Genomic DNA, 46390 nt, shown 5'->3' on the forward strand with positions numbered 1-46390 from the left:
CCGGAACGGATACTCGAACACGTACGTGGTGCCCGATTGGGGGTGCGTCCACGTGCGTTCCTCCTGGCTGAGTTCCTGGCCGGGCTTGAGCTTGCGTTCCAGCTTGGCCACGTCGTCGGCCACCTTGCGGCCGTTGGCGTCGAAGAGGTCCTGGGAGTCGTACTTGCGCATCACGGGGAACTGGGTGCGGTAGATCATGCACAACTCGTCGGCGGTCACGCCGAGCGAGAGGGCCACAAGGGCGTCGATTTCGACCTGCGCCATGCGGCGCTCTTCGGCCTTGCGGAGTGGGACCTCGGGTGTCCATTCGGTGCCGGTCACCTCCTCCCAGAGGGGGGCGTAGGCGGAGGTGAGGCAGTTGAGCTGTAGGAAGCGATGGGCGAGCGCGCTCGATCCATAGCCGCTGCTGTGCCGGGGCAATGCATCAACAGTTTCGCCGTAGATGTTCGCCACACCCGTAGCGCGAACTTGAAAGTCGATCAAGAAATTCGACAGCAAGGCGGCGTTAGCAATGAGTTCGGCGCTAGTAGTTTTCGAAGCTCTTGCCGAGATAGCGGCACCGACAATGGCTGCCTTAGGCGGTATCAGGCTGATGTAGAGAGTCCGGTAACCAGTGGTAGCAGCCATCTTCCGCCATAGGAATCGAAACTCTTCACGGTCTGGAACGCGACCAGAACTGTCGTTCCAGAACGTGTAACCGCCGTCGTAGTCTATGCCGTCGCGGTTGGGCTGGTAGGCGGTCGCGGGGATGAAGTCCGGCGGCATGGCCTCCAGATCGATCTCGGACCAGTCCAGGTTGTTCTTGAGAGTCGGGTTCGGCTGCTTGGCGAACGGGTTGGCGACACTGAAGTGTGGCCCCTGGAGGATCACGTCCTCCCATGAGTCAGGGACCGCCCATTCGGTGTCGAAGTAACCGTTCTTGCGGTCGGTGGTCTCGTTCCAGCCTTGGGAGTACTGCAGCCCGAGATCCCTGATGCGGGGGGCCGAGGCGAGTTTACGGAGCACACCCTCTGCCTCGCGGGTGACCGAGTAGACCATTCGCGAATCCAAGACGGGGGTGTCCTCGTCCTCGAGGATCGACTTCCACAGTTCGAGGGTCGAGGTGTCGACGCGCGTGATGCGATCTGCGTGCGGGCGCAGATCCCATGAGCCCTCGTCGTTCTTGAGGCCTGGCAGCGGACCGGTTCCGTCGTGGACCAGCGAATCGGTGACCGTCGCGGGGTGGTACAAGTTCGTCGCAGAGGCGAACGCCGGACTGTCGAGATGTGCGCCGTAGGTATGAACCCCGTAGGCGACGAGGTGGTGGACATCGAAGAGCTGCAGCTCGTTGATGAACTGCCAGTGCCGCCGCAGACGGAGGTAGGACTCGCGACGGAGCGGTGCCGCCTTTTTCTCGGTGAAATGCGACTCGGGGTGGATCAGGGTCACGATGCCGTCGTCGCCCGCAGATCGCCACGTCCGCTGCATGAAGGCGCGGTAAAGGTCGGGTTTCTGGCTCGCCAGCAGTGGGTACTGCACGGTGTCATGGAGGAAGGCCGCAGTCACGAGTGTCTCGCCAAGTCCGTCCACGAGCGTGTCGAGGGCACCTGGGCGCTGAAGCGTGATCTCAGTGCGCTCCTTCTTGGCGGCCTGCGTGGGCTTGTGCGCGAGGATCCACCACGGGTCGGACTCGCCCAGTAGCGCCTCGATATCGGATTGCGGCCGCACCCACGGCGGGTTACCCACCTGCAGATCGAAGCCGCCGAGGGCGAACACTGGTGAGAAGTCCAGCTCCCAGTGAAAGAAGCCCCGATCGGCGGCGACCTGCTCAGCCACGGCGAGCCAGGGGTGGCGTTCGAGCACCTCGGCGACGGGAGCCTCCTGCGCCAGGACGCGGTCGAGGTCCTCGGCCTCGCCGATCTGCTCCCACGTGAGGTCGCCGCCCAGGCGGAACTGGTCCTCACCGTGGCCGTACTTGCGGCTGCCCTTCTGGGTGTCGGCGTAGGCGCGGCCGAGGAGTGCCTCGAGGCCGTCGATCCACTGGTCCAGCGTCGGGGGAGTGATCATCTTGCCGTCGACGGTCGTGCGTCCTCGCGTGAGCGGCCAGAACCACAGGGCGCACCAGGCGTCCATCGCGCGGCGCAGGCGCTGGAAGGCGCCGCCGGCGTCGGCGAAGGCCGCCTCGATCTCCGGTCGGGTCACCGGGTTCGCGGGGACGTCGAGGTCGGCGCCCCACACGTCGATCCGGCGGCGGATCTGGTCCTCGGCGATGCGCATGCGGACCAGGGCGAACTGCCACAGTCGCTCTACTCGCTCGGCGAGGTCGGCCAGGCGCGAGGCCTGTGCCTTAGTGGGCTTGCCGGAGATGGTCCTGCGCCACGCCTTGAGCGCCGTCTGCGCCTCGCCGACGTACGGTGTGAGGTCCTTGGCGTCGGCGGCGGCGCCCCAGCCTGCGGCGGGGAGGAGGAAGTGGTGGATGCGCCCGCGGACGCCAGGGTCGAACCCGGTCTCGGCGTCCACTGCGGCCGCCAGGCCCGTCATCGGGGCGTCCTGCGGTTCGGCGGTGAGCCACTGCTTCTTCTCCACCTGCGTGGGCGAGTAGGTCGCCCGCCGGGCGCCGATGAGCGAGTTGCCGCGGCGCAGGTGCAGTCCGAACCACGGGGCCTTGAGCCCCGGTGTCATGGTGTCCAACCACAGCGCGATCTCGGCCAGCTCTACGGCCGTCGCATTGAGGTCCACCCCGTACACACGATGCAGCGCCAGGTGCGCCTTGACCTTCTGCAACTCGGCGGTGCGCTTCTCGGGGTCGATCTCCTCGCCGAGTTCCTGCTGGCGCCGCTCCAGGTACAGCTCCGCGAGTTGCCGGACCGCTTCCACGGCGAACGCGCCCGAGCCCATCGCGGGCTCACAGATCGAGAGCGTGAGGATGTCCTCCGCGCGGTCGATCCGGCCCGTGGCGTCGAGCTCCTCGATCGCCTGCCCCACCACGAACTCGCTGAGTACCTGCGGGGTGTAGAACGACGCCGACCGTTCCCGGTCCCGCGAGGACTGGCGGAACACGAACGACCCGCGCGGGTGCGTGACCCACACGTCCTCTCCCGTCTCCGGGTCGCGGCGCGTCACCTGATCCGCCGCCGAGACCTCGAGCGAGTCCTCCCGGTTGATCACCCATGAGCCCTTGGACGCATCGCCGCCACGGGCCACCTCCCACAGGTCCTCCTGCGCGATGAACCCCGTATAGGACATCAGGCCCTCGTACACCTGGCCCAGCTCCGTGACACCGAGGGTGGCGTAGGAGATGAAGCCGCGGTCGCGCCCCGCCTGCTCCTGCGTGAGGAGCAGGTTGCCCAGCACCCGCTGCAGGGCGAGGTTGGACAGCCCCACCTCGTCGACGAGCGCGGTCGCCCGCGGCGAGAACAGATCGGCCGTGAGCTCGTTGAACTCCAGCCCCGGCGACACACCCGGTTCGTCGGCCGGATGATGGCCGCCGTCGACCAGACGGAACAGCAGGTCGAGCGACTCGTACAGGTAGGTGCCCTGCTCCTCGCGCGGCGTGGCCGGCGGGGAGAGGATCTGATCCCGCAGGCGGGTGAGGCCGTAGCCGTCGTCGTACTCCGTGGCCCCCACCGGCAGGATGTCGAGCTCAGGTGAGGCCTCCGCGAAGAGCAGGAAGAGGATCCGATAGAGGTAGCGCAGCGACTGGCGGGCGAGGTCCTGTCCGTCGATCCCCTCCATGCCGAGACCGCGCGCGCGGCGCCGGTCCAGGACGTCGTTGGCCAGGATCTCGATGGAATCCCGCACTGCGCCCCGCAGCGACTCGGAGACCTTGACCGAATGTTGCCGCGAGTCCTCGATCACCTCGGTCCACCACACCGTGCCGTCCGGGCGCCGCGCCGACGACTCGCGGCACGCCGCGGCCACCACGCGCTGGACCTCGCCGCCCGCCTTGGTGTCGTGCCGCTCGAGCGTGAGCAGCAGGTCGATCGCCAGCGCGCGGCCCAGGGGCCACGATTCGCGTTCTGCCAGCAGGAGCCAGCGGCCGGCCGACACCACGACGAAGGCCGGCGGAGCGTCCGAGACGAACAGCTCACCCACGACCTTGCCGACGCTCGTTTCGATCTCCTTGCCGTCGACCGTCACCGGCCCCAGCGGGGCCGCCCCCCGCAGGTCCTCCACCGTGTCCACTGGAAGGGCCTCCAGCAGCACCACACCGTCGCCGGACCACGCCTGCGCCGACCACGTGGCCTCCCCGCGCGTCCACTCGTGGTGACCCGGCGTCCCGTATCCCAGCGCACGGCGCAGCCGGGCGCGCTCCTCGTCGGTCGCCGGCTCTGCGTTGCCGTCCTCGTCCGTCGTGAGTTGGGAGAGCGAGGTGAGCAGCGCCTGCCGTTCGGCGGTGAACCGCGTGAGCGGCGAGACCGCGCCCTCACCGGCGTCCTGCTTCCACTCCGCGACCAGCTTGCGGACCTGCGCGAGGTAGGACTGCTTGGTCTCGTCCGTGGTGAGGTAATGCTCACTGATCCATTCCTCGACGTTGACGATCGCACTGTCGGCGGCCATGTCAGCGGTCCTCCTGGGACGTGGTGGTATCCGGGGCGGCGGTGGGTGCCACCGGGTGGTCGGCGGGGACGACGACGAGGAGCGGCCGCACCAGACGTTGCTCAGGCCGGAGCTGCTCGGCGAGCTCCGCCTCCTCGCGCACCCGCGCCGAGAGCCGACGGAGGCGGGCGCTGCCGATCTCCCGGTCGGCCTCGTCCTCCCAGCGGGCCGACTTCTCGCGCCAGGCCGCGACGCGGGTCTCGGCCTCGGCGGTGGCGGAGGCGAACACGCCGTCGAGGCTGTTCGCCGTGTCCTCGACCGCCTGAGGGATCAGCGCGGTGAGTGCGTCCTCGTCCGCGACCGGACCAGGGTTGGTGGCGGACTGGTCCAGCCCGATCTCACGCAGCCACGCGTGCGGATCGCCGATCGTGCCGCCCGTGGGGAACGTGGGGGACTGGAACTCCACCACGCGGAACGCGCGGGAGACCACCTGGCCACGGCGGTTCATCAGCGTGCCCATCACCAGGACCGTCGGCACGTCGACGGCGCCGCGGACTGCCGGCAATTCGAGCCGGGCCATCGACGACAGCGCGCGGTCGGCCGCCCAGTCCGACACCGGGTGCAGCGGGCCCAGGAAGTGGGCGATCGGCCACGTCGTCTCCGACGCACCCTCGCGGGCGTCCCGAAGGGACTGCTCAGCCATGGCCTTGCCGGTGGCCAGGACGAGTTCCTCACGGACCTGCCGTTGTCGGACGTAGTCCTCGGGCAGCAGGTCCAGGCGACGGATGAGGTCACGCGGCGGCTCGAGTTGTGCGGTGTCGTTGCTGTTCCTGCGCCAGGCCACGCCGCCTCGCGCGGACGGGAACTGTGGCTCGCCGTGGAACGCCTCGGCGAGCGCATCCTCGAGGTAGGCGACCTCCGAGTCGTAGACGCTCTGGCGGCTCGTGCCGGCAGTCGGTTGCTGGACGGCAGCGGCGTCCTCGTCGTCGTCCCCCGCCCCGATCTCCTCGAGCCACGCCGCGACCTCGTCGATCTCCAGCTCGTCGCGGCTCGTCTTCTCCCGCGCCGTGGCCAGTACCTCCTCCGGGGTGCTGACTGCCTCGTCGAACTCCCTGCGGCGGGCCAGCACCTCGCGGATCGCGTCCTCCTCGCTCTTGACCGAGTGCTCGCCCATGAGCGAGGCCACGTCGCCGAGCTGCGCGTGCGCCTCGTGCTCGCGCTCCATGAGGCGGGTGAGTACCCGGAGGTCGCCCGGCGCGGCCTCGTCCGCCGGATCCAGCAGTAGGGTCGTGATGACCGGCGGCGTCTGCTGCCCGTAACGGTCCACGCGGCCGTTGCGCTGCTGGATGCGGATGAGCGACCACGGGATGTCGTAGTGCACCAGCCGGTGGCACTGCGCGTGGAGGTTGACGCCCTCCGAGGCCACGTCGCCCGTCACCAACACGCGCAGCGGGCTCGACGCGCGCTTGAACGCGTCCACCACGTCCATCTGCTCCTGATCGGACAGGCCGCCGTGCATGATCGCCACCGCGTCGGCCTTGAGGCCGAGATCCCTGGAGAGGTTCTCGGACAGCCAGTGGAGCGTTGCCACACGCTCGGAGAAGATGACCACCCGTTCGTTACTCCGGCTCGAGATGCCGTTGGCCTTGAGGTAGGTGAGGAGCCGTTGGTACTTGGCGCTGGTCGCTGGGGTGACCGCTGCGGTGAGCTCGGCGAGTCGGTCCAGGGCCCGCTGCTCCGCGGGATCCTCGGACTTGGCACGACGGTTGGCCACCGACTCCGCGAGCGCGGCGGGGGAGGACAGGTACGCCTTGGCCAGTGTCCACGGGAACAGGCGGTTGTCGCCCGACGGCGGCTGCACGCCCGAACCGGTCCACGTGTCGCGGATCTCCCGGGCGAGGGCGGTCTCCTCAGGTGAGGCGGGTACGAGCACGTTGTCGGGTTCCGCGCGCTCGGCCCATTTGCGGCCGACCTCCGCCGAGACCTCGTCGCTGTGCCGGTGCCGACGGATGACGAGCTGCTGCAAGTCCCTGCGATTGATGCTGCCGTCCGGGTGGACCACCGTCGGATCGAGAAGTGCGAGGATCTCCGCGAAGCTCTCACTACGCCCGTTGTGCGGCGTGGCCGAGGCCAGCAGGAGCGCCTCAGTGGTGGGCGCCAGGATCCGGGCCAGCTCGTTGTTCTGTGTTGTGGCGTTGGTGGCGTTGTGGACCTCGTCGATCACCACCGCGTCCCAGCGGACCTTCTCCAGGTAGGCCTTGTACTTGGGGGACTTGAGAGTGTCGATCGAGACGATCACCCGGGGGAAGAACGTGAAGGGGTTGCGCGTGGCCGGCAGCGTGCGGCGCACCTTCTGGATGCCCACCGAGTCCAGCCGGACCAGCGGGATGGCGAAGCGGCACCACAGCTCCTGCTGCATCTGCTCCAGCACGTGGCGGGGCGTCACCACGAGGATGCGGTCCCCGCGGCCGCGGCGGATCAGCTCGCCGAGGATCATGCCGATCTCCAGCGTCTTGCCCAGGCCCACCGCGTCCGCGATGAGGAGTCTCGGGCGCAGGTTCTTGGTGGACAGCGCCTTGCGGACGGCGCTGAGCTGGTACTCGAGGTGGTCGGCCAGCATGTGCGGCGCCACGACCAGCGATTCGTCGTACAGCGGGACCGGTGTACGACGCAGCGTGGACTCCAACCAGAGGCGGGCCCGGCGGTAGTTGGGGGAGGCATCGGCCTTGACCGTGGCCTGGCTGGGATCGAGCGGAGTGACTCGATCCAGGTCCGTGTAGAACGTCGCCGTGGTGTCCCGGACATAGGGGCTCAGGCCGCGGACCTTGAGGAGGTAGGCGCTGACCCCGGTGGAGGGTGAGGACGCTGCGCGCTCCACCGCGGTGACGAGCCACTCCTCGTCACGGACTTCCACCGTCACCCCCGGGGCGAAGGGGACATGACCTGCATCAGCTGTCTGAATGGTGGAGGTGCTGCTCACAGGGCGATGTCCTTCGTCTTGATCCTCAGGTAAGGAACCCCTGAGGTTAGCGGTGCTCACTGCATTATGCAGGCGAACCTGGACGGGTCTCAGAGGAGGCGCGAGGACTGCCCGGCCGGTCATTGTTCAGACGACGCTGAAATCTCGGGGGCCTTCTGGTCGAGAACCATCAGCCCCAGTCGCCGGTCGAGAACCATCAGCCCCTGTCTTCAACGTGGCGGTTGCCTCGGTCTTCCGTACCTCTCGCGCGCCTTCTGTTGCGTAAGCGTTAGGTTATGTACGACCCTGCAATGCTCTAGCGAGGAGTCCGGATTGGGAAATGGGAAGGATTCTGTGGTGACCCGCACCGGAGGACAGACCTCCTTGGGGGCGGAAGACGCAACAGGAAGGGAGGACCTGCACCTTCTGCGTCGTCAGATCGCGTCCGTCGAAGAGCAAATAGAGGCTTGGCGTCAAACTCGCCTCAGGAACGGCGACACGTTCCCACGTTATGAGGAGGCGAAATTGGAGGACAATCTTGAGCTGCTCCGATTGCGGGAGGGGAACCTCCGGAATCGCTTCGGCGACCACGGTGAGGACGTGGGGCAGGTTGACGTCTCCAGCTGGGACAGGTCACAGGATGGCGCCCGGTCGGCGAAGAACGAAACACAAAAGAAGAAGGACTCGAACACCCAGAAGAATCGCTCAAAGGGGCGCTCTGGTAGGAAGAAGAAGCAAGCCAAATCGCGGACTAGTCCGAGCCGGGGGATTTCTCCGCTTACTGGCAAGCGAAGTCGAGTGCGGCTTATCGGCTGACCGTACAGGTCAGAGGACGGTCCGGTCGCGAACTGCCCACACAGCGTTTCCGCGAATAAGGGGATGCGCCATGCATTCGGCCTGGGGCCGGTTGGTCTGATGTGTTCCGATCGCGGTATCACTGATCGCGCTGTCAGCCTTGCGCGGCAGCGCAGCCGCATCGGCGGCGGGTAGAGAATCCCGAGGCGGCGTACCTCGTCATCCCGCGGATGGCCCGCGGCGGGTCAACGCCTGCCGCGCCGATGATGTCGTCGTCGTACTCATCCCACTGACACCACCTGTCGCCCTCGCGAACCCTCGTCACCCGCCGCTCCTAGACTGTCCCCTCGGCGCACGAGTCGCCGTCACCGACAGTCCGCCCACCCCGAGGAGCCCCTACGTGGAGTACGCGCAGATCGAGGCGCTGCGCGAGCGGCATCCCGCGTGGCGGATGTTGCGCGCCGCGCATGCGCGCGGGTGACCGACGTGCGCAACTGGTTCACCTTCTCCGCCTCCGAGCGCGACCGCGAGACCGACCGCGAGTTCGAGCACTACCGCGACTCCGACGGCAAGTCCGGCGGGCAGAAGGAGAAGCTGGCCTACACCATCCTCGCCGCCTCGCTGGCCTACCAGTTCGGCCTGGAATGGGGAGCGGCCAAGGCGCGCGACTTCCGCTTTGCGGTGATCGACGAGGCCTTCGGCCGCGGCTCAGACGCCTCCACCCGCTACGCGCTGGAGCTGTTCGCCAAGCTCGGTATCCAGCTGCTCATCGTGACCCCGCTGCAGAAGGTGCACGTGATCGCGCCCTACGTGCGGACGATCGGCTACGTGGACAACGTGGAGGGCCGCTACTCGCGGCTCGTGCAGATGACGACCGAGGAGTACCAGAAGCAGAACGGGCTCGGCTGAGAGGCGAATCCGGACGGCCGCGAACGGTAATGCCGCGAAGCGTCGTCTTGGCGGCGACCATTCGGAAACGCGCGAGCGAGATCGAGTATCGACCGCGGGTGAACCCCAGAGGGGCCACTTCTGACGTACGCCTACCGTCAGCCCACGGCGTGTCGTACCCGGGCGCTAGTCTTCGCGAATGGCTTCTCTCAACAACACGCTTATTCCAGGTTGGGCGCCCGATCCTGCCCTAGCGGCGTGGGCAGATCAGCAGGAGTTTGGGCCGGCGACCGCGATGACTGATAGTGCGCTCCGATCTCTTGCGAAGCAACATGGCGGCAGACCAGCGGGTCTCTACATGTGGGAGGGGGAAGCCCACCAAGTTTATGTTGGGATCTCCAGCACGTCAGTGGTGACGAGGTTGAGGCAGCATGTCGAGAACTTCGATCATGCGAACATCCAGTCCTTCCGATACTTGCCAGAAGTACCAGATACAGGGATCCTCCGGGCGGCAGAGCGCGAACTAATCTACGACCTCTGCCGGAAGAAGTTCACGTGTTTCAACCGGGAACACAGCGCTGCCATCTACGGAACGTCTGTGCTGGACGAGCTCGTCTCGGTGGAGGAGCAGAAGGCGTGGTTCAGCAGCCCTGCTGGAGCCAATCTCGTTGATCACCAGTTTGGGGGTGACGAGCAGTCGGTGCTCGGAGGCCAATCGGCGGTGTTCCGCTCGGAGGCCAAGTTCGAGAAGCTCTCCTCCCATTCCGAGTACGTGTTGATCGTGGAGGCTATCGCGACGTATCTACGTGGGTGTGTGCTCTTCCCGAGGCGGACTCAGGGACAGTTCTGGTCGCTGTCGTGTCTACCCAACTTGAAGTTGAGTGGCGCAGCCAAGCGCCTGGTAACGCTCAATATGGGAATGCTTGAGGTCTTCTACATCAATGAGTTACCTGACGGCAGGTTGATGTTAGGGGTGGCGACGGACAGCACCATGCTTCCGTCCCGCATGACCTGGTTGGCGCTGAAGCGTCACGGCGCGTCGATGGCTGGCCACGTGCACAAGTCCTCGGGGCCCAACGCGGAGTTCCTGTTGTTCAATTCTCCGGCAAAGTTCGTGAAGGCCATCAGCAGGTCAGACGAGATACGCTGCGCGGCGGCCAGATACGCCTTGGACAGGACGCGTAAAGGGCGTGTCTCCGGCCGTTACGCTGATGCTCACAACGTGTTGTTGGCCGAGGCAGCGCTCGAACGAGCGGTGGAAATCGACCATTCGACTGTCGGTCTGGGCGACGCCCTCCAAGCGGCCTCCGAGTAGTCACTCTAAACCCGCTGCGTAGGCAAGACAGCTCCGCTAATAGAGGTTGCCGCAGGCGCACTTCCCCCGCCCAGCGAGTAGGACGCCCCACTCGCCTAAGACCTTCCCGCGGGGTAAGCGAAACGTCGTACCTCTGCAAAACTATGCTTCCCGCCCTTCTCGATGCCCTAATAACTCACTTGGACGGGCGCTATCAGGGGCGCCCAGCTGGCTGAGAGTCAGTTATCGGCGTTCCTTATGGCATGTACTGGTCTAGGCGTTTCGGGTCCCACACTCGATGCGCGAGCTCCAGTACGAGCTCCCGGCGCTCCATCTGCTCGAATTTTCCGAAAGTTTCGTATGCCTTGAATGGGAGGTGCTCACGTTCTATGAACGAAACGAACTGAGGTTGATGCCGGTAAGCCGCTTCCGTTAGGCTTGCCGCGTAAAGGTTCTGTTTAGCGTAATGAGGAGCCTTCGTCTCGAACGGTTTGTCCTGGTAGCTGCGGTTCACATCGGCGGGGAGCAGGAGTAAGCCGCCGATATGATTGCGAGTGTCTCGAAACTCCTGTTTGTCAGAGAAGTCGGACGAATAGCGCTCAAAGGCGTCTTCCCAGATGTGCTCAATGTCCCAAGGGTTTTTCATGGTGCGATCGACCAACTTATCGAAGGTGTCTGGCCGGCCCGACTGGTAGTCGGTATAAGAGGTCAGACGGGCAAGAAGGTGGAAGATGTATCGCTTGCTGAACTGGTTGAGTCTGAGATCTCTAATTCCCGACCGGCCACGGCTCGGGCTACCTTCCAGAGAGACCTCCTTCTCGTCTTGCTCCAGTTTGATGCGCAGCGTGTCGATTAACTCAGGCAACGAGAGGCCGCGAATATCTCTGCACAGGGACCACATCGCGTAACTAACGCTTGAGTAGGCGACGCGAATGTAGTTCACGGTCCGCCGCATTATCCATATATCAAGATAGGTGGCCACTGCGGCAAACTTGCGACGTACAGTTTCGTCGTCATCTCCGACAATGAGCGGTGCGAGCAGAACTGTGCTCTGCCATGTGAACTCATTGTGGGCGTTGTAGAAAACCGGTTCGAGCCCAGCCGTATAATTGGAGCGAGCATCGAGAATGGTCCGGTAGGCCCGCGCAAAGAACGGTATGTCGCTTGTCATCAACCTGATGTTTCGGGTGGTGTCGCCAACGCCGATTCGCTGTTCGTTATCTCTCACCCACCGGTGGAATGCTGATCCAATCAACTCCCAATCACGATCGACTGATCCGGCTCGTCGGTCACGTGTCGATTCTGCGTACTGCGCTCGCAGCCAAGCCTTAACGAAAGAGGCATCGCGCTCAGTGTCTGGTTCCGGTCCCCAAGAGTTCAGTTCTAGAACCGTCTTCTTCCAAACCTGATTAGCGGACGCCCGATTTTCTGCATCATCTATTCCTCCGAGGAGGTAGGCCTTCAACATATCGACGGGGCTGAGTGGCTTCCCTCGGTCGTTCATGGTCTCAAAAATCGAATACGCGTGCTGATCGCTCGCAGTTGAGATCTCGATAAGTCCGACGTTGCCGATGAGCCAGTATATAAAGGTTTCGAGACCTTCTCCCAATTCGCCAGCCAAGTCAAGATCTTCAAGATCTCGATACCTTGACATGATGGTCGCAATTGACTCGTCTTTTCCGGTCGTCGCGTACGGCTCGCCGTTGAATAGGGCTCTTAATGCAGGGACCCTCTCGGTTATATCTAAGTTGAACTTGCGCTCACCATAGTCGTCCGAAAATATTAGAGGTTCGAGCGTTGACTTCACTGGAAGATCTCTTGTCTGCGCCTCACGGTACAGATAAATGAGTAGCAGCGTGAGTGAGGTGACGCGCTGCTGGCCGTCTATGAGGTAGCTTTTCGTTCCGCGTTGAGTGACAATGATCGAGCCGAGGAAGTAATCTCCGTACTCGGTGGCGTTCTTCGGTCTATCTCCGGGGGAGTAATAGGTCAAAAACTTGTTCTGCAAGTCGGTGACCAATTCCTCTATGTTGTCTCTTTCCCACTTGTACTCGCGCTGGTACTCGTCGATGGAAAAAGACCGAGTCTGCAGTAGGCCCTTTATGGTTCGGTAGTGAGGGGTAATCGTCATAGGTTCACTCCTGGACATCTTGCTGTCGTGGTAATGATTTGAGACTATCTGCGTAGCGGCTCGAGCGGCGGTAATTAGTCAGATAACCGCGAAGATACTGTTCCAGGGGTGGTCGTGCGACCTGACCGGCGTCGCTAGGTCCCGTCGTCCAGGCGGCAAGTCGTTCAGAAGGTTGGCGTTGGGCCGAACTATTTGACCATCCACTAGACGGCGGACGATAGTTGGGGCAGTCGGCCCAAGCTTTGGCGATTATTAGTTCCGGCTCATTTCGTCGGAACATGGGCCTAGCCCCGGTGATTCATGGAGTGTGAGGACTGCTACTGCCGGGTGACGGTGGGTTCGATTTCGTCTACGGGCATGCGGGAGCGCCGGCTGGCGCTGCCGGTGGCGGGTCTCCGGGTGGTGCTGTCGTGGGCGGGCAGGTGAGGTCAGGCGGGTTTGGGGATCGCGGCGATCGTGCTGAACACGGCGACGATAGCGACCGCCCAGGGCCAAGTTTCAGGGATTTTCACCCGTCGTCGCCGGCCGCTGCGGGGCAGTCGGGCCGCGGCGTGGAGGAAGCGGTAGCGCAGCGCCTTGGGCTCGCACAACGCCAGGACAGCGGCGTCGCCGGTGCAGGCCATCATCCGCGTCCAGGCCATCAGATCTGCGGCGAGCATCACCGCCACCAGCCACGCCTGGTTGAGGGCGAACTCGCGTGAAGGCAGACGGCCCAGGCCAGTGTCTTTGGCGTGGCGGATCCGGTCCTCGACCCGGGCGTGAGCCCGGTGCCTGGCTTCGAGGAATTGCAGCTGGCCGCTGGCGGTGTTGGTGGCAAACGCCTGGTAACGCCACCCGTCGATCTCCTCGAACATCGACAACTGAGCACCCGGATGGGGCCGTTCGCGGCGGACGATGACCCGCATCCCGTCCGGCCACTTGGCCAGCATCCTTGGGCTGAGGCACCCGGTCAGCTCGTCGACCTCGGCTCCGTCTCGGATATCACCGCCAGGGTTGAGCGCCGGCCCCCACGCTTCCTCGGGGCAGGTCGCGATGGCTCGGCGTATCGGGGCGGTGATCGAGAAGCCGACCGAGTACTCCACTCGTCGACCACGGAGACGGTTCTGCTCGGTGACCCAGTTCAACAGGTCGTGGGAGGCGCCGGCACCATCGGAGCGGATCAGCAGATCACGTCGATGGTTGGCGGGGATCTGCGCGATCGCCTGGCCAAGGACCTCGATGTGATCGGCGGCGGTGTTTGACCCGGCGTTGCCTGGGCGCAGGCTCGCCGCGAGGAACTCGGACGTGTTGTCGCACCACACGCCGATCGGGTGGTAGCCGAAGGTGCGCTTGTACGTCGGAGCTGCATGTTCCTTCTCGCTGTGGGTGACCACGATGGTGGCATCCACGTCGAGCACGGCCGTCGGTCCCAGATCCCGGCCCGCACACGCCGATGCGGGCACCCCGCCTGGCAGCTGGGACCACACGTGCCGCCGCGTGCGGGCACGAGCGACCGCGGATCAACCGTTCCACGACGTGTTCGTACGGATTCGCCGCGACGGGCTGGTCGAGCTGAACGGCGACGGCCTGGAGGCCATCGTGTGGAACCATGAGGTCGACCGGCTGAGCCGACTCTGTGTCTGTGGCGTGACCGTCGGCCAGTGGCGTCCGCGATTTCGGATCCTCAGCGTGGGCGGTCGACTGTTCAGCTTCGTGGCGCCCGATGCGCGAACGTCGTGCGGGCCTGGGTGCGAAGCTGTGTGAAACTCGGTCGGATAGCGCCAGAGATGCGGTGAGATTCAGACTTTTCTCACCGGTGTCGGGGGCGAGGTTGTCGTCGTCGTCGACTTTTTCTACTCGGTCGGTGACACCTGCCCATCCCGCACGGGCTTGATCAGCCGCACGTACCCGCCCGTGTCTGGAGCGCGGATCCAGGTGCGCGTTCCGGCCTTGGCGGCCCCGCGCGGCGAGCGCCGTGGCGTCCGGCCGATACCGGTTGGTCACCGGGATGTCGGGCACGACGTGGACGATGTCCGGTTGCCCGTCGGCCGGGACCGAGGCGAGTGAACCACCGACGTCGGCCGCGGAGATCGCCTCCGAACCCCACTTGCTCACCGCGGCCACTGCGACCTGGCCCGCCGCGGCGGGGACGCCGTACACCACGGCCAGATCCACCTCGGGCAGGTCCCCGAGCGCGTCGGCTACCTGGATGGGGTACACCGGTCCGTACGCAGTGTGGACCACTGCGCTTGCTGATCCGAGGAGCCAGAAATCGCCGTCCCGGTCGCGCTCGAAGAGGTCATCGTTGGATACCCACGTGTCGCCCGGACGGAACACCCCACGGAGCTGACGCGCGGAGGCCTCCACCCCGAGGCGGGGCCGACTGAGAAGCGCTCCCGGCGCGCCGACCTCACTCGGAACGGCGAAGCCATCGCGACCGGCCAGGATCGCGCCCGAGCCCGCATCGACCTCGACGAGCCGAACCTCGGCCGTGCCGGGCACCGCGTGCACCGGGCTTGGAGTTCGACAGGTTGACCAGAACCACGTCGGCCTCGGTCCCGGGTTAGACCTCCAGGACCCGGGTCCCCGGATAGCGGTCCAGGACCCGTCGCCACACCTCACGCGGCATGCCCGATCCCCCGTGTGATGGTCTACGCCGCTGTGGTGGCCGGCGCGCTGGGGGTGGGCGCCTGCGGGCCGGAGCCGGCGGTGTCGGCGTTCATGGGGGAGACGATCCAGGTGTAGGGGTGCGAGACCTGACAGTCGAACGCGGGGTCGTCCCCGATCGCCGCGAGGAACGCGTCCCCTTGGTAGCTGGAGCAGACGCGGATGTCGGGGTCCGCCTCCTTCATGGCGCGGACGAAGTCCACGTATCCGGCGCGCGGGCCACTGGTGTAGCTCACCGTCAGCCGGGACCCCTCCGGTGGGACGGAGCCGTTGACGCCGTCACCGAAGCGGACTTCGCCGGTTTCGAGGTCCACGGTGTAGACGGTGTCGTCCGGTCCCGCACCGTCCAGGGTGGACACCCGCGCCCAGTCGTCGCCGTCCACCATCACCCGCGGGCCAGGGGCGACCGGAGCGTAGGGCACCTGGCGGACCTGGCCGGGGGAGCCGTCGCTGATCTGGGCGTCCGTGCGCCGGTCGCAGTCGGTGGTCAGCGGCTGATCGGTGAACTCGGTCGTCCCGCCGTAGACGTATTTGTGGGCGCGCTCGGGGTGCTCGGTGGGCAGGATCGTGGGGTCCTGCTCCATCCAGTACGCCTGGTCGCCCACGTCGGGTTCGTTGCCGACCTCCCACCACGTCACCCCGTACGGTTCGGGGTGGCCGTGTGCGGCCCGCAGGTCCGCCCAGGGGCTGGTGCCGACGGGGGCGTTCATGTAGCTCACCCAGTCCGCCGCCTCTTGCGGGGTGGCGGTGGCGAAGTTCACGACCATCGTCGTCTCCGCGCCCATCTGCTCGACCAGTGCCATGTGCTCGTCAGGCCCGATGGTGCTGTCCAGTGGGGCACCGTCGCCGCCGCCGGTCTGGCAGCCTCTGTCCTCACGCGGCCCGGTCGCCCGTTTCCACCGGAAGGTGTTGGCCACCGTGCCGCCGGGATAGCGCAGCATGCTGATCCCCGCGGATCGGGCGCTGTCGACGAGTCCCTGCTGCGGCTCGCGGTCGGGGGTGAACGAGCCGAACGGGTACCGGTGGTTGGCGCCGAAGAGCCCCTCGGAGACCACCAGGCCGGTGGGTTCGGCGTCCACGACGACCCTGCTTTGCCGGACGCCGGAGTAGACCAGGACCGCCGCGACGAGTCCGGTGAGGAGGACGACGACGACAACGGCGACCAGGCGTGACCGTCGCTGAGCCATACCGGTCATCCTGACATCGTTCACGCGTCCTCGGAGCGTGCGTGAACGAAACCGAGTGCTACTCCGGGCTCACCGCCGCGTTGTCGGGGTCGACCCCCGGGGTCCACACCAAGCGGTGACATTCCCGCCTCGGGGACCACCGACCGGAACGGCATGATCAGACGTGAGATCGTCACACCGCTGAGTAGATCGCCTCGAGGTAGTCGTTCGGTCGCGCGGCCCCGACGAGCTCGGGCGACATCTTGTTCATTACGTAGGCGACGGTGATCCCGCGGTCCAGGTCCGCCGTGACGACCGACCCGCCGTACCCGGTCCACCAGCACACCCTGCCCGTAGGCACCCCGGGCATGGACGCGCTCGGTAGTGCCCACCCGAGCCCGAAGCGGATCGGGGCGCCGAGAACCCGGTCTGTGCCGTCGGCTTGCGTCTCGACGATGCGGTCGATTGTCGTTGGTGAGACGAACCGGTGACCGTCCACCGTGCCCGCGCAGGTGAGGATCGACTGGATCCTGGCCACGGACCGGGCATGTCCCTGCCCGTTCACCGCACCGAGTTCAGCCGCAAGGAAATCAGGGTCGGTCGTCAGGTCAGGACTGAACGCCGGATTGGTCAACGTGCGGCGGGTGATGTTCTCGGCAGGAACGGAGGTCAGGTCGAATCCAGTCGGCGGTGGCGCGGCCATGGTCGCTATCCGCTCGGGAGTGTCGAGCAGGCCCGGCGGCGCGCCGATCCAGTAGTCGGCCTCCAGTGGTCCGGCGATCTCCTTGGCAAAGAAGGCGCCCAGCGACATTCCGGTGATGCGTTGCACGAGTTCGCCTACAAGGGTGCCGAAGGAGATCGCGTGGTATCCCGAGCCGTCGCCCGGCGTCCACCACGGTTCCTGGGCTGCGAGCAGCGCGGCAGCGGAGGGGGTGTCGTAGACGTCCTCGATGCGGACCTGCTGACTCCAGCCGGCGAGTCCACTGGTGTGGCCGAGAACATGGCGCACCAGAACGGTACCCTCGCCGATCCGTCCCCCACTGCCGCGACCCTTACCGGCGGCGGCAAACTCCGGCCAGTAGTCGGCAACGGCGGCATCGGGGTCAAGAAGATCTCGATCGATGAGAACCAGCGCCGCCAGGGCCGTCATGGTCTTGGTCAACGAGTAGGTGTTGGCCACCGTGTCCTTCTCCCACGGACGCGACGACGCGGCGTCCGCCGTCCCACCCCACAGGTCCACGACCACGTCCTCGCCCTGGATCACGCACAGCGACGCGCCCAGCTCCTCGCCGCCCTCGATTCTGCGAGTGAACATCTCTCGCACCGCCCGGAACCGTGGGGTGCATGTCCCCTCCACTGCAGCACCCGTCATTGCACACCCGCCTTGTCCAGAAGTCGCCGCGCGAGGGTCGGTCGCGGAGGCACCTGCCCTCGGGCGCGGTGCTCGCCAGCGTCGATCTCGGCGAGGAGATCCCTGGTATATCGGGCGAAGTCGATCTGGATGGTGTGCCTGCGGGCGTTGTAGTACTGACCCAGATGCTTGTCCTCGTCGTGGACGATCTTCTCGGTCATCTCCGCCACGGAGGGGAGCTGGTACTCGCCGACCAAGTGCCGGGCAATGAGTTTGCTCTGTTGTTCGGCCAGGTTGACGATCGTGGGGGACGACTGCGCGAGGCCCGCGTAGTACAGGTCGTCGACGCCGGGCTTGATGATGCGCTTGAACAACGGGTACCGGTGCTCGGAGTCGGGGTGGAGCTCCCGGTCGTCGAAGAAGGGGAAGGACATCGTGTAGCCGGTGGCAAAGACGATCGCGTCCACCGTGATGCGTTGGCCGTCGGTGAGGATCACCGCGTCACCGTCGAAGCGTTCGATGGCGGGTACACAGGTCAGGTCTCCGGAACCGGACTTCTCCAGGAAGTCGATGCTCACCGACGGGTGTGCGGCGAGCGGTTCGTGATCAGGCGCCGGGAGACCATAGTCCTCCATGTTGCCGATGCCCTTGCGGATCGCTCGACGGGAGATCTTCAGTCCCAGTTTCTTGGGCATCCATGGCGGCATCATCATCTTGTCCGCCGGCTTGCCGCCCCGATACTTGGACAGCACCCACACGCCACGCCGTGCGGATACCCACACGTGCTCGGCGACGGTACGGCTGGACAGCTCGGAGGCGATGTCGAGGCCGGAATTCCCCATGCCCACCACCATCACGCGACTGCCGTGCATGTCGACCGGGTCCGTCGGGGACCGGTATTCGTGGCTGTGGATGATCGCCCCGTCGAAGGTGCCGGGGTAATCCGGGGTGTGCGGGTTCCAGTGGTGCCCGTTTGCCACGACGAGAGCGTCGTACGTGCGGGTTTCCCCGGTGGACAGGGTGATGTCCCACCCCCCGCCGGGACGCCGTTCGGCGTTCTCAACGCGGGTGTTGAACGTGATGGACTCCCGGAGGCCGAAGTGGTCCACGTAATCGCGGAAGTACTGGTGCATCAGGGTGTGGTGGGGAAAGTGGGGCCAGTGATCCGGGGCGGGGAAGTCCTCGAACTCCAGCCGGGTGGTGGAGGTGTCGATGTGAAGGGACTGGTATGCCGAGGACATTCCGTTGGGGTTGTTGTAGTACCAGTTGCCGCCCACATCGTCGGAGGTCTCGAAGCAGTCAAAGGCGATGCCGTAGTCCTTGAGGCGCTTGGCGGTGGTGATGCCGGAGCAGCCCGCGCCGATGATGCATACGGTCTTGTCCGACGCGTTGTTGCCGGCGAACGCCGGGGTGAAGGAACTCGAAGCGCTGGTCACAATGGTGTCCTTTCGCCATGTCGAAGGGCTGTGTGGCGGCGACCGAAATGTGATCGGGGCATGCCCCCGCACCAGCTGGTTTTGTGATCTGGGTCATACTGTACGCCTCACTGACGCTATGTCTAGTGAGTTGTTGAGGTGTCGTGCGAGAACGGCCGTAGGCTTCAACTGCCGGAGACTGCTCGCGAAGGGTGCACGACAGTGGAGACGAGAGACGGGGCCGGGCGGCCCGCTGCGCCGAATCTGCGCGACGAACAGAAGCGCCACACGCGCAGGGCATTGCTGGACCACGGACGACAACTGTTCGTCGCCCGTAGCTACCCGAACGTGACGATCGACGACATCACGCGGGCCGTCGGCTGCAGCCGGGCCACCTTCTACCTGCACTTCAAGAACAAGATGGACTTGCTCGCGAGCATCAGTGCGGAGACCACCGAGTACCGCGCCAAGGAGGTGTACCGGGACCTGGATGCAGTTCTGCTCACCGGTGAGCATGTCGAGTTCGTGGCATGGGTGGACCGGGCGCTGGACTGGTTCGCACGGAACCGCGAGATTCTTCCCACGTGGGACCAGGCGCTGGCCGCGGAGCCCGAATTCCAGGCGATCGGTCGCCACTCCATCCAGGAACTCACCGACGCGATGCCGCAGTACCTCAACCGTTGGCCACGTGCCCGGCACGGCGAGGCCAGGTTTCGGGTCGAGTTGCTGGTGACCCAGCTGGAGCGCTACTTCACGCGAGCAGAGGTCCAGGGAACCATCGACTACGCGGGCGACGGTCCCGAGCGTTCAGTCGCCGAGGTTCTCGCCGACATTTGGTTTCCTGCGCTCCAGCCACCGACAGACGAATGACCCGTGGTCAGTCGGCTCACGGGTTCTCGATGTAGGCCCCGTCGAAGAGCATGACGCCCGAGGACGTGGGGGCCACGCCCTTGACCTTCTCGTCCACGGCCACGTACTCCTCGGCGTTGGCGAAGATCGTGAACGGCATGACCTGGTTGTGGATCTCCTGGAACCGGTTGAGCGCAGCAATCTGCTCGTCCAGGCCAGTGGCGGTCTTGAGACCACGTCCCGCCGCGGTGAGTTCGGCATTGTCGACGCCACTGTTGTTGGTCGGCCCGCCGGGCGTCACGTAGGCGGTGAAGCTCGCCGAGGGATCGGCGTCTGAGGGGTTGAGGCCGCCGATGGTCATCTCGTAGTCGTGCCCGAAGAGTCGTGCGGCCTGCTGTGACTGGGGAACGTTTTCGAGGGTGACGTTGAAGCCCACGGCGTCGAGCAAGGCCTTGATGATCACGCCGGTCTCGATGTTCTCGGGGCTGGTGTTGGTCAGCAAGGTCACGTCGCCGTTCCAGTCTCCCTCCGCCTTGAGCTCCTCGACCAGCTCCGAAGCGAGCTCTTGGTCATAATCGGGGCCCCGCTGTCCGTCGTAGAAGCGGGAGGATTCGGCCAGTAGCGCCGAGGTCGGCTGGCCGAGGCCGCCGGTGAGCCGGTCGTTGATCAGGTCCCTGTCGAGCGCGTGTGCCACGGCCTTGCGCGCCCGCTCGTCGGTGAAGACGCCGTCGTAACCCTTCGCACCGTTGTTCATGACGATCGCTCGACCGGAGCTGATCACGCTGAGGAACCCCTGCTCGTCGTCCTGCGTGGCGTCATTGATGAACTGGGCGCCTCGCAGATACCCCACCTGGATCTCGCCGTTCTGGAACGACTCGAGGGTCGCCTGGGACCCCGGGATGGAGATGAAGCGCAGGGTGGGGCAGACCGGGCCGCCGTAGTACGTGGGGTTGGGTTCCAGGACGACTTCCTGGCCGGGGGTGTTGCTGGCCATGACGTACGCGCCGGCGCCGATCGGGTTCTCGGCCCACTCCTCGGCGCCGACTTCGGTGTACGCCTCCTCGGGGATCACCTCGCCGGCGGAGCGGGTCAGTGCGAAGGGGAAGCCCGCCCACGGCTCACCCAGGACGAACTCCACGGTCAGCGGGTCGAGGACGCGAACGGTCTCGATCTCGTCGACATCCGTTTTGGCCGTTGACGCGGTCGAGGGGTCCTTGTGAAGGTCAACGGTGAACTTCACATCGTCCGCGGTGAGCGGATCGCCGTTGGAGAACGTCACGCCGTCCCGGAGCTTCAGGGTCCAGACCGTGTTGTCCTCATTCGCCTCGAGCGACTCGGCGAGCTTGGGCTCGAACTCGGCCGTATCGGGGTTCCAGCGCATGAGTCGGTCGTAGATAGCGGCGGACTGCGCGCCGCCCCGCAGCCCGTAGTGGCCCTGGCCGGGGGAAAACGAGGGGAGCATGACGTACTCGCCCATGGTGATGGTGCCGCCGGCCATGTCCTCGGTGCAGCGGCTGGTCTCATCCGGGGTCCGTATGTCGCCGCCCGAGGCCGACACCGCGTCGTTTCCGCCGCCGCCACACGCGGTGAGGGTCAGGGTGGTGGCGGCCAGAACCGCGAGGGCGAGCTTGTTCACAATGCCTCCAGAAGCAGGGCGAAGCGCTGACACACAGCCGACGATGCTCGGAGGAGCTCGTCCTTAACAGCGGACGTTACTTCGTGTCGACACGTGTAATCGCGGCTTTCGCCGATTCTCGCGGCGCTGCCCGCCCGAAGGGTGGTGGAGCGGTCCCCGTCAATCGCACGGCCGTAACAGGCACGGGCGCGGGGTCCGATATACCGTGTAGGACAACAGATTCCGATCGTGAGGAGTAACGATGTTCCCTGAAGGCTCCCTTGAGAACCCGCTGCGCTACCTTTTCGGCCCCGGGCCGGACGAGCCGATGTGCTTGGCGCTGACCCCCGAGTGCATGGGTTTGCTGCCCTTCCTCGCTTCGCGGTTTAGCTTCGGTTCCTGAACCCGGCGAACGTACGCAACGCATCGGTCGCCCACAGGAGTAAATGGGTCAGGAGTAGCGGTGCGATGAGGACCAGCGCGCCCCAGCCCGTGGCTGCAACCGCGACCCCGTGCCCCCCACCACGACCAGAGGTCACAGAAGTAGTCCGGAAGGCGTGACAGATTCTTTCTCATCGTCGACCCAGCCCCGGCGCGGGGCGCGTCGTCGTGTTGCCTCGCGAGTTCCACGTCGGTGAAGAACTCGGACGCCTCGGAGGCGGTAGTGGCCACGCGAAACTGCGCGGGGAGGGGAGTGCGGAACCGAGTACATGTCTGGAATTCGACGCCGCGAGTGCATTGGATGGCAACGCCCGGCTCTGAACGGTGGAGGAAGTTCGTGTCATTGACTCGCCGTCTGATCGTTCCCACCGTCGTGGCCCTCATCCCGTTGGGCCTGGCCGCCTGCGGCTCGAGCGGATCGGGGTCAACGGCGACCACGGTGACGGAGACGACGACCGCAGCGGCGGCTCCGCAGGTCGCCGATGGCGGGGCCCCTGAGGCAGATCGGGCGCCCGGAGCAGACGCGGAATCCCAGGACAATGTGGGCATGCTCATAGTGACCGTCCGCGGGGATCAGGGCGTCCTCGGGCTCCAGTACTCCGGTTCCGTTCCGGCCGGTACGCCGGGCCCCGCGAGCAACAAACTCATCACCGGGCCGGGCGGGTGCTTCGCGTTTGTCGGCGCCGGAGCACCTCAACTGGCGATCTTCCCCTCCGACGCCACGTTCGTGCTGCAGAACGGCAAGCCGTCGGTGACGGTCGACGGAGCCGAGCACCCTGTGGGCCGCGAGCTCACCTCCGCCACGGCCGTGGTGCCCGTCCATCAGGTGGCTGGTGTGCCAGAGCGGTGCGCCCGTGGTGCGGGGGACACGGTGCTGGTGGTGCTCTGACCTCACGACTCGGGAAGAGTCAGCTCGCCATTCGATCGGGGCGGACATCACCTGACCGCCGCCGCACCGCCTGCGCCACCCCGATCAGCAGCCCGCCGACCACCAGCACGCCCGCGCCGCCCGCGACCCGGTGTGTGACCGTGGGCGGATCCGGTGCGCCCATCTGCGAGGCGGACCAGTAGAGCAGCACCCAACTGGCGGCGAGGATCCACACACCCACAGTCCAGATCGGGCGGTGTGGCCGCGCGGTAGGCCTACCCGGCCACGCCAGGCCGTCCGGGGCCCGGTCGGACCAGAGGCTCGCCGCCCACAGCAGAACCGTGGTGAGTGCGGCGAGGATCGCGGCCCATTTCGCCCCCGGCACCAGCGTGGCAGCGAGCAGGCATCCGGCCGCCATAGCGGCCAACGCCAGGAGCGCCAATCCCCAGGCGAGGCCAGCCGCGCGCCACAGCGGATCGTGGTCACTGCGCAGTGACCACCAGCCGCGGCGCAGGCCCGCCGTCACCAGGACCACCACGGTCACCGTGCCCACAAGCGCCGAGACCAGCAGCCACACCTGGGTTATCGCGGAGGCGGGATTCACGGACTCTCCTTTGGCCGCGTCATCGTGGTGACCGAGTGCGCGGGGAACACCCGTCGGGGGGTGTCCGCATCAAAGGTCACGGTGTCGGTCACGATGCCCACACCGGTCACCGAGTCGAAGTGTGGGGCGTCGAGGGTGGCGACCTCCCCGTCGCGGTACCCGTCCGGGAGGGTGAGTTCGGCCTCCACATCCCGCTCGGGGTCGCGGTTGACCACGGTCAGGGTGAGGTCGTCGCCGGATCGGGTGGCCAGGGTGACCAGCGCCTCGTACTGCCCGGCCGCGGACACCCGGCGGGGACCGTTCTCGACCTTCGACGCCAGCACCTCCTGGCCGGCCAGCGGCGAGAGCATCTGCAGAACCAGCGCGGTGGGGGACGGGGAGAAATCTGGCCCGGGGCTGAAGATCGCCACGTTGCGCGATCCGAGAGTGGTGGACGTCTCGTCGCCGGTGTGGTCGGCGGGCACGTCGACCAGGGAGTGCTTGAGCGCCACCGGGACGCCACCCTCGGCGAACGCGGCGAGCTGGGTGGCCACGTACAGCGCCGGACTCACCGAGGCCAGGTAGTCCCTGCCCGGCTCCCGCCACGTCTGGAAACCGGGGACCGGCGACACGCCGTATTCGGTGACCAGCAGCGGGATGTCGCGTCCGGCGGTGTGCCGGATCTCGGCCTGCTCCCGGGCGACGTGGGCGGCCTGCCAGTCGCTGCCCATCATGACGTGGTCGTGGGTCTGGTCGGCGTTCATGGGGGAGACGATCCAGGTGTAGGGGTGCGAGACCTGACAGTCGAACGCGGGGTCGTCCCCGATCGCCGCGAGGAACGCGTCCCCTTGGTAGCTGGAGCAGACGCGGATGTCGGGGTCCGCCTCCTTCATGGCGCGGACGAAGTCCACGTATCCGGCGCGCGGGCCACTGGTGTAGCTCACCGTCAGCCGAGACCCCTCCGGTGGGACGGAGCCGTGGACGCCGTCGCCGAAGCGGACCTCGCCGGACTCGTGGTCCAGGGTGTAGACCGTGTCGTCCGGTCCCGCACCGTCCAGGGTGGGGATCTGAGTCCACACCGCGCCGTCCACCATCACCCGCGGATCCGGTGCGACCGGGGCGTAGGCCACCTGGCGGACCTGGTCGGGGGAACCGTCGCTGATCTGGGCGTCGGCGCGGCGGTCGCAGTCGGTGGTTAGCGGCTGGTCGGTGAACTCGGTCGCTCCGCCGAAGGCGTACTTGTGGGCGCGCTCGGGGTGTTCTCCGGGGCGGATCGAGGCGTCCTGCTCCATCCAGTACGCCTGGTCGCCCACATCGGGCTCGTTGCCGACCTCCCACCACGTCACCCCGTACGGTTCGGGGTGGCCGTGCTCTGCCCGCAGGTCCGCCCAGGGGCTGGTGCCGACGGGGGCGTTCATGTAGCTCACCCAGTCCGCCGCCTCCTGCGGGGTGGCGGTGGCGAAGTTCACCACCATCGTGGTCTCGGCGCCCATCTGCTCGACCAGCGCCATGTGCTCGTCGGGCCCGATGGTGCTGTCCACGTCCAAGAGCCGAATCCGATAGCCCGCATTCTGTGCCGTGGGAGGGATGGACGGTGTCGTCGTCGTCCCCCTTCGCGTCCCGACGCCCGGGCTGTCACCCGGCGCTCCACCTGACCCACCGGCCAGGTCTCACCCCCGGCGGTTCGTAGCCCCGCGGTGGGAGTCCGGAAGGCGGTCCCCGTGACCGAACATCCGGGCTCGGAGAGTGCCGCGTTCGGCGTCCAGCGGATACCGTCCCCGGCGCTGCAGCTCGGGCACGAGATGCTCAATGACGTCCTCCCAGGTGCCCGGATTGAGCGCGTAGGCCAGGTTGAAACCGTCGACGTCCGTTTCCGCCATGTAGCTTTCCAGGGCGTCGGCCACGGTGACCGCCGAGCCCACCACCACGGGTCCGCCCGTCGCGTTGAACCGGGCGCTGTCCCGCAACGTCCAGCGCCCGTCGGCGCCGGAAGCCCCAGACAGGCTCGACACAGTGGTCTGGATGGCGTCCGTGGCGACCGGATCCATGGGGGCGTCGAGGTCCTGCCGGGATAGATCAACTCCGGACCATCCCGAGTTGAGCACCAGATTCCCAGTCTCCGAGGCGTGGGCGAAGATGTCGCGGTACTTCTCGGCCGCCGCCTCGTCGGTCCGGTCCACGACGATCGTGAGCAGCGCGTACACGCGAGCGGCATCCCGCCCGCGGCCGGCGGACTCCAGCCCGTCCCGGATCCGGCTGACCTGGTCCCTGGTCTGGTCGATGGTCGGGGACGCCACGAAGATCGCCTCCGCGTGATCGGCCGCGAAGCGGATTCCCCGCGCGGACGCGCCGGCCTGATAGATCACCGGGGTCCGCTGCGGAGAAGGCTCGGAGAGGTGAACGCCGGGGACCGTGAAGTACGTTCCCTCGTGGCGGATCGGGTGGACCTTCGCCGGATCGGCGTACATGTCCCGCTCCGCATCGAGCACCACGGCGTCGTCCTCCCAGGAGCCCTCCCACAGCTTGTAGAGCACCTCCAGGTACTCGTCCGCCCGGTCGTAGCGCTCGTCATGGGAGAGTTGGTCGCTCTCGCCCAGGTTCTGCGCGGCACTCTTGAGGTAGCCGGTCACCACGTTCCATCCCACCCGGCCCTGGGTGAGGTGGTCCAGCGTCGACATTCGCCGGGCGAAGGTATACGGGTGTTCCGCGGAGGTGCTCGCGGTGATGCCGAACCCGAGGTTCTGTGTCACTGCGGCCATTGCGCTGACCAGCATCATCGGGTCGTTCATCGGGATCTTTGCCGCGGTCCGTAGGGCGGCATCGGCGCTATCGCCGTAGACGTCGTACGGGCCCAGGGCGTCGGCGAGGAAGATGCCGTCGAACAGGCCGCCCTCCAACAACCGGGCCAGACGGGTCCACTGTTCGAGGTTCGTATAGTCCCGCGACCGATCTGCCGGATGCCGCCAGATCCCGGGGAGTTGATGCCCCACGCCGTTGATGGCGAAGGCGTTGAACCTGATCCTCCGGGCGTGCTGATCGTGCGCAGCGTCGGGTCGCGAAGCCATGGTTCTCCTTGCGGTGGTCGTGAGAGGTGACCACGTCGAGCAGGAGCAGCCGTGGCTACGCCGATGACATCCCTCCGCGAGTGCTAACTCGATCAGGTTCGCTCGGGTGTGATCTCAGCCCCGTCCAGGGCACCCCGTGTCGCCCCTCAGCCTACGCGTCGGCGTCAGCGTGCCTTGCCGGTGACGGCCAACAGGGGCCGCCTGGATTGCCGTGGAGACGGCGCTCAGACCCCTGACTTCGGCAGCCGCCACCAGTTCGCCGGCGGAGACATTGAGCCCGGTCTGCGAGGTGACCACCGCCCCCGCATCGGCCACGCGCAGGCCCGTCGCCGACTTCGCGGCAAAGAGGCCGTACCTGATGTGACCCACCGACGCCTCTCCCTACTCGTGCCCATGCGACGACGGCCGGGCCAACGCCATAAAGCTCGTCTACCGGGCGTAGTCATGCGGTCGGCGTTCGAGGCGTCCTGTCCCTGCGATCCGCCCGGTCGCAGTCGGTTCGGGAAGTCGGATCATTCACCCCCGTCGGGTGCCGACCGCCCACACGAGGAAGTGCGTGGCGATCAGTGGTGCGATGACGACCAGCGCGCCCCAGCCCGTCGCCGCGACCGCCACCCAGTTGCTCCACCACACGCTGGCGTCATCGAAGTAGTTCGGCAATCGCGAGTTCGCCCGCGTCTCCTCATCGGGCGCTGCGGATGGCGTACCGGTGAACACGTCCGCCATGTCCGGGCCGGCGATCCCAACGCGGAAGTAGGCGGGGGAGTGAGGAACCTGGTCCATGTCCGCTATTCGGCACCGCAGGTACACCGGATGGGCCGCGTATGTTCAGTGACTGCCCACCTCGTCGTCGTCCCCGCCACCTCCCCCCCGACCAGCGGGCACCCTCTCTCGGCGCTCGACGACTGCGCGCGGACCCCGAAGGCGGTTCCGTGCCGTGGCGAGCGCCCCTCCTGACGCCAGCGCATCCGTCAGAAGCTGGTGACGGATGCGCCGGCGACATCTCAGGTGCGGGTGGCGTCGCCAACGATGAACTCGGTGCGGTCCTCGGTGAAGTAGTCGCGTACCCAGTTGACCAGGGCGTTGTAGCGGGGACGTGCCGATGGCAGCAGGACATCATGCACTGCGAGCCATCCGGCGAATGCCAGCGGCCCGTGGAGCTGCTTGTGCGATCTGCCGACCTCCGCCACCGCGGCCATCCGACCGATCATCGCCATGAAGCCGCGATCGTGGTACTCGAACGCCGTACGCTGTGTGCCCTTGAGGTCGGCGAGGATGTTCTCGCCGGCCCACGCCCCCGCCTGCTTGGCCACCGCACCCAGGCCGGGGAGCGTCTTACCGGCACCGTCAGGGATGTTGGCCGCGTCCCCGAGCGCGTAGACGCCCGGGAAACCGGGAACTGTGAGGTCGTCATTGACATCCAGTCGGCCGCCCCTGCCGGGCGTGATGCCCGCTTGCCCGACCACGGGCTGTGCGTGCAGACCCCCCGCCCAGATCACGATCGGCGCGGCGAGGACCTCGCCGTCGGAGAGCGTCACGCCGTCGGCGCGCACCTCCTTGACGCTGGTGCCCAGGTGCAGCTGAACACCGAGCTCCTCGAGGTGCTCCTGCGCATACTGCTGAAGTTCCTCGGTGAAGGGGCCGAGAACCGTCTTGGCCAGATCAGCGAGGTGGACCGTGAAGGCCTCGCGAACCGCGTCGGAGTACGTTCGCGGCACCACCGTGTTGACGGTTTCTGCGATCGCACCCGCCATCTCGACTCCGGTCGGCCCGGCGCCCACCACGACGATGTTCGTGGGGTCGAGCGCCTCGCCGGCGGCCACCCTGGCGTCGGCCTTGTCGAACTGCTCGATAATCGCCGCCCCGAGCCGAGTGGAATCGCTGACCGAGTACAGCGGGTACGCGTGCTCGGCGGCGCCGGGGGTACCGAAGAAGTTCACGACGGCGCCGGCGGCGATCACGAGTGTCTGAGCGGAGTACACCGTTCCGTCGTCCACCGTGACCGTGTGTGCAGCGGCGTCGATAGCGGTGACCTCGGCGGTCAACACGCGCACGCTCGGACGCTTGCGGAAGATCGCGCGCAGCGGCTCGGCCACGTCACTCGGCGGGAGCTGCGAGCTGGCCACCTGATAGAGCAGTGGTTGGAACTGCGAATAGTTGTTGCGGTCGATCAGCAGTGTTGGGATCTTCGCTTTGCCGAGCCGCCTGGCTGCTGCCACGCCGGCAAAGCCGGCGCCGACAATGATGACCCGGTAGTTACTGGTCGCGTTGGTCATGGCTTCGTTACCTCAGTCTTTTCTGGCCGACGTCAGCCGTAGGTGTAGAAGCCGCGACCGGTCGATGTTCCGAGGTAGCCCTTGTCGATGAAGTCGGACTTGATCTTGTCCGCAAAGGCCTTCATCTCCGGGTCATCACTGTCCTTGTTGAGCATGTAGGGCGTCATCATCCCCACGATGTCGTAGATCTGGAACGGGCCCATGGGCGAACCGGTTGAGATGCGCCACGTCTTGTCGACGTCCTCGATGCTGGCGATCTCACGCATGTAGAGCTTCGCGGCGGCCTCGAGGAACGGCACCAGCAGCGAGTTGAGGACGTAGCCCGGCTGCTCCTTGTGGATGCGGATGGGAACCATCCCGATCTGTTCGGCGAACCCGGCCGCGGACTCGAATACCGCGGGGTCGGTGTCGGGGTGCCCCATGACCTCGCAGGTGTTGAAGATCCACACCTGGTTGGCGAAGTGCATCGCGAGGAACTTGTCCGGACGATCCGTGAACGGCGCGATCTCGCTCGGCAACAGGGTGGAGGAGTTGGTGGCGAACACGGTCTTCTCGGGCGCTACCGCGCTGACCTTCTTCCAGGTGTCCTGCTTGATGTCCAGACGCTCGGGGACCGCTTCGATCACCAGGTCGGCGTCCTTCACCGCGTCGGCGAGATCCGAGCTGGCGCGGATTCGCGAAACGGCAGCATCGATCTTGTCCTGCGTGGCGTCCGGGAGGTCCTTCAGGTATGACGCCCCGAGTTGCTCCCAGCGAGCGGGGAGCTTGGCCAGGATCTCGTCCGAGATGTCGTACGCCACGACGGTCTTCCCGAAATAGGCGGACTGGAAGATGATCTGTGAACCGAGGACGCCGGTTCCCAGCACGGTGAGGGTTTCCATGATCGGATTCCTATCTTGCAGTGGGAGAAGTGCGAACGTCGGTTACATTATCGAACTCTTATTTTTTGAGGGGGCATTCAGAAGAACTCGCATCGTCCCTTTCCTGGTCGGGCCGGTTTTCGTGTTCCTGTGCCGCTGGCCAGGTTCGTTTGTTGACACCTGTCGACCGCGGCGTAATCTCCTTAAGGTGACTACCCTCGCCACCTTCCCCCGCCTCATGTCGCCCGGCCGGATCGGCCCCATGTCGACGCCCAACCGCATCGTGCTACCGGCCATGGACATGAACGTGTCCGAGGAGGGCGAGATCGAGCAGCGGGAGATCGACCACTACGTCGCCCGCGCGGCCGGCGGTGCGGGTCTGATCATCACGGGGGCGTGCGCGATCGCGTTCCCGGTGGGCGCGGCGTCCATGAAAGAGCCGGGGCTGTCGGATGACAAGTACATCCCGGGTCTCAAGGCGCTCGCCGACGCCGTGCATGCGGCCGGGTCGAAGCTGTGCGTGCAGTCGACCCACCACGGCAAGGTGGCGCGGGTGGACGTGGCCAACGACCGTCCCGTGATCGCGCCGAGCATGCCGGACTACGACTATGACTACTCCGCGCTCGCCGACAGCACGCCCGAGGAGCTGGGCAAGATGGGCGCGGCGACCGCGGGCAAGAAGACGGTCTACACGGAGATGACGCACTCCGACATCGCCTGGCTCATCGAGACCTGGGCCGAGGCCGCCGACCGCATCGCCCGCGCGGGCGCGGACGCTATCGAGATCCACGTCGCGCACGGCTACATCCTGGGCGTGTTCCTCAACCGCCGCGACAACCAGCGCACCGACGAGTACGGCGGGGCGTTGGTCAATCGGGCGCGGCTGGCGTGCGAGGTCATCGAGGCTGTCAAGAAGCGCGTGGGGGACACGCTCGCGGTGATCGTGCGCGTTGCCGGGCAGGAGTACGGCCAGGAGGGCGGGCTCGAGTTGGACGAGGCAATCCTGGCCTCGCAGCTGTTCGAGCAGGCCGGCGCCGACGCGATCCACGTGACCGGCTGGGGCCGTAATCCGTTCGACAACTTCACCGACGGCCCCCTTCCCGACACCGTCGGTGCCTACCTGGACAACGCCGCCGCCATCAAGAAGGCCGTGTCGGTGCCGGTGATCGGCGTGGGACGGATGTTGCCGGAGGTGTCGGAGAAGGGAATCGACGACGACAAGATCGACTTCGCCGCCATGGGGCGGCAGTTGCTCGCCGACCCGGAGTTGCCTAACAAGCTCAAGGCCGGAACGCCCGAGCTGGTGCGTCCGTGCATCAACTGCTACCTCTGCGTAGCCGAGAACTTCTTTGACGACACCCCGTTCTGCGCCGTCAACCCGCCGCTCGGCAATGAGGGGCTGCTGCCGCTGACGCCCGCGTCCAAGCGCGAGCACGTCGTGGTGGTGGGCGCCGGACCCGCCGGACTTGAGTCGGCCGTGGTGCTGACCGAGCGCGGGCACCGCGTAACCGTGCTGGACAAGGCCGACCGGCTGGGCGGAACCATGTGGTTCTCCACGCTCACCACGCCGGCCAACGAGCCGCTGATCAACTTCTACCAGGCCAAGATCGACCAGCTGGGCATCGACGTCCGGCTGAACACCGAGGCCACGGTCGAGACCGTGCGTGGGCTCGGTGCCGATCGCGTGATCGTGGCGACCGGCGCGGTGCGGCCTGCCCCGCAAATCCCGGGCGGCAAGCTGCCACACGTGCACACCGGCGATTCGCTGCGCGCCACGATGCTGGGTACCGCTACAGCTGAGGAAGCCGGGACCTTCCTGCGGCTTGCCGGAAAGCTCGGCCGACTTTCGGGGATCACCAAGCGTCCCTCGTGGATCCGGCGCCTGACCAAGATCGCGCTGCCGATGGGCAAGAACGTCGTGGTGATCGGCGGCTCGCTGGTCGGCCTGGAACTCGCGGAATTCCTGGGCGAGCGCGACCGGAACGTCACGCTGCTGCACGACTCACAGCAACTGGGTCTGCCGCTGGCCATGCCCCGCCGGTGGACCGCAGTGCGTCACGCCAAGCACTACGGCGTGGACATCAAGCGCAACGTGAAGGTTACTCGCATCACCGAGTCGAGCGTCGAGTGGACCGACGCCAAGGGCAACGCCAAGTCCGCCCCCGCCGACATGGTCATCTACGCCGACGGCACCGCGGCCGCGGCACCGCTGGCCGATGCGCTTCGTGCTGCGGGCGTTGACTGCGAGATCATCGGTGACGCCGGCGACGTGGGCTACATCCACGGCGCCATTCACTCAGCGTGGAAGGTCGCGACGGTGGGCTGACCCGGCCGCGCCTAGGGATTCCGGGCGTGACCGGTCACTTCCGCCGCGCCAGCGCCAGGTAGGTGACGAGCAGGCCGAGCGCGGTCCAGAGTGCCAGGACGAGCAGGTCGCGGCCCTCTGCCGGGAAGGCGTCCGACGCGATCCCGGCCCGCATGAGATCCGCAGCCGCCTGGATGGGCAGGACACCGTGCAGTGCTTGGAACCAGCCCGGTAACTGGCCGGCCGGAAACGTGATCGGCGAGAACAGCAGGACAAAGAACACCAGCACCTGCGACAACAGCTGGGCCAGCATGGCCGGGAATGTCACCGCGATCGCGTACCCCAGAGCCGTGGCCATAGTCGTCACCAGCACCGAGGCAAGGACGAGGAGCGGCCAGTCGAAGGAGAAGGTGAGGTCGTAGCGCAGCCAGGCGACGAGGAGTCCGATCGCCACCCCGGGCAGCGCGATGAGCGTCCACACCGCCAGGTCGACCAGCAGGAGCAGCGGTCTGGATATGGGCAGGGCGCGCTGGTAGTCCAGCGCCCCGGAGGCTCTGGCGCGGGAGATGCCCTGCGGGACGATCACCAGCCCGATGGTCAGCAGCAGGATGGTCGGGGCACCGGAGGAGAGGAAGAGCGCGCTCTCGGGGGCGATGTCGGGGATCAGGAAGCCGAAACCGATGATGATCCCGGCGGCCAGCATGGCCTGGATGACTACGATCAGCGGCAGCATCGCGCCGATCGACGCCAGCGACCATCGCATGAGGGCGCCGAAGCCGGCCCACAGGCTCACCTGGACTGGAGCGATGGGCGTGACTGGCGGGGACGGCGCCGTGGTTGCGGCGGCGGTAGGTTCACGCATCGGTGGCCTCCAGGCTGATGGGCTCGGGGTGATGACTATTGTCGGCGGCGGGGTCGCGCTCAGGGGCGGACTGCGCGGTGAGGGCGAGGTATGCGTCCTCGAGTGTCGCCGGCGCCAGCGAGAAACCCTCGATGCGGCCGGCGGAATTCTGGGCGGTGGCCCAGGCGACGGCGTTCGCTGCCTCGCCCGCCGCGACGGTGAGCAGGATGCGCCGACCGGTCCGGACTCGGCGGAGAACCGGCGGGCACTGACTGTCCTCGGACGGGTCTGCTCCGCCCGGCGGTAGCTGCAGCTCTATGCGCAGGTCGCTGTCCTGCGTTCCGCGCAGGCGTGCGGGAGACCCGTCGGCCGCAACTCTCCCGCGGTTGAGGATGACCAGTTCGTCCACTATTCGCTCGGCCTCAGCGACGTTGTGCGTGACGAGCAGGACCCCGCTGCCGAGGTCTCCACGGCGGCGTACCGCATCCCAGAGCAGGCGGCGTCGGGAGGCGTCGATGTCGTTGGTGGGCTCGTCCAGAATGAGAAGTGGGGTCGGCGCCACCACGGCCATGGCGAAGCCGGTCAGTCGCCTGATCCCACCGGACAGTCCGCCGCCTTCGGGCAGCGCGCGTTGGTCCAGCCACGGGCCGATGTCCAGTTCCTCGGCCAGGTCTTGTGCGGCTGTTCGGGTGTCGCGGTCCGACAGGCCCCGGAGGCGACCGGCAATCTCGATCGCCGCCCGTGGAGTGAGGCCGTCGATCGGGGCCTGCGCCTGCGGCTGCAGTGCAACGTGTCGGCGCGCGGCCGCCGGGTTGCGTACGGCGTCCGTATTGCCGAGGTGAATCTCGCCCGCATCGGGTTTGAGCAGGCCCACGATCTGCGAGACCAGAGTTGTCTTGCCGGCACCGTTATGGCCGAGGAGCCCCACGATCTCCCCGGGCTGGACGCGGAGAGAGATGTCGTCGTTCGCCATGACCTGCCCGTAGCGGCGGGTGAGGTGGGTGATGCGTAGAACGTCGGTGCTCATTGCGAACTCCTCAAATACCATCGGTATGCGGATACTGACGGTATGTGGATACCGCGAGTACGTCAAGGGACGCAATCGACTTACCATCGAGGAATGACACAGCGTCCCGAACCGCTCTCGCGCCGAGATAGACAGCAGCAGACTCGCGACGCGCTGATCTCCGCGGCACGAGAGGTGTTCGCCGAGGACGGGTACCACTCGGCAAGCGTGGATCGGATCGCACGCGAAGCCGGCTTTTCCAAGGGCGCGGTCTACTCGAACTTCGAAGACAAGCCCTCACTGTTCCTGGCAGTCATGGACCAGAACCTGGAGCTTGCGGAGGTCGACCTGCGAGACCCCTTCGAACAGGCCTGCAACCCGGCCTCGACCGGCAAGGATCTGGCGCAGCGAGAGGGATACCCGCCCAGTGCCACACAGGGTTTTGCACTTGCGACGCTGGAGTTCATCGCCAGCGCGGCCCGGGATGAGAAAGTCGCGCCCCAATTGCACAAGCGCCTCGCGGACGTCCTCGGCCACTACAACGAGATCGCCAGGACGGCCCGGGCGGACGACGAGACGCTCCCCGCCTCGGCAGTCGGTACGCTGCTGGCTGCACTGGACCAGGGGGCCGGTCTGATTCTCCTGGCCGCAGACGTTCTACCTGATCCCGAAGTCTTCCGCGTCGGAATGCTCCGCTTGGTCGATCCGGCCCGGGCGCTGGAAGAAAGGCAACCCAAGGCCTGATCCCGTCAGTCGGGGTAGGTCGGGTCCCGCTTGTCGAAGATGACAGCGGCGCCCTCGGTCAGGTCGCGGCGCCCTCGTGGCGTCGTCGCGGTCGCGCACCGTGGGGCTCAGGTCGTGGCACGATCCGCACGCTCTGAATTCAGCACCACCAGCTGCTGCGTCGCCCGGGTCATCGCGACGTAGCGATCTACCGCACCGGTGGCACCCGTACCGAAGGACTCCGCATCGACAAGCACCACCAGGTCGAACTCGAGGCCCTTGGCGTCCGCCGGACCCGACGAACGGACGCGGTCCGAGGCGGGAAGGTCGGGGAGCGCGACGCCGGGAGCGCTGATCACGCAGGCGACACCCTCCGAGTGTTCGGCGAGCCAGCCGTCGATGACAACCGAGAAGTCGTCAATCCGCCCGTACTCGACCGGCACACCACTGCTGCGCACTGATTCGGGAACGTTGGCGTCCGGCCGCACGGATCGGATCACGGGCGCGGCCGCATCCATGACCTCCGACGGCGTCCGGTAGTTGATGCTGAGCCCCACCTGCGAGACGCGCTCGGGGGACAGTCCGACTCGCTCGAGCCGGTCAGCCCACGATTCGTCGAAGTCCCTGCGGGACTGCGCACGGTCACCGACCACCGTCAGGCTCCCGGACGGGCACCGGCGAAGGAGCATCAGCCACTGCGCATCGGTGAGCTCCTGGGCCTCGTCCACGATGATGTGCCCGAATGTCCCCGCCAGGCGAGGCCCGGCGATTCCCGTGCTTTCCTCCATAGACGGGTCCAGCAGAGCCTCCTGCAGATCCCCGTGCCGGAGCATGGGGGCAACACCCTCGGGGTCGTCGTTCGCGGCGATAACCTCGTCGATGACCATCCGGCGCCTCTCTAGCTCCGCGGCACGTTCGGCCTTCCGTCGCTGATCGCGACGCGCGCGGTCAGGATCGCCCAGTTGGTGGCGGGCCGCGTCCAGCAGAGGTAGGTCCGCGCTGGTCCACGCCTGCGGGTCAGTGCGCTGCAGGAGCCGGATCTGCTCGGTGCTGAGTCCCGGCGCGCACAGTCGCAGGTAGGCGGGAACCGTCCAGAGGTCGCCCACCAGCTCCTCGGGCCGGAGCATCGGCCACGCCCGGTAAAGCGCACGGTGCAGCTCGGGATCGGACAGCAGCTCGGCCCTGAGGTGGGCGACGGGGACGTCCGCGCCCGCCTTCTCGAGCAGGATCTCCACCAGCGTCTCGCGGATCTGTGCGTGCGCCTCGTTGTGGGGTGTGCCGGCCTCCACAGACGTAAAGGACTCGGCCCAGTCGGCCGGTGAGAGTCGCAGGTCCGCCCATTCGGTCTGCACCAGCATCGACTCCTCTGGCGGGTGCTCGTAGAACCGCACGCCCGCCTCGATCGCCGCTAGCATCTCCACCGTCGACTTGAGGCGGGCCACCTCCGCGTCCGACTCGTCGGCGAGATCAGTGAGGCCGCCGAGCCCGGCCGCGGCGAGGTCGGCGACCGTCGCGGTCTGCACGCTGTGCTCGCCGAGTGCCGGAAGCACGTCGGCCACGTAGTCGAGGTACGGCCGGTGCGGACCGATCAGCAGCAGGTTGCCGCGACTGAGCCCGGACCGCGACTGCTCGTGCAGCAGGTACGCCGCGCGGTGCAGCGCCACGACCGTCTTGCCCGTGCCGGGCCCGCCGTCCACCACGAGCGCACCCCGTGCGCTGGCCCGGATGATCGCATCCTGATCCGACCGGATCGTGGAGAGCACGTCGCGCATCCGGCCGGTGCGCGCCCCGGCCAGGCTCGCCACGAACGCGGATTGATCGTCGAGGCTCGTGTGGGTGGCCACCTCGTCGTCGCCAATGACCTCGTCCCAAAAATCCACGATGCGCCCGCCCGACCAGCGGTACCGACGTCGATACGTCACGCCGAGCGGATCGGCGAGCGTCGCGGCGAAGAACGGCTCCGCGGCCGGGGTGCGCCAATCCACCAGAAGGGGAGTGCCGGCGGCGTCGAGCAGGCCGATGCGGCCCACGTACACGCGCTTGCCGCCGGCGGTCGCGAAGTGCCCGATGCACACGTCCAACCCGAAGCGGCGCAGCGTGGTGAGCTCGGCGACCAGGCGGCGGATGTCGGCGTCGCGATCGATGGTCTGCGCGCCGCGCCCGGCCGGGTCGCGACGACGCCTGTCCAGGCGCGCGGAGAGCGCGGAGACCTTGTCAGCGAGTGCGTGGGAGATCGCGGCGAAGTGACGGTCGTCGGCGCCGATCAGCGTCGGATCGGTCTTGTGCGCGAGGTGGTCCGGAAGGGCGAAGGCGGAGGCGTTCTGGCAGGGCATCGCGCTAGTGTGCGCCCCCACCCCGGCCTTGCCGCAAGCCCCCCTACCAGCTATAACTTGAAGGTGGAAGCAAGTTTTTGGCCGCGATTTACGAGGATGCCGACATCTGCTGTGTACACGCGTGCCTGAGCGCATCATGACGGCCATCACCTGGAGCGAGGGCGGAACGCAGCGCCGCGCGGGCTGGCGTCCGGAGAACGGCGCCAAGCCGCCGCGGGACATCGTGGTGATCGACGACGACATCGCCGCGGACAGCGCCCTCCGGATAGCGCGGGCAGGCACCGGGCTGCTCTGGAGAGGCGACTTCCACAATGCCCGGCAACTGATGCGTGCCCTCGATCGGCGGCTGGAGAAGCAGGCCTCCCGTAAGGCGTCGAAGTCGTCGAAAACACCGAAGTCGTCTCGTGGCGTCGAGACCGGCGACCTCTTCCACGCGAATCGGCTGGCGCGATCCCAGCGGGCGGCCGTCCTGGGGAAGATCCTCATCGAACTCGAGCCCGACTACGCGATCGGGTTGCGTCGAGCGCCCGACGTGCGAGAGGCCTGCGCGCACGCATACGGGACGCCGGCCAGCGAAGGCCCGGGGGAGTCGACGCTCGTCTCGCTATCGGAGCTCCTCGGGGTGATCAGCGCGTTCGAGTGGCACCGCACGGGCATCGAGGTGGCCGCCCTGGGTGAGCGCATCTACCCCGCCTACGGCGTCTTTGCCCCCACCCGTGACGAGTACATCGACCTGGTCGCCGACGCTGCGTGGCCAGCGGGCGTCGACCGGCCGCTGGTCTTTGACCTCGGCACGGGGACGGGAGTGCTCGCGGTCCTGCTGGCCCGGCGCGGAGCCAGGGAAGTCGTGGCGACAGATATCAACCCGCGCGCGGTGCGGTGCGCGAAGGACAACGCGGACCGTCTCGGAGTCGCGGATCGGGTGCGGGCGGAGGAGGCGGATCTCTGGCCCGCCGCCCCGGAGCGTGCCGACGTCGTGGTGTGCAATCCGCCCTGGATCCCGGGCCGTCCGACGTCGGCGCTGGAGCAGGGCATCTACGACCCGAAGTCCGACGTGCTGCACCGCTATCTCGGTGAGCTGGCCCGGCATCTGACGCCGAACGGCGAGGGGTGGCTGATCCTGTCTGACCTCGCCGAGGTTCTGGGGCTGCGCACCCGCGAGGAGTTCCTCCAGCGCATCGCCGACGCGGGGCTGACTGTCGTCGGCCGACACGAAACGACCCCGCGACATCCGCGCGCGACCGACGAGGCCGATCCGCTCCACGCCGCCCGGGCGCGCGAGCAGACCATGCTGTGGCGGCTGCGTGCGAGGAGTACCTGAGTCAGCAGGGCCCGTGACACGTCACCGCTGCAGCGACTGCACCCGCACAGTCACCTCGGCGGCGGTCTCGCCTGCCTGAGCGGCCAGCGCCCGGCGCAGCGCGAGCTGAATGTCGCGTACCGCCTCGCGCACCGGCCGCGACCGGTCGAGGCACACCTCCACCAGAGCGGTGCCCTCGGCGGTGTCGATGTGCAGCCCGAAGTGGGCGGTTCGGGCACTACTGCGGCGGACGCGGGCGTCGATCGTGCGCAGTGCCGTGCCGAGCCCCGGCTCGATCGCGTGGACGCCCGGGACGGACGTCACCACGGCGAGCAGGTCGGCGGCTGTCGGAGTGGCAGGGGAAGCCTCGGCAGTCTTCTGTGGCTCAGTCATGGAGATCCTCGATGTGCACATCAACGATGAGGCCGCCCAGGTCGAGCTCCCGGACGCACTCGGAGACGACGGACGCACGGACATCGTCGGCCAGTGCCCGCAGGTCGCGGCTCGCGGCGGACAGCGACACCCGGCACAGCACCCGCTCAGGCAGTCCGCGGGCGCCCCACTCGGGAGTGTCGGCGAAGTCCACGGCGGTGCGTAGGCTCATCGCGCCCGGAACGGCGTCCACGGCGTCGCGGATCAGTGTCCGCAGGGCCTGCTCGCTGAGCGAGTACGGGCCCGCCTCGGTGGGCGGCATCTCGACGCGGGCGCCGTGTCGGGCATCGGCGTGCACCACCTCGGACAGCGCCGCCCGCACGCGGGAGGACACCTGCACGGAGTCGTCGCCCCGCGCCTCGGCCTCGTCCCAGTCCCGGTGCAACGCCTGAATCCGGTCGAGGTACTCGCGGGTGGCTTCGGACTCGTCGGGCACACCGGCCGCGGGGGAGTCACGCATGGTGTTCACCGCCATTCCTTCATTCGGTCGATCACGTGCGTGCGGGCCCGGGAGATCCGCCCGCGCGCCGTGGACTCGGTGACGTCCAGCGCGTGCGCCACCTCCCGGTAGGACATTCCGTCGATCTCCCGCAGCGTCCAGCAGGAGCGCAGATCGGGTTCCATCGTGGCGAGCACCCGCGCGAGCGCCTGCAGTTGCAGGTTGACCTCCGAGCGCCGGGCGGGATCGACGGCCGGAGCGCTGTCCGGGTGCCACTGGAGGTTGTCGGGGGAGTGCGCGTCGGTCGCCCGGCGGGCGTTCCGCCGGGCGATGTCGGTGGCCCGGCGGGAGCAGATCTGGGAGAGCCAGGCCCGCACCGCGTCCGGATCGGAGAGCAGGTGCAGCCGCTCCCACGCCGCGATCAGGGTCTCCTGCACCACGTCCTCGCTGTCCTGCCGATCCCCGAGCACCAGGTAGGCGATCCGGAACAGCCGGCCCTGGTGCCGGTCGATCAACCGGTCGAAGGCAGCGGCGTCGCCGTCCTGGGCACGCAGCACCAGGACCCGATCGGTGGGGCCGCCCGGCTCGGGGTTCATTCCTTCTCGCTGCCCACGGCCACCCGATCGGTGCGGGCGGAGTTCTTGGCGGCACGCAGGCTCACCAGCACGTCCACCGATCGGGGCTCGACCCCGAGCGAGAGACGCAGGTCTTCGAAGAGCCGGCGGCGGACCTGCTCGAGGGTCCAGGCGATCTCCGCGGACTCGGCCACGGTCACCTCCGCCACCACTCCGGCTCGGGTGGCCGAGCCGGTGGCCCGCACCGAGGCGCTGTCCACGCCCTGCACATCCTCGACGCGTTCGACCAGTGCGCGTTCGAGAACCTGTGGCTCGAGCGTCGCCAGCACGGCACCCTCGGGGTCATGCAGTCGCAGCACGGCCCGCGCGGGGGCGGTCGGGATCTGGGTGATGAGCAGCGCGAGCCCGGCGAGAACCGCAACCACGCTCACCGCGATGCCGACCGGTAACGCCCACCCCGCGTCTTCGAGCAGGGAAGCGGGGGTCGACGCCCCGTCGGGGACGAGTGGGTCGAGTGTCCCGCCGGCGGGCACCAGGTCAAAGGCGGCGGCCGCGAGCCACGCCGCAGCCACCAGGGCGAGCACGCCCAGCACGAGCAGGACGACGCGGTTACGAGGTCCGGATTGACTGCGCATGTGACTCTCCTTCCTCAGCGATCGGTTTCTCAGCGGCGACGTGCACGGACTCGGGTGGCCGTGGGCTCGCCGGGGCGAAGCTCCCCGAGGGCCCGGTCCACCGCGGTGGTGGCCGCCGAGACGACCGGAGCGGGATCGTCGACCACGGTCACCACGTCCACGTCGATCCGCCGACGTCGCGGTGTGATGCGCACGCTGTGCACGCCGTCGACGTTCTCGGCCGCCGACTGCAGATGTCGGGCCAGGTCCCGGCGGCTCAGCGCCGTATCGCCGGGCAGGTCGTCACCCAGGACCAGCAGTCGCGACACCCGGCCGGGCCAGGCGGCCAGCAGCACCAGTGCCAGGCCGAGCACGGCCAGCGCCCCCGCGGCGGCCTGCGCCGCGATGGACTCCAGCGTGGTCCACGCCAGCGCGTCGACCTGGTTCGCGGCGGCCACCGGCCACTGGCCCTCCACCACGTAGGTGCCCAGCAGCCACAGGCCGAGCCCGCCGAACACCAGCAGGATCACCCCGGCGATGCCGGTAGGGATGGCCCGGGCGGGCCGGCGCACCAGCCCGATCCCTGCCTGACGTGCGCTCACAGCAGCGCTCCTCTCGTGTTCCCGGCGGGATTGAGCCAGGAGATCTCCAGATCGAGCCGACCCACCTGCAGCCCGGTGAGCATCTCGACGCGTTCCCGCACCCGGGCTCGCAGACCTGCGCAGGTGGCGGCCAGGTCGACCGGGAACGCGACACCCACGTCGAGGCGCAGCACCGCGACCGCGCCGTAGAGATCGCATTCGGCGGAGGGGCGGGAGGCGAAGTCGCGGCGGGCGCGTACGCCCAGGACCCCACCGGCGGCGCCCCCGATCCGCGGGTGCTCGGAGGCCACCTGCTCGGCTATCCGGGCCACCACCGCCGCGGGAACGGTGGTGACACCGCGCTCCTCGACAGGTGTAGAACTGATGGGTGTCGAAGCGGCGGCGCTCGACGGTGCCGACACCGTATCGGTTGGGGAACCGCTCATCGCCGGTCGCCCCACCGGTCGGTGACGCCCTTGATCTCGAGCCGTCCGTCCATGGCGAGCCCTACGGCCAGCCCGATCGCGCCGAACAGCAGCACGACCAGGAACTGGCCGATCGACCCGAACGCCGCCACGGCGCCCAGGAACAGGCCCACCAGCAGGGTGAGATGCGTGATCTTCATGACTCTCCTCGCTCGCCTCGTCGGCGCAGGCCGATCAGTTCAGCTCGGGGTTCCGGGACGTGGTGCCGGAGCGGGAGGCGTTGTCGTCGTCGTCCTCGGGAAGGTGCACGTCCACCACGTTGACGTTGACCTCCACCACCTCGAGCCCCGCGGTGCCCTCGACCTGCTCGATCACGTTGCGGCGGATCGCGTTGCCCACCTCCACGATCGATACGCCGTACTCCACCACCACGGTCACGTCGATCGCGGCCTGCGTCTCACCCTTGGACACGCTGATCCCGCCGGTGACGTTGGTCTGCGCGTTGGGGATGCGGTCGGCCACCGCCGAGAAGGCACGCCGCGCGGCGTTGCCCATGTCGTAGACGCCGGGCACCTCGCGGGCGGCCATGCCGGCGATCTTGGCCACCACGGCGTCGTCCAGGGTGGTGACGCCGCGGGTGGTCTGCAGCGGACCGCGGGGCACGAACTCCTCCGTGGTGTCCTCGGCCTTGTCGGTCTCGGCCACCTCGGTGCGCGCCTTCTCACGACCGGTCTGCGGGACTGCATTCGACATGGTTTCCTCCTGGGCCCGGGCCGACGACGCGCCGGCCTGTGATGAACACGTACACCACTAAGACGTCGCGAGTCCCCGGTTCGTCACACCCGATCCCGAACATTTTTCGCTTGCGCCGCTAAGTACCTACTTTTCGCGTGAAAAGCCTGCGTATCTGCTTACAGTGCGCGCATGAGTCGGGGGAGCAGAGCAGCCGGGGGCCGGTCGATCATCACCAGCACGGCGGTGCTCGCCGCGGTGGCCCTCGTCGCCGTGCTGCCGCAGGTGCCGCGCGCGGGCGCCGAGGCGTCAGGCGCGGGGCCGGGCGCGTCCGTGGCGGAGGGCTTCCACTGGGGCGTGGCCACCTCCGGCTTCCAGGTCGAGGGCTCGAACCCCGACTCCAACTGGAAGCGCTACGTCGACGCCACCTCGCCCGGGGGCGAGGTGGATCCGGTGGGTGACGCGGTGGACTTCTGGAACCGGTACCCCGAGGACATCGCGCGCGCCGCCGCGATGGGCGTCAACACATTCCGGTTGAGTGTGGAGTGGGCGCGGATCGAACCGGCCCCGGGGGAGTACGACGACGAGGCGCTCGCCCACTACGACCGGATCATCGACTCCATCCGCGACCACGGCATGGTCCCGATGATCACCATGGTCCACTTCACCTATCCCGGCTGGCTGGCCGACCGGGGCGGCATGCTCTCCGGCGACGCCGTGGAGGCCTTCGGGCGGTTCTCGGAGCTCATCACCGAGCGGTGGGCCGGCGACGGGACCCTCTGGGTGACGCTCAACGAGCCCCTCGTATTTTTCAAGCACGAGATGACGATCGGCCGGGTCGGTTTCCAGGATTTCTCGCGCTTCCTCGACCAGATCGAGGCCGCGCACCGGCTGGGCTATGCGGCCGCCCACCGCGCCGACCCCGACGCGATGGTGACCATGAACGAGGCGTACCTGCCGCTGGCGACCGATTTCACCGACACCCTCATCGGCGACCGCGTGGCCGACGTCGTGGACTACGTGGGTATCGACTACTACTACGGCGTCGCCCTCAACAACCTCACGACGATCAATGCGGCCTGGGACGACTTCGCCGCCGTGCGACCGCAGCCCGAGGTGATCTACGAGGCCATCAAGCACTACGCGCAGTCGTACCCGGGCAAACCGATCTACATCGTGGAGAACGGGTTCCCCACCGACAACGGCGCCCGGGCCGACGGGGTGGACCGCGGCGACTTCCTGCGAGACACCGCGTTCTGGCTCCAGCGGGCCGTGGCCGACGGCTACCCGGTGATCGGCTACAACCAGTGGTCGCTCGTGGACAACTACGAGTGGGGTAGCTACTCGCCGCGCTTCGGGCTCTACCAGGTGGACGTGCTCACCGACCCCGCGCTCGAGCGCACGCCCACCTCGGGCGTGGACGCCTACCGCGAGATCATCGCAGGCGGGGGAGTCGGGCCCGACTACCGTCCCGTCCTGCCGGGCGGCTGGTGCTCGCTCTCCGTGATCCCCGACTCCTGCCTGAACCCGGTCCTGGTAGACGGCCCGCGGGCCACGCTCGGAGGCTGACGATCCCCGCAGTGGCGTAACACACACCCGCGGTGACGACGATAAGCCTTGTAGGACAACACGTTCACCGTAAGGAGTGAGGTTGATGTTCCCCGAAGGTTCACTCGAGAACCCGATGCGATTCCTGTTCGGCCCCGGCCCGGACGAGGTGACCTGCATGGCGCTGACCCCGGAGTGCATGGGCTGGATCCCGTTCCTGGCCAGCCGGTTCGGGATCGCCTCCTGACACCGGCGGTCAGTCCGGCAGGACCTGCTGCATGACGCGCAGGGTGTTGCCGCCCATGATCGCGGTGATGTCCTCGTCCGAGTAGCCACGGTCGAGCAGCCCCTGGGTGATGGCCGCGACTTCGCTGGTGTCCCAGCCGACGGTGACGGAGCCGTCGTAGTCGCTGCCCAGCGCGGCGGTCTCCAGGCCGCCCACCGCCACCACGTGGTCGATCGCGTCCAACACGGACTCCAGGCCCAGGCCGCAGACCGCGGTCTCGAAGTAGCCGATACCCACGACGCCGCCGGTGGCCGCGACACCGCGGATCTCGTCGTCGGTGACGTTGCGATTGGAGTCGCACGTGCCCTGAACGCCGCCGTGGCTGAGCACCACGGGGTTGGTGGACATCTCCAGCATGGTGGCAACCGCCTCGTGGCTGGAGTGCGTGAGGTCGATGATCACGCCCCGCTGCTCGAGGGTCGTGAAGACCTCGCGGCCGAAGTCGGTCAGGCTGCCGCGTTCGATGCCGTGCATCGAGCCGGCGACGTCGTTGTCGAAGAAGTGCGCGAAGCCGGCCATCCGCATGCCCGCGTCGTAGAGGCGGTCGACGTTGCTGATGTCGCCCTCGAGGTTGTGCAGACCCTCCACCGAGAACATCGCCCCGGTCACGTTGTTGCCGGCCACCCGCTCGTCGATGAGCTGCTCGAGATCGCCCTTGGTCTTGACGAAGACGAGTTCGCCGTCGGAGTCATCGACGGCGGTCTGCAGCTTCTGGGCATGGTAGAGCGACCGCTCCGTCATCGACGTCCAGGTCCGCGGCGGCTGCAACTGCGCGATGGCCAGTGGTGTGATGTTGTCGGTGTCGTCGTCGTTGCCGTCGACGTTCTGGCCCTTCGGTGACTTGGTCACCGACGAGAACACCTGGAGCGCCACGTTTCCTTCCTGGAGTCGCGGGAGATCGACGTGCCCACGATCGGACCGCTCGAGCAGGTCGCGATCCCACATGAGGGTGTCGGAGTGCATGTCGACGACCTGCAGGGTGTCGTGCAGTTGCGCGGCCTCGGCGGTGATCTCCGGGAGCGCGACGGGGTCGACCTTGTTGCGCGACTTCTCGATCATGGCGGGGCCTGCCGCGAAGAAGGCGACCGCCGCCACCACGACGAGAAAGATAAGGACGATCAGGGAACGGAAGACGATGCGGCGTTGCACGTGCGGTGGTCCTTTCGGGGGGCCGGGTTATCCGACATCAAGAATCCGTTATGTACCGCGGTCACCGTGAAGATTGAACGGACCGCTCACAGGGCCGCGTAGCTGGTATACATCCGCTATGGAGACACTGGACGAGGCGGATATTTCGCTCATCCATGCGCTGCAGCTTCGTCCGCGGGCGTCGTGGCGGCAGCTCGCCGACGTGCTCGGTGAGGGCCCGGCGACACTGAGCAGACGGTGGGCGCGGCTGCGGGAGAGTGGGCTGTCCTGGGTGATGGCGTACCCGTCCGTCGACGGGGTCCACGGCAACCGCCTGGCCATCACGGAGATCGCCTGCGCGGCGGGGCGTGTGATGTCGTTGGCGCAGGAGCTGGCGGCATGGCCGATGGTCGTCACCGCCGAGATCGCCGCCCGCGAGTACGGCGTGGTGATCAGCATCGCAGGGCTGGACCAGAGCGATCTCGCGGAGATCCTGCTCGACCGCCTTCCCGCGGTGCCCGGGGTGACCGGCATGCGGACCCACCTGGTGGGCCAGCTCCACCTCGGTGCCAACCAGTGGCGGATCGGCGGCCTGGATCCCCGGGCTGCCGCCACACTCGCCGACGTCTCGCTGCCCACGGTTCGTCCGGAGCGGACGACCGCCATCAACCCGTGGGCGCCGCCGTACCGCGAACTGGTCGATGCGCTGACCGAGGACGGCCGGAGCAGCGCCGCGGATCTGGCGCGGATCACCGGTCGGCCCCTGTCGACCACGCGGCGACAGTTGGCCAGGCTCCTCGGCTCGGGCTCCATGACGTTTCGCTGTGACGTGGCTCAGGGGGTGACGGGTTATCCGGTGATCGTGCAGTGGTGGTGCAAGGTGCCGGCGGTGCGGATGGCGGCGAGCGTGGCACGGCTGCGGGCCGAACCGACGGTGCGGCAGGTGGTGAGTATGCCGGGATCTCCCAACCTGCTCGTCACCACGTGGAACCGGTCGGTCGCGGACGCCATGCGGATCCAGGAGACCCTCGAGCGCGAACTCGCCCCGCTGGTCGTGGTGGATTCGGCGGTGATCCTGCACCAGGTGAAGCGCCTCGGGTGGCTGCTCGACTCCAGCGGTCGCAACACCGGGACCTTCGTCCCGTACAGCACCGAGGGCACGCCGGCAGCCCCTGCGCGGGGTCACTTCGCCGATGCGGCATCGGAGGGGCCGGAGAGGACGTAAGTTGGCCTTTATGACGACCACTATCCTGCACAATGCCCGCCTCATCGACGGCACCGGCGCCGATCCGGTTGCCGACGCTGTCGTGGTGATCGACGACGGGAAGATCACCTACGCCGGGCCGGCGGACAAAGCGCCGCAGTCCGATGATGCGGCCACCAAGATCGATGTCGGTGGCAA

35 protein-coding genes, 3 pseudogenes and 1 riboswitch (1 of these 39 cut by a window edge) are annotated in these 46390 nt (G+C 67.3%); of the genes and pseudogenes, 12 read left to right on the forward strand and 26 right to left on the reverse strand.

Annotation, left to right across the window (positions count from 1 at the left end; genetic code table 11):
- A protein-coding gene (locus ACWIFB_RS09480) for a class I SAM-dependent DNA methyltransferase (protein ID WP_454058108.1) crosses the window boundary here: on the reverse strand, positions 1-4539 show its 5' portion. The gene continues 75 nt to the left of window position 1, outside the view; only the first 4539 of its 4614 coding nucleotides appear in the window; it begins with the start codon at positions 4537-4539; the stop codon falls past the left edge of the window.
- Between the two features lies 1 nt (position 4540).
- The gene (locus ACWIFB_RS09485; protein ID WP_454058109.1) at positions 4541-7498 is read right to left on the reverse strand and encodes a helicase-related protein; all 2958 of its coding nucleotides are present in this window, start codon (positions 7496-7498) and stop codon (positions 4541-4543) included.
- A gap of 336 nt (positions 7499-7834) precedes the next feature.
- Here ACWIFB_RS09485 and ACWIFB_RS09490 point away from each other — a divergent pair, with 336 nt between their 5' ends.
- From ACWIFB_RS09490 to ACWIFB_RS09500, 3 genes and pseudogenes are all read left to right on the forward strand, one after another.
- Complete coding sequence (locus ACWIFB_RS09490; protein ID WP_454058110.1) at positions 7835-8293, forward strand: hypothetical protein; 459 nt, start codon at positions 7835-7837, stop codon at positions 8291-8293.
- A 450-nt stretch (positions 8294-8743) separates the two neighbouring features.
- Positions 8744-9181: pseudogene (locus tag ACWIFB_RS09495) on the forward strand (SbcC/MukB-like Walker B domain-containing protein); the annotation flags it as partial.
- Between the two features lie 178 nt (positions 9182-9359).
- Positions 9360-10475: a hypothetical protein gene (locus ACWIFB_RS09500; RefSeq protein ID WP_454058111.1), complete on the forward strand. Its 1116-nt coding sequence runs from the start codon at positions 9360-9362 to the stop codon at positions 10473-10475.
- A 235-nt stretch (positions 10476-10710) separates the two neighbouring features.
- On the opposite strand, the gene ACWIFB_RS09505 is transcribed toward ACWIFB_RS09500, so the two are convergent.
- From ACWIFB_RS09505 to ACWIFB_RS09525, 5 genes and pseudogenes are all read right to left on the reverse strand, one after another.
- Positions 10711-12585: a DUF262 domain-containing protein gene (locus ACWIFB_RS09505; RefSeq protein ID WP_454058112.1), complete on the reverse strand. Its 1875-nt coding sequence runs from the start codon at positions 12583-12585 to the stop codon at positions 10711-10713.
- Positions 12586-13013: 428 nt separating this feature from the next.
- Positions 13014-14078, reverse strand: a pseudogene (locus ACWIFB_RS09510) (IS1380 family transposase); the annotation flags it as partial.
- 1137 nt (positions 14079-15215) lie between these two features.
- Positions 15216-16418, reverse strand: a complete 1203-nt coding sequence (locus tag ACWIFB_RS09515; RefSeq protein ID WP_454058113.1) for a hypothetical protein — start codon at positions 16416-16418, stop codon at positions 15216-15218.
- Between the two features lie 172 nt (positions 16419-16590).
- Positions 16591-17712: a serine hydrolase domain-containing protein gene (locus tag ACWIFB_RS09520; protein WP_454058114.1), complete on the reverse strand. Its 1122-nt coding sequence runs from the start codon at positions 17710-17712 to the stop codon at positions 16591-16593.
- A 53-nt stretch (positions 17713-17765) separates the two neighbouring features.
- Positions 17766-19115: a flavin-containing monooxygenase gene (locus tag ACWIFB_RS09525; RefSeq protein ID WP_454058136.1), complete on the reverse strand. Its 1350-nt coding sequence runs from the start codon at positions 19113-19115 to the stop codon at positions 17766-17768.
- Positions 19116-19385: 270 nt separating this feature from the next.
- Here ACWIFB_RS09525 and ACWIFB_RS09530 point away from each other — a divergent pair, with 270 nt between their 5' ends.
- The gene (locus tag ACWIFB_RS09530) at positions 19386-20033 is read left to right on the forward strand and encodes a TetR/AcrR family transcriptional regulator (protein WP_454058115.1); all 648 of its coding nucleotides are present in this window, start codon (positions 19386-19388) and stop codon (positions 20031-20033) included.
- Positions 20034-20049: 16 nt separating this feature from the next.
- Here ACWIFB_RS09530 and ACWIFB_RS09535 read toward each other — a convergent pair whose 3' ends face one another.
- Positions 20050-21648, reverse strand: coding sequence for an ABC transporter substrate-binding protein (locus ACWIFB_RS09535; RefSeq protein ID WP_454058116.1), 1599 nt, complete (start codon positions 21646-21648; stop codon positions 20050-20052).
- A gap of 757 nt (positions 21649-22405) precedes the next feature.
- Between ACWIFB_RS09535 and ACWIFB_RS09540 the strand changes: the two genes are divergently transcribed.
- The gene (locus ACWIFB_RS09540) at positions 22406-22957 is read left to right on the forward strand and encodes a hypothetical protein (protein WP_454058117.1); all 552 of its coding nucleotides are present in this window, start codon (positions 22406-22408) and stop codon (positions 22955-22957) included.
- A gap of 19 nt (positions 22958-22976) precedes the next feature.
- Here ACWIFB_RS09540 and ACWIFB_RS09545 read toward each other — a convergent pair whose 3' ends face one another.
- The 6 genes from ACWIFB_RS09545 to ACWIFB_RS09570 form a co-directional block, all read right to left on the reverse strand.
- The gene (locus ACWIFB_RS09545) at positions 22977-23540 is read right to left on the reverse strand and encodes a hypothetical protein (protein WP_454058118.1); all 564 of its coding nucleotides are present in this window, start codon (positions 23538-23540) and stop codon (positions 22977-22979) included.
- Complete coding sequence (locus ACWIFB_RS09550) at positions 23537-25060, reverse strand: hypothetical protein (protein ID WP_454058119.1); 1524 nt, start codon at positions 25058-25060, stop codon at positions 23537-23539. The genes ACWIFB_RS09545 and ACWIFB_RS09550 overlap by 4 nt, the downstream gene beginning before the upstream one ends.
- A 129-nt stretch (positions 25061-25189) precedes the next feature.
- Positions 25190-26584 (reverse strand): LLM class flavin-dependent oxidoreductase, encoded by a 1395-nt coding sequence (locus ACWIFB_RS09555; protein ID WP_454058120.1) that lies wholly within the window; start codon positions 26582-26584, stop codon positions 25190-25192.
- Between the two features lie 52 nt (positions 26585-26636).
- A riboswitch (TPP riboswitch) is annotated at positions 26637-26731 on the reverse strand.
- A gap of 369 nt (positions 26732-27100) precedes the next feature.
- Complete coding sequence (locus tag ACWIFB_RS09560) at positions 27101-27367, reverse strand: DUF1295 domain-containing protein (RefSeq protein ID WP_454058121.1); 267 nt, start codon at positions 27365-27367, stop codon at positions 27101-27103.
- A gap of 221 nt (positions 27368-27588) precedes the next feature.
- Entirely contained in the window at positions 27589-28860 is a 1272-nt protein-coding gene (locus ACWIFB_RS09565) for an NAD(P)/FAD-dependent oxidoreductase (RefSeq protein ID WP_452100244.1), read from the reverse strand.
- Between the two features lie 32 nt (positions 28861-28892).
- Complete coding sequence (locus ACWIFB_RS09570) at positions 28893-29741, reverse strand: 3-hydroxyacyl-CoA dehydrogenase (protein WP_454058122.1); 849 nt, start codon at positions 29739-29741, stop codon at positions 28893-28895.
- Positions 29742-29958: 217 nt separating this feature from the next.
- Between ACWIFB_RS09570 and ACWIFB_RS09575 the strand changes: the two genes are divergently transcribed.
- Entirely contained in the window at positions 29959-32046 is a 2088-nt protein-coding gene (locus ACWIFB_RS09575; RefSeq protein WP_454058137.1) for an FAD-dependent oxidoreductase, read from the forward strand.
- 34 nt (positions 32047-32080) lie between these two features.
- On the opposite strand, the gene ACWIFB_RS09580 is transcribed toward ACWIFB_RS09575, so the two are convergent.
- Positions 32081-32887 carry an ABC transporter permease gene (locus ACWIFB_RS09580; RefSeq protein ID WP_454058123.1) on the reverse strand — a complete coding sequence of 269 codons (807 nt, stop codon included), beginning with the start codon at positions 32885-32887 and terminating at the stop codon, positions 32081-32083.
- Complete coding sequence (locus ACWIFB_RS09585) at positions 32880-33893, reverse strand: ABC transporter ATP-binding protein (protein ID WP_454058124.1); 1014 nt, start codon at positions 33891-33893, stop codon at positions 32880-32882. The genes ACWIFB_RS09580 and ACWIFB_RS09585 overlap by 8 nt, the downstream gene beginning before the upstream one ends.
- A 93-nt stretch (positions 33894-33986) precedes the next feature.
- Between ACWIFB_RS09585 and ACWIFB_RS09590 the strand changes: the two genes are divergently transcribed.
- A complete protein-coding gene (locus ACWIFB_RS09590) occupies positions 33987-34616 on the forward strand; it encodes a TetR/AcrR family transcriptional regulator (RefSeq protein WP_454058125.1) in 630 nt (209 codons plus the stop codon).
- Positions 34617-34723: 107 nt separating this feature from the next.
- Here ACWIFB_RS09590 and helR read toward each other — a convergent pair whose 3' ends face one another.
- Entirely contained in the window at positions 34724-36928 is a 2205-nt protein-coding gene (helR, locus tag ACWIFB_RS09595) for an RNA polymerase recycling motor ATPase HelR (RefSeq protein ID WP_454058126.1), read from the reverse strand.
- 121 nt (positions 36929-37049) lie between these two features.
- Between helR and ACWIFB_RS09600 the strand changes: the two genes are divergently transcribed.
- Positions 37050-38249 carry a methyltransferase gene (locus ACWIFB_RS09600; protein ID WP_454058127.1) on the forward strand — a complete coding sequence of 400 codons (1200 nt, stop codon included), beginning with the start codon at positions 37050-37052 and terminating at the stop codon, positions 38247-38249.
- 21 nt (positions 38250-38270) lie between these two features.
- On the opposite strand, the gene ACWIFB_RS09605 is transcribed toward ACWIFB_RS09600, so the two are convergent.
- The 8 genes from ACWIFB_RS09605 to ACWIFB_RS09640 are packed head-to-tail and all read right to left on the reverse strand — an operon-like array spanning position 38271 to position 42047.
- Positions 38271-38621, reverse strand: a complete 351-nt coding sequence (locus tag ACWIFB_RS09605) for a transcriptional regulator (protein WP_454058128.1) — start codon at positions 38619-38621, stop codon at positions 38271-38273.
- A complete protein-coding gene (locus ACWIFB_RS09610; RefSeq protein WP_452100253.1) occupies positions 38614-39135 on the reverse strand; it encodes a hypothetical protein in 522 nt (173 codons plus the stop codon). The genes ACWIFB_RS09605 and ACWIFB_RS09610 overlap by 8 nt, the downstream gene beginning before the upstream one ends.
- Positions 39126-39695, reverse strand: a complete 570-nt coding sequence (locus ACWIFB_RS09615; protein ID WP_454058129.1) for an RNA polymerase sigma factor — start codon at positions 39693-39695, stop codon at positions 39126-39128. Before ACWIFB_RS09615 ends, ACWIFB_RS09610 begins: the two co-directional genes overlap by 10 nt.
- On the reverse strand, positions 39692-40309 hold the full coding sequence (locus tag ACWIFB_RS09620) for a hypothetical protein (RefSeq protein WP_454058130.1): 618 nt from the start codon (positions 40307-40309) through the stop codon (positions 39692-39694). The genes ACWIFB_RS09615 and ACWIFB_RS09620 overlap by 4 nt, the downstream gene beginning before the upstream one ends.
- Before the next feature lie 29 nt (positions 40310-40338).
- The gene (locus ACWIFB_RS09625) at positions 40339-40890 is read right to left on the reverse strand and encodes a DUF6286 domain-containing protein (protein ID WP_454058131.1); all 552 of its coding nucleotides are present in this window, start codon (positions 40888-40890) and stop codon (positions 40339-40341) included.
- The gene (locus ACWIFB_RS09630) at positions 40887-41315 is read right to left on the reverse strand and encodes an Asp23/Gls24 family envelope stress response protein (protein WP_454058132.1); all 429 of its coding nucleotides are present in this window, start codon (positions 41313-41315) and stop codon (positions 40887-40889) included. Before ACWIFB_RS09630 ends, ACWIFB_RS09625 begins: the two co-directional genes overlap by 4 nt.
- Positions 41312-41494 (reverse strand): hypothetical protein, encoded by a 183-nt coding sequence (locus tag ACWIFB_RS09635; RefSeq protein WP_230931522.1) that lies wholly within the window; start codon positions 41492-41494, stop codon positions 41312-41314. Before ACWIFB_RS09635 ends, ACWIFB_RS09630 begins: the two co-directional genes overlap by 4 nt.
- Positions 41495-41528: 34 nt before the next feature.
- Positions 41529-42047, reverse strand: a complete 519-nt coding sequence (locus tag ACWIFB_RS09640) for an Asp23/Gls24 family envelope stress response protein (protein ID WP_230931521.1) — start codon at positions 42045-42047, stop codon at positions 41529-41531.
- Between the two features lie 171 nt (positions 42048-42218).
- Between ACWIFB_RS09640 and ACWIFB_RS09645 the strand changes: the two genes are divergently transcribed.
- A complete protein-coding gene (locus tag ACWIFB_RS09645; protein ID WP_454058133.1) occupies positions 42219-43595 on the forward strand; it encodes a glycoside hydrolase family 1 protein in 1377 nt (458 codons plus the stop codon).
- 85 nt (positions 43596-43680) lie between these two features.
- On the forward strand, positions 43681-43821 hold the full coding sequence (locus ACWIFB_RS09650) for a hypothetical protein (RefSeq protein ID WP_344989077.1): 141 nt from the start codon (positions 43681-43683) through the stop codon (positions 43819-43821).
- Between the two features lie 9 nt (positions 43822-43830).
- Here the strand turns inward: ACWIFB_RS09650 and ACWIFB_RS09655 are convergent, their stop codons facing one another.
- Positions 43831-45009 carry a dipeptidase gene (locus ACWIFB_RS09655; protein ID WP_454058134.1) on the reverse strand — a complete coding sequence of 393 codons (1179 nt, stop codon included), beginning with the start codon at positions 45007-45009 and terminating at the stop codon, positions 43831-43833.
- A gap of 118 nt (positions 45010-45127) precedes the next feature.
- Here ACWIFB_RS09655 and ACWIFB_RS09660 point away from each other — a divergent pair, with 118 nt between their 5' ends.
- A complete protein-coding gene (locus tag ACWIFB_RS09660; RefSeq protein WP_344989081.1) occupies positions 45128-46213 on the forward strand; it encodes an Lrp/AsnC family transcriptional regulator in 1086 nt (361 codons plus the stop codon).
- Positions 46214-46223: 10 nt separating this feature from the next.
- Positions 46224-46390: pseudogene (locus ACWIFB_RS09665) on the forward strand (amidohydrolase family protein); the annotation flags it as partial.

The sequence above is a fragment of the Dietzia sp. NPDC055340 genome, assembly GCF_053645335.1.

Excerpts from the sequence above, each read along its gene's own strand:
- ACWIFB_RS09500 (WP_454058111.1), top strand. The coding sequence starts at position 9,360 with ATGGCTTCTCTCAACAACACGCTTATTCCAGGTTGGGCGCCCGATCCT.
- ACWIFB_RS09505 (WP_454058112.1), bottom strand. The coding sequence starts at position 12,585 with ATGACGATTACCCCTCACTACCGAACCATAAAGGGCCTACTGCAGACT.
- ACWIFB_RS09515 (WP_454058113.1), bottom strand. The coding sequence starts at position 16,418 with ATGGCTCAGCGACGGTCACGCCTGGTCGCCGTTGTCGTCGTCGTCCTC.
- ACWIFB_RS09520 (WP_454058114.1), bottom strand. The coding sequence starts at position 17,712 with ATGTTCACTCGCAGAATCGAGGGCGGCGAGGAGCTGGGCGCGTCGCTG.
- ACWIFB_RS09555 (WP_454058120.1), bottom strand. The coding sequence starts at position 26,584 with ATGGCTTCGCGACCCGACGCTGCGCACGATCAGCACGCCCGGAGGATC.
- ACWIFB_RS09560 (WP_454058121.1), bottom strand. The coding sequence starts at position 27,367 with ATGGACCAGGTTCCTCACTCCCCCGCCTACTTCCGCGTTGGGATCGCC.
- ACWIFB_RS09565 (WP_452100244.1), bottom strand. The coding sequence starts at position 28,860 with ATGACCAACGCGACCAGTAACTACCGGGTCATCATTGTCGGCGCCGGC.
- ACWIFB_RS09570 (WP_454058122.1), bottom strand. The coding sequence starts at position 29,741 with ATGGAAACCCTCACCGTGCTGGGAACCGGCGTCCTCGGTTCACAGATC.
- ACWIFB_RS09575 (WP_454058137.1), top strand. The coding sequence starts at position 29,959 with ATGTCGCCCGGCCGGATCGGCCCCATGTCGACGCCCAACCGCATCGTG.
- ACWIFB_RS09580 (WP_454058123.1), bottom strand. The coding sequence starts at position 32,887 with ATGCGTGAACCTACCGCCGCCGCAACCACGGCGCCGTCCCCGCCAGTC.
- ACWIFB_RS09585 (WP_454058124.1), bottom strand. The coding sequence starts at position 33,893 with ATGAGCACCGACGTTCTACGCATCACCCACCTCACCCGCCGCTACGGG.
- ACWIFB_RS09590 (WP_454058125.1), top strand. The coding sequence starts at position 33,987 with ATGACACAGCGTCCCGAACCGCTCTCGCGCCGAGATAGACAGCAGCAG.
- helR (WP_454058126.1), bottom strand. The coding sequence starts at position 36,928 with ATGCCCTGCCAGAACGCCTCCGCCTTCGCCCTTCCGGACCACCTCGCG.
- ACWIFB_RS09605 (WP_454058128.1), bottom strand. The coding sequence starts at position 38,621 with ATGACTGAGCCACAGAAGACTGCCGAGGCTTCCCCTGCCACTCCGACA.
- ACWIFB_RS09610 (WP_452100253.1), bottom strand. The coding sequence starts at position 39,135 with ATGGCGGTGAACACCATGCGTGACTCCCCCGCGGCCGGTGTGCCCGAC.
- ACWIFB_RS09615 (WP_454058129.1), bottom strand. The coding sequence starts at position 39,695 with ATGAACCCCGAGCCGGGCGGCCCCACCGATCGGGTCCTGGTGCTGCGT.
- ACWIFB_RS09620 (WP_454058130.1), bottom strand. The coding sequence starts at position 40,309 with ATGCGCAGTCAATCCGGACCTCGTAACCGCGTCGTCCTGCTCGTGCTG.
- ACWIFB_RS09630 (WP_454058132.1), bottom strand. The coding sequence starts at position 41,315 with ATGAGCGGTTCCCCAACCGATACGGTGTCGGCACCGTCGAGCGCCGCC.
- ACWIFB_RS09635 (WP_230931522.1), bottom strand. The coding sequence starts at position 41,494 with ATGAAGATCACGCATCTCACCCTGCTGGTGGGCCTGTTCCTGGGCGCC.
- ACWIFB_RS09640 (WP_230931521.1), bottom strand. The coding sequence starts at position 42,047 with ATGTCGAATGCAGTCCCGCAGACCGGTCGTGAGAAGGCGCGCACCGAG.
- ACWIFB_RS09645 (WP_454058133.1), top strand. The coding sequence starts at position 42,219 with ATGAGTCGGGGGAGCAGAGCAGCCGGGGGCCGGTCGATCATCACCAGC.
- ACWIFB_RS09650 (WP_344989077.1), top strand. The coding sequence starts at position 43,681 with ATGTTCCCCGAAGGTTCACTCGAGAACCCGATGCGATTCCTGTTCGGC.
- ACWIFB_RS09660 (WP_344989081.1), top strand. The coding sequence starts at position 45,128 with ATGGAGACACTGGACGAGGCGGATATTTCGCTCATCCATGCGCTGCAG.